Origin of the sequence: Klebsiella sp. K5-306 (genome assembly GCF_051835185.1) — a bacterium.
GTDB lineage: Bacteria > Pseudomonadota > Gammaproteobacteria > Enterobacterales > Enterobacteriaceae > Klebsiella > Klebsiella oxytoca.
The window spans coordinates 171,307-227,193 of sequence record NZ_JAIFJY010000010.1 but is presented as its reverse complement, the minus strand read 5'-3'; the positions used below and the strand labels follow the sequence as shown (position 1 = coordinate 227,193).

General features: G+C 50.7%; 59 protein-coding genes and 6 pseudogenes (2 of these 65 cut by a window edge). 21 read left to right on the top strand and 44 right to left on the bottom strand.

The features are described 5' to 3' along the window. The 5 genes in view from purB to rluE are tightly spaced (at most 59 nt apart) and all read right to left on the bottom strand, a layout consistent with a single transcriptional unit that may run on beyond the window. Positions 1-218, bottom strand: the 5' portion of a protein-coding gene (gene purB / locus K2184_RS17110) for an adenylosuccinate lyase (RefSeq protein WP_004101184.1). The gene continues 1,153 nt to the left of window position 1, outside the view; only the first 218 of its 1,371 coding nucleotides appear in the window; its start codon is at positions 216-218; its stop codon lies beyond the left edge, outside the window. A 3-nt stretch (positions 219-221) separates the two neighbouring features. Then, complete coding sequence (gene hflD, locus K2184_RS17105) at positions 222-863, bottom strand: high frequency lysogenization protein HflD (protein WP_004101185.1); 642 nt, start codon at positions 861-863, stop codon at positions 222-224. Between the two features lie 59 nt (positions 864-922). Continuing rightward, positions 923-2,029 (bottom strand): tRNA 2-thiouridine(34) synthase MnmA, encoded by a 1,107-nt coding sequence (mnmA, locus tag K2184_RS17100; RefSeq protein ID WP_032742565.1) that lies wholly within the window; start codon positions 2,027-2,029, stop codon positions 923-925. 38 nt (positions 2,030-2,067) lie between these two features. Next, positions 2,068-2,544, bottom strand: a complete 477-nt coding sequence (locus tag K2184_RS17095; RefSeq protein WP_004101193.1) for an NUDIX domain-containing protein — start codon at positions 2,542-2,544, stop codon at positions 2,068-2,070. A 20-nt stretch (positions 2,545-2,564) separates the two neighbouring features. Further along, positions 2,565-3,215, bottom strand: coding sequence for a 23S rRNA pseudouridine(2457) synthase RluE (rluE, locus tag K2184_RS17090; RefSeq protein WP_023329523.1), 651 nt, complete (start codon positions 3,213-3,215; stop codon positions 2,565-2,567). A 236-nt stretch (positions 3,216-3,451) separates the two neighbouring features. Between rluE and icd the strand changes: the two genes are divergently transcribed. After that, the gene (icd, locus tag K2184_RS17085) at positions 3,452-4,702 is read left to right on the top strand and encodes an NADP-dependent isocitrate dehydrogenase (protein WP_004101197.1); all 1,251 of its coding nucleotides are present in this window, start codon (positions 3,452-3,454) and stop codon (positions 4,700-4,702) included. A gap of 861 nt (positions 4,703-5,563) precedes the next feature. On the opposite strand, the gene K2184_RS17080 is transcribed toward icd, so the two are convergent. Further along, positions 5,564-6,043 (bottom strand): hypothetical protein, encoded by a 480-nt coding sequence (locus K2184_RS17080; RefSeq protein ID WP_004112227.1) that lies wholly within the window; start codon positions 6,041-6,043, stop codon positions 5,564-5,566. 185 nt (positions 6,044-6,228) lie between these two features. On the opposite strand from K2184_RS17080, the gene K2184_RS17075 reads away from it, so the two are divergent. Beyond that, positions 6,229-6,540 carry a phage tail protein gene (locus tag K2184_RS17075; RefSeq protein WP_004112230.1) on the top strand — a complete coding sequence of 104 codons (312 nt, stop codon included), beginning with the start codon at positions 6,229-6,231 and terminating at the stop codon, positions 6,538-6,540. Between the two features lie 30 nt (positions 6,541-6,570). On the opposite strand, the gene K2184_RS17070 is transcribed toward K2184_RS17075, so the two are convergent. Both K2184_RS17070 and K2184_RS17065 read right to left on the bottom strand, forming a co-directional pair. Further along, positions 6,571-8,355 carry a diguanylate cyclase gene (locus K2184_RS17070; RefSeq protein WP_016808466.1) on the bottom strand — a complete coding sequence of 595 codons (1,785 nt, stop codon included), beginning with the start codon at positions 8,353-8,355 and terminating at the stop codon, positions 6,571-6,573. A gap of 80 nt (positions 8,356-8,435) precedes the next feature. Then, a complete protein-coding gene (locus K2184_RS17065) occupies positions 8,436-9,623 on the bottom strand; it encodes an HD domain-containing phosphohydrolase (RefSeq protein ID WP_163525105.1) in 1,188 nt (395 codons plus the stop codon). A gap of 278 nt (positions 9,624-9,901) precedes the next feature. Here K2184_RS17065 and fraE point away from each other — a divergent pair, with 278 nt between their 5' ends. Next, a complete protein-coding gene (gene fraE, locus K2184_RS17060; protein WP_004101212.1) occupies positions 9,902-10,945 on the top strand; it encodes a fructose-asparagine asparaginase in 1,044 nt (347 codons plus the stop codon). A 36-nt stretch (positions 10,946-10,981) separates the two neighbouring features. Here the strand turns inward: fraE and K2184_RS17055 are convergent. The 5 genes and pseudogenes from K2184_RS17055 to fecI all read right to left on the bottom strand — a co-directional run. Next, a pseudogene (locus K2184_RS17055) lies at positions 10,982-11,296 on the bottom strand (ferric citrate ABC transporter ATP-binding protein FecE); the annotation flags it as partial. Between the two features lie 101 nt (positions 11,297-11,397). After that, positions 11,398-11,706: pseudogene (gene fecB, locus K2184_RS17050) on the bottom strand (Fe(3+)-dicitrate ABC transporter substrate-binding protein FecB); the annotation flags it as partial. A gap of 80 nt (positions 11,707-11,786) precedes the next feature. Then, positions 11,787-14,117, bottom strand: a complete 2,331-nt coding sequence (fecA, locus tag K2184_RS17045) for a TonB-dependent Fe(3+) dicitrate receptor FecA (RefSeq protein WP_032728079.1) — start codon at positions 14,115-14,117, stop codon at positions 11,787-11,789. A 97-nt stretch (positions 14,118-14,214) separates the two neighbouring features. Next, on the bottom strand, positions 14,215-15,162 hold the full coding sequence (gene fecR / locus K2184_RS17040; RefSeq protein ID WP_004101218.1) for a ferric citrate uptake sigma factor regulator FecR: 948 nt from the start codon (positions 15,160-15,162) through the stop codon (positions 14,215-14,217). Next, entirely contained in the window at positions 15,159-15,680 is a 522-nt protein-coding gene (gene fecI / locus K2184_RS17035) for a ferric citrate uptake sigma factor FecI (protein WP_004101219.1), read from the bottom strand. Before fecI ends, fecR begins: the two co-directional genes overlap by 4 nt. Positions 15,681-15,937: 257 nt before the next feature. Here fecI and K2184_RS17030 point away from each other — a divergent pair, with 257 nt between their 5' ends. The 4 genes from K2184_RS17030 to K2184_RS17015 all read left to right on the top strand — a co-directional run bounded on the left by K2184_RS17030 (position 15,938) and on the right by K2184_RS17015 (position 19,299). After that, entirely contained in the window at positions 15,938-16,726 is a 789-nt protein-coding gene (locus tag K2184_RS17030) for a class I SAM-dependent methyltransferase (RefSeq protein WP_023320730.1), read from the top strand. A gap of 538 nt (positions 16,727-17,264) precedes the next feature. Next, positions 17,265-18,179 (top strand): kdo(2)-lipid IV(A) palmitoleoyltransferase, encoded by a 915-nt coding sequence (gene lpxP / locus K2184_RS17025; RefSeq protein ID WP_004101221.1) that lies wholly within the window; start codon positions 17,265-17,267, stop codon positions 18,177-18,179. 89 nt (positions 18,180-18,268) lie between these two features. After that, a complete protein-coding gene (leuE, locus tag K2184_RS17020; RefSeq protein ID WP_004101229.1) occupies positions 18,269-18,907 on the top strand; it encodes a leucine efflux protein LeuE in 639 nt (212 codons plus the stop codon). A gap of 128 nt (positions 18,908-19,035) precedes the next feature. Then, positions 19,036-19,299 carry a DUF2534 family protein gene (locus K2184_RS17015; RefSeq protein ID WP_004101230.1) on the top strand — a complete coding sequence of 88 codons (264 nt, stop codon included), beginning with the start codon at positions 19,036-19,038 and terminating at the stop codon, positions 19,297-19,299. 48 nt (positions 19,300-19,347) lie between these two features. On the opposite strand, the gene K2184_RS17010 is transcribed toward K2184_RS17015, so the two are convergent. The 5 genes and pseudogenes from K2184_RS17010 to K2184_RS16990 form a co-directional block, all read right to left on the bottom strand. Continuing rightward, positions 19,348-19,473 carry a hypothetical protein gene (locus tag K2184_RS17010; RefSeq protein WP_085955747.1) on the bottom strand — a complete coding sequence of 42 codons (126 nt, stop codon included), beginning with the start codon at positions 19,471-19,473 and terminating at the stop codon, positions 19,348-19,350. A 140-nt stretch (positions 19,474-19,613) separates the two neighbouring features. Then, the gene (yoaJ, locus tag K2184_RS17005) at positions 19,614-19,688 is read right to left on the bottom strand and encodes a protein YoaJ (RefSeq protein WP_100248259.1); all 75 of its coding nucleotides are present in this window, start codon (positions 19,686-19,688) and stop codon (positions 19,614-19,616) included. Further along, positions 19,688-19,789 (bottom strand): YoaK family small membrane protein, encoded by a 102-nt coding sequence (locus K2184_RS17000; protein WP_004101234.1) that lies wholly within the window; start codon positions 19,787-19,789, stop codon positions 19,688-19,690. Before K2184_RS17000 ends, yoaJ begins: the two co-directional genes overlap by 1 nt. Positions 19,790-19,846: 57 nt before the next feature. Beyond that, positions 19,847-20,860, bottom strand: coding sequence for a sensor domain-containing diguanylate cyclase (locus tag K2184_RS16995; protein ID WP_004101236.1), 1,014 nt, complete (start codon positions 20,858-20,860; stop codon positions 19,847-19,849). Positions 20,861-21,091: 231 nt separating this feature from the next. Next, positions 21,092-21,685: pseudogene (locus K2184_RS16990) on the bottom strand (tyrosine-type recombinase/integrase); the annotation flags it as partial. A gap of 60 nt (positions 21,686-21,745) precedes the next feature. Here K2184_RS16990 and K2184_RS16985 point away from each other — a divergent pair. Both K2184_RS16985 and K2184_RS16980 read left to right on the top strand, forming a co-directional pair. After that, a pseudogene (locus K2184_RS16985) lies at positions 21,746-21,874 on the top strand (transposase); the annotation flags it as partial. Further along, positions 21,863-23,641, top strand: a pseudogene (locus tag K2184_RS16980) (replication endonuclease); the annotation flags it as partial. The pseudogenes K2184_RS16985 and K2184_RS16980, both read left to right, overlap by 12 nt. A 289-nt stretch (positions 23,642-23,930) precedes the next feature. On the opposite strand, the gene K2184_RS16975 reads toward K2184_RS16980, so the two are convergent. The 9 genes from K2184_RS16975 to K2184_RS16935 form a co-directional block, all read right to left on the bottom strand. Beyond that, positions 23,931-26,201: a UvrD-helicase domain-containing protein gene (locus tag K2184_RS16975; protein WP_163525103.1), complete on the bottom strand. Its 2,271-nt coding sequence runs from the start codon at positions 26,199-26,201 to the stop codon at positions 23,931-23,933. Beyond that, entirely contained in the window at positions 26,201-26,992 is a 792-nt protein-coding gene (locus tag K2184_RS16970; RefSeq protein ID WP_163525101.1) for a hypothetical protein, read from the bottom strand. Before K2184_RS16970 ends, K2184_RS16975 begins: the two co-directional genes overlap by 1 nt. 1,207 nt (positions 26,993-28,199) lie before the next feature. Next, positions 28,200-29,810, bottom strand: coding sequence for an AAA family ATPase (locus K2184_RS16965; RefSeq protein ID WP_163525099.1), 1,611 nt, complete (start codon positions 29,808-29,810; stop codon positions 28,200-28,202). 342 nt (positions 29,811-30,152) lie between these two features. After that, positions 30,153-30,605, bottom strand: coding sequence for a phage tail protein (locus K2184_RS16960; RefSeq protein WP_163525097.1), 453 nt, complete (start codon positions 30,603-30,605; stop codon positions 30,153-30,155). A 14-nt stretch (positions 30,606-30,619) separates the two neighbouring features. Then, entirely contained in the window at positions 30,620-33,595 is a 2,976-nt protein-coding gene (locus K2184_RS16955) for a phage tail tape measure protein (protein ID WP_163525095.1), read from the bottom strand. Further along, positions 33,582-33,740: a GpE family phage tail protein gene (locus K2184_RS16950; protein WP_032440702.1), complete on the bottom strand. Its 159-nt coding sequence runs from the start codon at positions 33,738-33,740 to the stop codon at positions 33,582-33,584. Before K2184_RS16950 ends, K2184_RS16955 begins: the two co-directional genes overlap by 14 nt. Beyond that, the gene (locus tag K2184_RS16945) at positions 33,740-34,051 is read right to left on the bottom strand and encodes a phage tail assembly protein (protein ID WP_163525093.1); all 312 of its coding nucleotides are present in this window, start codon (positions 34,049-34,051) and stop codon (positions 33,740-33,742) included. Before K2184_RS16945 ends, K2184_RS16950 begins: the two co-directional genes overlap by 1 nt. A 45-nt stretch (positions 34,052-34,096) precedes the next feature. Further along, positions 34,097-34,612 carry a phage major tail tube protein gene (locus K2184_RS16940; RefSeq protein ID WP_163525091.1) on the bottom strand — a complete coding sequence of 172 codons (516 nt, stop codon included), beginning with the start codon at positions 34,610-34,612 and terminating at the stop codon, positions 34,097-34,099. Further along, positions 34,612-35,784, bottom strand: coding sequence for a phage tail sheath subtilisin-like domain-containing protein (locus tag K2184_RS16935; RefSeq protein WP_117053929.1), 1,173 nt, complete (start codon positions 35,782-35,784; stop codon positions 34,612-34,614). The genes K2184_RS16940 and K2184_RS16935 overlap by 1 nt, the downstream gene beginning before the upstream one ends. 154 nt (positions 35,785-35,938) lie before the next feature. Between K2184_RS16935 and K2184_RS16930 the strand changes: the two genes are divergently transcribed. From K2184_RS16930 to K2184_RS16920, 3 genes are all read left to right on the top strand, one after another. Continuing rightward, positions 35,939-37,078, top strand: coding sequence for a phage late control D family protein (locus K2184_RS16930; RefSeq protein ID WP_163525089.1), 1,140 nt, complete (start codon positions 35,939-35,941; stop codon positions 37,076-37,078). A gap of 43 nt (positions 37,079-37,121) precedes the next feature. Next, positions 37,122-37,373, top strand: coding sequence for an ogr/Delta-like zinc finger family protein (locus K2184_RS16925; RefSeq protein ID WP_004213128.1), 252 nt, complete (start codon positions 37,122-37,124; stop codon positions 37,371-37,373). 263 nt (positions 37,374-37,636) lie between these two features. After that, a complete protein-coding gene (locus tag K2184_RS16920; RefSeq protein WP_004101237.1) occupies positions 37,637-37,876 on the top strand; it encodes a putative hemolysin in 240 nt (79 codons plus the stop codon). A 3-nt stretch (positions 37,877-37,879) separates the two neighbouring features. Here the strand turns inward: K2184_RS16920 and K2184_RS16915 are convergent, their stop codons facing one another. Together K2184_RS16915 and K2184_RS16910 are read right to left on the bottom strand one after the other, a co-directional pair. Beyond that, positions 37,880-38,227 carry a DUF488 domain-containing protein gene (locus K2184_RS16915; RefSeq protein WP_163525113.1) on the bottom strand — a complete coding sequence of 116 codons (348 nt, stop codon included), beginning with the start codon at positions 38,225-38,227 and terminating at the stop codon, positions 37,880-37,882. Beyond that, positions 38,214-38,723: a DUF523 domain-containing protein gene (locus tag K2184_RS16910; protein WP_016808475.1), complete on the bottom strand. Its 510-nt coding sequence runs from the start codon at positions 38,721-38,723 to the stop codon at positions 38,214-38,216. The genes K2184_RS16915 and K2184_RS16910 overlap by 14 nt, the downstream gene beginning before the upstream one ends. Before the next feature lie 162 nt (positions 38,724-38,885). On the opposite strand from K2184_RS16910, the gene K2184_RS16905 reads away from it, so the two are divergent. Then, positions 38,886-39,578, top strand: coding sequence for a CTP synthase C-terminal region-related (seleno)protein (locus K2184_RS16905; RefSeq protein WP_004112256.1), 693 nt, complete (start codon positions 38,886-38,888; stop codon positions 39,576-39,578). Positions 39,579-39,615: 37 nt separating this feature from the next. On the opposite strand, the gene K2184_RS16900 is transcribed toward K2184_RS16905, so the two are convergent. Next, a complete protein-coding gene (locus tag K2184_RS16900; protein ID WP_163525087.1) occupies positions 39,616-40,800 on the bottom strand; it encodes a CynX/NimT family MFS transporter in 1,185 nt (394 codons plus the stop codon). Positions 40,801-40,900: 100 nt separating this feature from the next. Here K2184_RS16900 and K2184_RS16895 point away from each other — a divergent pair, with 100 nt between their 5' ends. Next, on the top strand, positions 40,901-41,692 hold the full coding sequence (locus K2184_RS16895) for an AraC family transcriptional regulator (protein WP_163525085.1): 792 nt from the start codon (positions 40,901-40,903) through the stop codon (positions 41,690-41,692). On the opposite strand, the gene K2184_RS16890 is transcribed toward K2184_RS16895, so the two are convergent. From K2184_RS16890 to dgcJ, 3 genes are all read right to left on the bottom strand, one after another. After that, the gene (locus K2184_RS16890; protein ID WP_004101248.1) at positions 41,676-42,122 is read right to left on the bottom strand and encodes a DUF441 domain-containing protein; all 447 of its coding nucleotides are present in this window, start codon (positions 42,120-42,122) and stop codon (positions 41,676-41,678) included. The genes K2184_RS16895 and K2184_RS16890 overlap by 17 nt on opposite strands. A gap of 178 nt (positions 42,123-42,300) precedes the next feature. Further along, positions 42,301-42,801: a YbaK/prolyl-tRNA synthetase associated domain-containing protein gene (locus K2184_RS16885; protein WP_004112261.1), complete on the bottom strand. Its 501-nt coding sequence runs from the start codon at positions 42,799-42,801 to the stop codon at positions 42,301-42,303. A 33-nt stretch (positions 42,802-42,834) separates the two neighbouring features. Beyond that, a complete protein-coding gene (gene dgcJ / locus K2184_RS16880; protein ID WP_049592078.1) occupies positions 42,835-44,331 on the bottom strand; it encodes a diguanylate cyclase DgcJ in 1,497 nt (498 codons plus the stop codon). A 454-nt stretch (positions 44,332-44,785) separates the two neighbouring features. Between dgcJ and K2184_RS16875 the strand changes: the two genes are divergently transcribed. Then, positions 44,786-45,943 (top strand): glycosyltransferase family 9 protein, encoded by a 1,158-nt coding sequence (locus K2184_RS16875; RefSeq protein WP_163525111.1) that lies wholly within the window; start codon positions 44,786-44,788, stop codon positions 45,941-45,943. A gap of 212 nt (positions 45,944-46,155) precedes the next feature. Here K2184_RS16875 and K2184_RS16870 read toward each other — a convergent pair whose 3' ends face one another. The 11 genes and pseudogenes from K2184_RS16870 to K2184_RS16820 all read right to left on the bottom strand — a co-directional run bounded on the left by K2184_RS16870 (position 46,156) and on the right by K2184_RS16820 (position 53,298). Then, entirely contained in the window at positions 46,156-47,295 is a 1,140-nt protein-coding gene (locus K2184_RS16870; RefSeq protein WP_064374401.1) for a phage integrase Arm DNA-binding domain-containing protein, read from the bottom strand. Continuing rightward, on the bottom strand, positions 47,270-47,533 hold the full coding sequence (locus K2184_RS16865; RefSeq protein ID WP_064374402.1) for an excisionase: 264 nt from the start codon (positions 47,531-47,533) through the stop codon (positions 47,270-47,272). Before K2184_RS16865 ends, K2184_RS16870 begins: the two co-directional genes overlap by 26 nt. Positions 47,534-47,871: 338 nt before the next feature. Continuing rightward, positions 47,872-48,267, bottom strand: coding sequence for a hypothetical protein (locus K2184_RS16860; protein WP_123829858.1), 396 nt, complete (start codon positions 48,265-48,267; stop codon positions 47,872-47,874). Beyond that, positions 48,257-48,727, bottom strand: a complete 471-nt coding sequence (locus K2184_RS16855; RefSeq protein ID WP_181680416.1) for a hypothetical protein — start codon at positions 48,725-48,727, stop codon at positions 48,257-48,259. Before K2184_RS16855 ends, K2184_RS16860 begins: the two co-directional genes overlap by 11 nt. Beyond that, the gene (locus tag K2184_RS16850; RefSeq protein ID WP_181680417.1) at positions 48,724-49,062 is read right to left on the bottom strand and encodes a hypothetical protein; all 339 of its coding nucleotides are present in this window, start codon (positions 49,060-49,062) and stop codon (positions 48,724-48,726) included. The genes K2184_RS16855 and K2184_RS16850 overlap by 4 nt, the downstream gene beginning before the upstream one ends. A 149-nt stretch (positions 49,063-49,211) precedes the next feature. Next, positions 49,212-49,472: pseudogene (locus tag K2184_RS16845) on the bottom strand (ead/Ea22-like family protein); the annotation flags it as partial. Between the two features lie 228 nt (positions 49,473-49,700). Continuing rightward, positions 49,701-50,270, bottom strand: coding sequence for a hypothetical protein (locus K2184_RS16840; RefSeq protein WP_181680419.1), 570 nt, complete (start codon positions 50,268-50,270; stop codon positions 49,701-49,703). Next, complete coding sequence (locus tag K2184_RS16835; protein ID WP_131929670.1) at positions 50,267-51,052, bottom strand: ParB/RepB/Spo0J family partition protein; 786 nt, start codon at positions 51,050-51,052, stop codon at positions 50,267-50,269. Before K2184_RS16835 ends, K2184_RS16840 begins: the two co-directional genes overlap by 4 nt. Continuing rightward, positions 51,052-51,351 (bottom strand): hypothetical protein, encoded by a 300-nt coding sequence (locus K2184_RS16830; RefSeq protein WP_047720907.1) that lies wholly within the window; start codon positions 51,349-51,351, stop codon positions 51,052-51,054. Before K2184_RS16830 ends, K2184_RS16835 begins: the two co-directional genes overlap by 1 nt. Positions 51,352-51,439: 88 nt before the next feature. Then, on the bottom strand, positions 51,440-52,357 hold the full coding sequence (gene rdgC, locus K2184_RS16825; protein WP_047720908.1) for a recombination-associated protein RdgC: 918 nt from the start codon (positions 52,355-52,357) through the stop codon (positions 51,440-51,442). A 308-nt stretch (positions 52,358-52,665) separates the two neighbouring features. Continuing rightward, on the bottom strand, positions 52,666-53,298 hold the full coding sequence (locus tag K2184_RS16820; protein ID WP_040186304.1) for a LexA family protein: 633 nt from the start codon (positions 53,296-53,298) through the stop codon (positions 52,666-52,668). A gap of 99 nt (positions 53,299-53,397) precedes the next feature. Between K2184_RS16820 and K2184_RS16815 the strand changes: the two genes are divergently transcribed. From K2184_RS16815 to K2184_RS16790, 6 genes are all read left to right on the top strand, one after another. Further along, positions 53,398-53,595 carry a Cro/CI family transcriptional regulator gene (locus K2184_RS16815; protein WP_040186306.1) on the top strand — a complete coding sequence of 66 codons (198 nt, stop codon included), beginning with the start codon at positions 53,398-53,400 and terminating at the stop codon, positions 53,593-53,595. 34 nt (positions 53,596-53,629) lie between these two features. Continuing rightward, a complete protein-coding gene (locus tag K2184_RS16810; protein WP_040186309.1) occupies positions 53,630-53,860 on the top strand; it encodes a hypothetical protein in 231 nt (76 codons plus the stop codon). Further along, positions 53,861-54,316, top strand: coding sequence for a YmfL family putative regulatory protein (locus K2184_RS16805; RefSeq protein ID WP_047720911.1), 456 nt, complete (start codon positions 53,861-53,863; stop codon positions 54,314-54,316). It begins immediately after the preceding gene. A 237-nt stretch (positions 54,317-54,553) separates the two neighbouring features. Then, positions 54,554-54,766 carry a DUF4222 domain-containing protein gene (locus tag K2184_RS16800; protein ID WP_071988277.1) on the top strand — a complete coding sequence of 71 codons (213 nt, stop codon included), beginning with the start codon at positions 54,554-54,556 and terminating at the stop codon, positions 54,764-54,766. Then, positions 54,723-55,637, top strand: a complete 915-nt coding sequence (locus K2184_RS16795) for a conserved phage C-terminal domain-containing protein (RefSeq protein ID WP_047720912.1) — start codon at positions 54,723-54,725, stop codon at positions 55,635-55,637. The genes K2184_RS16800 and K2184_RS16795 overlap by 44 nt, the downstream gene beginning before the upstream one ends. Beyond that, a protein-coding gene (locus K2184_RS16790; protein ID WP_047720913.1) for a DNA adenine methylase crosses the window boundary here: on the top strand, positions 55,634-55,887 show its start. 556 nt of this gene lie beyond the right edge of the window; only the first 254 of its 810 coding nucleotides appear in the window; the start codon lies at positions 55,634-55,636; the stop codon falls past the right edge of the window. Before K2184_RS16795 ends, K2184_RS16790 begins: the two co-directional genes overlap by 4 nt.

The window sequence follows — 55,887 nt, the reverse complement described above, 5'->3', positions numbered from 1 at the left end:
TCGGCGACGATTTTATCAAGGTAACCGTTTGCGTGGGCAGCAAAAGCAGGAACTTCCTTGATCGCTGCGTGCGCGGCCAGTTTTTGCAACCAACGCACTTCTACCTGAACGCGGAATTTCAGCAAACCGAATTCGCTGAAGATACCGCGCAGCGCGCTGACTTTGTCGCCGTAGCGGCCGTCGACTGGGGAAACGGCGGTCAGTGAGGATAATTCCATAGATCACAACTCCGGGGTTAAATGAGCAAGAATTTGTTTGGCCTGGTTAACCAGACGATTACGAGAAAACATTAGCTGCAGACGGCCGCCGCCGACCTGATGCCAGAGCACCGCAGAGCGAATACCCGCCAGCAGGGCAGAGCGAACCTTTGCCTGAACCTGAGGGCTTTGCAGCACGGCTGGAGAGCCGGTGACCTGAATACGCGGACCCAGCGGGCTAATAACATCCACATAGATGCCCGCCATTGCGCTAAGCAGCGTCTCGGATTGCAGATCGAAATGTTCAAGCTGACGGCGCAGACCGCCGATACGGTTGCCGAGGGTATCCATGGCTCCTTTGCTGGCGGCAAGCTTACGTTCCAGCACCATCAGGCTTAAAGTATAGCGGGTGAGTTCGGCGTTCAGCCCCTGGCGACTGCTGGTATTCAGCACGCCGATGAGGGTTTCCAGCCCGAGGCGAAGATTGGCTTCACTACCACCGAACACCGCCAGCGTAGACTCCGGGTCGAGATCGATGATGCTGTTCAGCGACACATGCAGGGCGTCGCTATCGCAGTGCCCCTGGTGCGCCAGTTCCTGAACCAGACGCGCGGCCTGGCAAACGCCGGCCAGCGCCAGCGTAATGTCATAATAATTCTTCGCCACACATTCTCCTTGTAAACCGCCAAATACCCGGTTGGGGCCTTCAGCGGCTGATATGTCTGTCAGGCCTGCAGCGGCAAGCGCTGTTCGATAATCCCGCCGCCGAGGCATACTTCGCCGTTGTAGAAGACCGCAGACTGGCCCGGCGTGACGGCGGCGACAGGCTCATCAAAGATCACTTCAATGCGGTCATCATCCAGCGGTTTCACGGTGCAGGAGATGTCGGTCTGACGGTAACGGGTTTTTACCGTGCAGCGCAGCGTGCCCGTGAGCGGCTCGCGGTCAACCCAGTGCAGCTGTTGAGCAATCAACCCCACGGACATCAGGCGCGGATGGTCATGGCCCTGAGCGACAATCAAAATATTGTTTTCGACATCTTTGTCGACCACATACCACGGGTCTTCGCCGCCGTCTTTGATACCGCCGATGCCCAGACCTTTACGCTGCCCCAGCGTGTGGTACATCAGACCCTGATGCTCGCCAACTTCGTCGCCGTCAACGCTGATAATTTTACCCGGCTGAGCAGGCAGGTAGCGGCCGAGGAATTCGCGGAATTTGCGTTCGCCGATGAAACAGATACCGGTCGAGTCTTTTTTCTTCGCGGTGATGAGATCCAGCTCTTCGGCGATTTTACGCACCTGCGGCTTTTCCAGCTCCCCCACCGGGAACAGGCTTTGCGCGATCTGTTCGTGGCTCAAGGTATAGAGGAAGTAGCTCTGGTCTTTATTACCGTCGAGGCCGCGCAGCAGTTGGCTCTTGCCGTTGACGTCGGCCCGGCGCACGTAGTGGCCGGTGGCGATATAATCAGCGCCGAGATCTTCTGCGGCAAATTCGAGGAAGGCTTTAAATTTAATTTCTTTATTGCACAGAATATCCGGGTTGGGCGTGCGTCCGGCTTTATACTCTGCAAGGAACAATTCAAACACGTTGTCCCAGTATTCTGCGGCAAAGTTGACGGTGTGAAGTTCAATCCCGAGCTTATCGCAAACGGCCTGCGCGTCGGCAAGATCCGCCGCTGCGGTGCAGTATTCCTCGCCGTCGTCTTCTTCCCAGTTCTTCATGAACAGGCCTTCCACCTTATACCCTTGCTGGAGCAGCAGGTAGGCGGAAACTGAGGAATCAACCCCGCCGGACATGCCGACGATCACTTTTTTCTGGCTTTCTGACATTGGATTACTCACTACATTGAACTTCGAGGCGGCGTATTCTAGCACGCGTCCTCCGTTGAGGCACCCCCTGTAAACGGCCAGTTAAATTCGCCGATGAGTGCCAGCGGGTAGCGCAGATCCTGCTGATAGCTGCGAATGCTCTCGGCAACCAGCTGCGAACGCAGGTTGCTCGCGCTAAGAATTTCCTCAGCGCTGAGCCACAGGCAGCGGTCGATATCGCTATCGTGGGGCTCGGTGGCGCACGTATCGTTAAGCTCGATGGTAAAGAGGAAACGCAAAAATGGCGTGCGATCCGGGGCTATCCACTGATGCAGGCGGAGAAAGTGCTGCGGCGTCGCGCGAATGCCGGTCTCTTCCCAAAGCTCGCGTTCTGCGGCCTGAACCAGGGTTTCATCGGCTTCGAGATGGCCTGCCGGCTGGTTCCATAACGCTTTACCGTTGATCGTCTCTTCAACAACCAGGAATTTGCCTTTAGCGTGAACCACGCAGGCGACGGTGACGTGCGGCTTAAACATTGTTTTTCCTTAGGCTACTGTTAATCAATTTTACGCCATTCGCCGTTGGCCAGACCATCCAGCGTATAGCCTCCCATCGCATAGCGAATCAGGCGCAGCGTGGGAAAGCCGACGTGGGCGGTCATCCGCCGCACCTGGCGATTGCGCCCTTCATAGAGAGTAATTTTGAGCCAGCTGGTAGGAATGGATTTACGCTCGCGGATGGGGGGATGACGCGGCCAGAGCCACTCTGGCTCCGCTACACGCTCCACTCCTGCTGGCAGTGTGGGGCCGTCATTAAGCGTGACGCCGTCGCGGAGCGCGGTCAGCGCATCCGCCGTGGGTTCACCTTCCACCTGAACGTAATAAACTTTACCGGTGCGTTTACCCGGTTGGGTGAGAGCCGCCTGCAGCGCGCCGTCGTTGGTCAGCACCAGCAGGCCTTCGCTATCGCGGTCCAGTCGACCGGCGGCATAGACGCCGGCAACCGGAATAAAATCTTTTAGCGTGCTGCGCCCGGCTTCATCGGTAAATTGCGGCAATACATCGTATGGTTTATTGAACAAGATCACAGTTTTTGGCTGGCGTTCTTTACGTTGTCTGGTGACTTGTTGCGTGCTGAATCGCTCAACGCGATGTTTTCTAAATGAAGTTTTTTGCATGGTATTTTCAGACTCTGTCAATTGCCGCATTATAGCCTAATTACGAATGCCTTTCATGGACGCAAACATTCAGGTAGTATTGACATGCTCATTACAACTTATTAACAAAAAGGTTGCTCAAACCGATTCGCATTACAGGAAGGCGACACGGACGCGAAATCTCCGGTTAGCGGGATATTCCACTGACGGGAGTGGGCGAATAAAGCCAACGCCCGGCTAGCGTGAAGAGGGAAGAGCAGAACCAGAAGCGCTCGAAGGAGAGGTTAATGGAAAGCAAAGTAGTAGTTCCGGCGGAAGGTCAAAAAATCACCCTGCAAAACGGCAAGCTGAACGTCCCTAATAACCCGATTATCCCGTTCATCGAAGGCGATGGTATCGGCGTTGACGTCACTCCGGCGATGCTGAAAGTGGTTGATGCTGCCGTTGAGAAAGCCTATAAGGGCGAGCGTAAAATTTCCTGGATGGAAGTTTACACCGGTGAAAAATCGACCCAGGTTTATGGCCAGGATGTCTGGCTGCCTGCCGAAACTCTTGATCTGATTCGTGAATATCGTGTTGCTATCAAAGGCCCTCTGACTACGCCAGTCGGCGGCGGCATTCGTTCTCTGAACGTTGCCCTGCGTCAGGAACTGGATCTCTACGTTTGCCTGCGTCCGGTTCGATACTACCAGGGGACACCGAGCCCGGTTAAGCATCCTGAACTGACCGATATGGTTATCTTCCGCGAAAACTCCGAAGACATCTACGCCGGTATCGAGTGGAAAGCAGACTCTGCTGAAGCGGATAAAGTCATCAAATTCCTGCGTGATGAAATGGGCGTGAAGAAAATTCGCTTCCCGGAACATTGCGGCATCGGCATCAAGCCGTGCTCTGAAGAAGGCACCAAACGCCTGGTTCGCGCCGCCATCGAATACGCTATCACCAACGATCGCGATTCTCTGACCCTGGTGCACAAAGGCAACATCATGAAATTCACCGAGGGCGCGTTTAAAGACTGGGGCTACCAGCTGGCACGCGAAGAGTTCGGCGGTGAGCTGATTGACGGCGGCCCGTGGATGAAGATCAAAAACCCGAACACCGGGAAAGAGATTGTCGTTAAAGACGTTATCGCCGACGCCTTCCTGCAGCAGATCCTGCTGCGTCCGGCGGAGTACGATGTCATCGCCTGTATGAACCTGAACGGTGACTATATTTCTGACGCCCTGGCGGCGCAGGTTGGCGGTATCGGTATTGCCCCGGGTGCAAACATCGGTGACGAGTGCGCGCTGTTTGAAGCGACCCACGGTACTGCGCCGAAATATGCCGGCCAGGATAAAGTGAACCCAGGTTCCATCATCCTGTCCGCCGAAATGATGCTGCGCCACATGCAGTGGTTCGAAGCCGCAGACCTGATTGTTAAAGGCACCGAAGGCGCAATCGCCGCCAAGACCGTGACCTATGACTTTGAACGTCTGATGGAAGGCGCTAAACTGCTGAAATGTTCAGAGTTTGGCGACGCGATCATCGCCAACATGTAATACATTCCACGTAATAAAAAGCCAACATGGATGTAAATTTCATGTTGGCTTTTTTGTTCCTTCATTCTTTCCCTAAAACTCTTCCCCAAAACTGATTATAAACAATACTGTTCTAACAGCGACGATAGTCCAGTCTTTTCCCGATCATCGTGATATTTTACAGTCTGCAGAGGTACCTTGTGCCCGAGTAATTTTTGCGTAGCGCAGGCGTGGTTATTTCGTCAATTAACAAAATGGATGATGCTTCAAAGGATTTTGTAACGGGTTTTGATAAAGGTTTCGATCGCTGGTTCGTTACGATGTCGCGAACTGGTGATAAAGCACAACAGCTCAGTACGCGAATTCTTGCCGATATCTCAGACACTCGGACGGAGTTTTTCACTATCGAGAAAAATGGCTGAAATGACAACATTACGTTTGTGCTCAAAAAACTGGTGGCGTTTGAAGTTCCAACCGAACGATGCCTTTGGCCCGAAATCTGGTTGGTATGGCCTGGACTGGTGTTAGCGGAATGTTCTGCGTAGCTTCTCCTTCTGGCGATAACACTACGGTCGAGGATGGTTCCGGAGAAACATCACCCATTCCCTCTCCTGACGGCAGCGTGAAAGCAGTCCGTAAAACGCCTGATATCAATATAAACGTTAAATTATCCTCATCTGGCGGTGTAAGTGCGCCACGTGGTGGTGGGCTGAGTGACACAGTTATGACCCTATTAACTACCCGACGGAAGAAAGAGCTTACGCACGAGATTAATAAGTAGATACTTAAGGCTAATAGGCTCGGCGGTATCAATCGAAGGGCGCAGAGGCATAACTAAGGCCACAAGCCAGTGGCCTTATTGCTTTAGAGGAGGATTAGTAATTAATGAAAAGAACTTGCTCTTGCGGTTTTCGGTGCCGGGGCGCTGGCTATTTTTAGTGGTGCCGTTGGTGTTTCATCTGGCTTGTAAAGCTTGGTCTGGATTTTATCCATATCAAGTTTATACATCCCGCCGTTCCACGGATCGACAATCAACCATCCAATTAAACCGCCAAAAACGATGTTTCCGCCGATATACCAGCCGTTGACAGATTCGGTGATTGGGATGGATTGGGATGAATAGCCATCATTTTCAGCGAAAATGGTGTAATTTTTTTTGCCGAAGTATGAACCATCGCTTTTATTCAGTGTGACCGTTGTTGGACTAGTCCCGGTGTAAACGGTCATTCCTGTATTGTCTTTGACTGTAATTTTTGTCCCTTCGGGTTGGATATCAATAGGAAGGGCCTGTGTTTTATCTCCCATGATTGAAGCGCAACCGCTTAAGGTAAGTGTCATTAACACAATAGGTATAAATTTCATGAAATTTCCAATTAATTAATTTAAAGCGCAAAGATTTTAATTAATTGATGAAAAGTGCATATGATTTTATTGCTGCTAATTGTTAACGAATATATGTTATTTTTATTGATTAATAGGATTAATTCACATGACTGATTTTTGTTTGGACGCCTGACAATCCACTATAAACGCAGAAAACAGTCAGGATGCGCATCGTCGGTTTTGACGACGGACATCAACAACGCCGCTTTGACGGAATTAATCATGCGCAGCGCATAATCACTCTCACCTTTAACGGGCGCGGATTTGAAGAAATTAACGCAATCTGCGACTTTCTCGATACACAGCAGGATAAGGCTACTTCATTCGATTTCACTGGGCTTGATGTCTCAGTAATCCGCGTTGTTGTTGACCTGGATAATGGCTACAACCTCACAGATCACAACACCGTTGATGACGTGTCAGTTACTTTCAGTAAGGTATTCACCTGGGCCTCAGCTTTTCATAAGCACAGGTGAATACGGCGTTTTCACCCTCCGGACGGCGACTCAATCCGCCTTCAACATCCCAAAGCTCACAATTCTTGACCGGCCCAACTCTTTTGCCCGGTAGAGCGCAGCGTCTGCCGCGCGCAGCAGGCTGTCGCTATGCGTATGCTGCGGGTAGCTGGCGATGCCGATGGAGACGTTGATCTGACCAATCTCAGCAAGGCCATAGCGCAAAGTCAGACGCTGAACGCTGTGATAGATCTCGGTCGCGCAGGCCATTGCCGCCTCTTCATGGGTTCCGCCCAGCAGCACCAGGAACTCTTCGCCTCCGTAGCGGAAGGCCATCCCGATATCACGCACCGCACGCTGTATAATTGCGGCGACGTTTTTAATGACCAGATCGCCCGCTTCGTGGCCGTAATTATCGTTAATTGCCTTGAAGTGATCGATATCGATCATCAGGCAGCTCAGCGGCGTACCGTTGCGAACCGCCAGATTCATTTGAGTATGCAGAGCATCATCCAGATGGTGACGGTTGCGCAGGCCGGTTAATGAATCGAACAGCGCCTTTTCCAGCAGCGCGTTGCGTAAACGTTGATTCGCCAGCGCCAGACCCAGCGCTTCGGCCATCAGTTCAAGATAGGCGCGGGAAGGCGCGGTTGCGGCGGTGACGTTGCTGAAGGAGAGCAGGCCAATCGCTTCTCCTTGCGCAATCAGCGGCACGCATAGCGACTGATTGGCCTGTGGTTCAGTCAGGTGGTAACAGGCGATATCCGGCTCGCCGTTAACCGGAGGATGACTCAGCCCGCGCCGAACGGCCCAGCAGTTATCGGGATGAAATACATCCGTTTCCTGCGGCGGAGAAAGCCACTGCGCAACGCAGCGCATCTGCCAGGGATCGGTGTCGAGGATATAGAGTCGGCCGGGGATCTGCGGGGCGATGCTGGGGGCAAAGCGCTCGGCCACCTTGATCACATCCTCGAATGATTCGCAGCCCTGCAGACGCTGGGTCATCCGCGCCAGCAGCTCGCGGACGGCCCAGTCGGCATCGCGCTCTTGTTCCAGCCGCTGCCGCGCCAGCCCGTTCTCGCGAAAGATACGAATCGCCTGGGCCATATCGCCAATTTCATCTATCTGGGTGAACTGCGGCGTCTCGACCGCATAATCCTGCGATGCCAGCCGCTGTACCACATCGCTCAGACGGACGACGGGATAGAGCACCCGCCGCTTAAGGATAAATCCCAGCACAAACAGAAACATCAGGGCGGTGAGGCCAACCATGACTTCAGAGAGCGTACGCCAGATACGTGATTTCTCCGTGGCCTGAGCGATGATTTTATTCACCCGGCCTTCGAGCAGCAGGCGAAAGTGGTCAAGCTGAGTTTGTACCCGCTCAAGCTCCTGTTCGTAGGCCGCGCCGTAAAGCAGGCTTACCGCCGCTTTTTCTTCCCCCCGGGCAACCTGCGCCAGCGCCGCCTGCTGCTCATCCTGGAGTTCATCGGCAATCTGTAAACCCTCCCGCAGCAGCGCCAGTTCTTCAGCGGTTGCGCCATTATCTTTGAGTTTAACCAGCCGGTGTTCAATGGCGGCAATGGTCTGCGCCTGCTGCCGGTATTCGCGTAGCACATCCTGATTTTTTTGGATGATATAGAGCCGCGCCAGATCGGAAAGCTCCCAGGCGCCGCTTTCGACTTCTTCACTCAACTGGTCGAACACCTGACGTTGTTCGACGGCGCGGCGTTCAGCATTATCCGCACTTGAGGCCATCAGCATTGCCATGCCTGAGGCGAGGGTCAGGGCGACGGTGATCCCGTAAGCCCAATTAGTCATGGTGGCGATTCTCACCGGATATATCCTTGCGTGCAGATGAATTAATTATATTTTTTGTCGCTGCGCTCCGGCTTCACCAGCAGAGAGCCGGCAAATTAAGAGGGAAGCGTGTGAGTAATAATAGCGTGCAGCGCTTCGGCATGCTGATGTAAAACGCGGTAAACGTCTTTATCCAGCGCGCCGTTTGTCACATCACACTCAATCAGCCGTAACGCTTGCTGACGGCTCATGCCGGGGCGATAAGGGCGGTCTTCGGTAAGGGCGGTGAAAATATCCGCGATGGCGATGATGCGATCTGCCAGCTGCAGGTAATCGCCACTCAGATGCAGAGGATAACCGCTGCCATCCAGTTTTTCGTGATGATTGGCCGCCCAGTTCACGATATCGCCGAGTTCGCTAAATGCGCTAAGAATTTCGCCGGTCATATAGCTGTGTTCCCTCACCTGCAGCAGCTCTTCGTCATTGAGCTCGCCCTGTTTCTCGAGGATAGCCAGCGGTATGTAGACTTTACCGATATCGTGCAAATAGCCGGCAATTTCAATCTTCCGGCACTCCAGCTCCGGCTGATTCATCCAGGTGGCAAGGGCGCGCGAAATTTGTCCAACCTTCAGACTATGGCTGGCGGTAAAGCTACTGTAGGTATCGACAATGTTGGCGATTAACAGGCAGATATCTTTCAGGCCTTCAATACCTATATAGACATCGTTAATTGGGCCGATAATTTCCAGCATTCGCTGAATATGTCCTGGATTAAGATGCAGCCAGAAATGCTCTTTTTGTGCGAGCTGGCACAAGGTCTGACACAGCGACGGGTCGATCGCCTGATAGAGCGTACGAAATTGCGTAATAATAATATCGGGTTGATAAGCCGAACCGCCTTTATCACCGGCCAGCAGGCGCTCAAAAACATCGGCAAAATAGACGATATGCTGTTCGAGGCTGCCCCTGTGGTGTGGGCTAAAATGATGATCGCGAATAATCGGCAGGATTGGGGCCAGGGTGGTTAATCCGGCCAGCATTTCTGCTCCCCGATGCTGATGGGGGTCATTGAGATTATCGATAGCGTTCAGCGAGGAGAAGGCCCTTTTGTCACCCAGAACGCCAATATCGTGCAGCAGCGCGGCGCAAAAGACCGTTTGCTGCTGCGGGCGCGAAAGCCCTGATGCCTGCGCCAGCTCCAGTGCGATCAGCGCCGTTCGCTGCATATGCAGCTGCAGTTCAGGATTAATGATTTGTATGACGCGGGTTGTTAGCATCAATGCTGATTTTAAGGCGATACGCATCGTTTTTCTCTCTCGGATTACCCGCGTTGTTATGGCTTATTTGGTTACTCGCGATGCCATCAAGACAGAACAGATTGCATGAGTTGTTTCTGATTTTGCATTTTATGATGCCCGTTTTTAGCGCATCTGTGCACCAATGTCGCGCTCCGGGCGAAATAAAAATCCTTTTTTGTCCGATAGTTAACCACTTTTGACCGGCAAAATACATTAAATCCTGGCAAGCCCTTTGCATTATCACCGGGCGAATTTGATTAAAATCTATTTGGGGATAGGTAATTATGAATTTTAGAGCATTACTGACCATTGCGTTACTGTCGATAAGTGCTTTCGCGTTCAGCGACACGCGTCTGCCGCATATTGTGATCCTGGCAACCGGAGGAACCATTGCCGGTTCGGCGGCCAGCAACACCCAGACAACCGGGTATAAAGCCGGTGCGATTGGCGTACAGACGCTGATTAACGCCGTACCTGAAATGAGTAAAGTCGCCCGCGTTGACGGTGAGCAGGTTGCCAATATCGGTAGCGAAAATATGACCAGCGATATTATTCTCAAGCTGGCCAAACGCGTCAATGAACTGCTGGCCCGCGAGGATGTCGACGGCGTAGTCATTACCCACGGTACCGATACCCTCGACGAGACGCCTTATTTCCTCAACCTGACGGTAAAAAGCAATAAGCCGGTGGTCTTCACGGCGGCAATGCGCCCGGCAACGGCCATCAGCGCCGACGGCCCGATGAATCTGCTGGAAGCGGTGACCGTGGCGGCTGACCCGGAAGCGAAAGGCCGTGGGGTGATGGTGGTCCTTAACGATCGCATCGGGGCAGCGCGTTTTGTCACTAAAACCAACGCCACGACGCTGGATACCTTCCGGGCGCCGGAAGAGGGCTACCTCGGCGTGATCGTCAGCGGTAAGCCGCAGTTCGAAACCCGCGTGGACAAAATTCACACCGTGCGTTCGGTTTTCGACGTCCGTAACCTGAATGCGCTGCCGAAAGTGGTCATTATTTATGGCTACCAGGATGACCCTGAATATATGTATGACGCGGCGATCGCTCACCATGCTGACGGGATTATTTACGCAGGTACCGGCGCGGGGTCGGTCTCCGTACGCAGTGCGGCAGGAATTGAAAAAGCGGAAAAAGCCGGCATCGTGGTGGTTCGCGCCTCGCGTACCGGCAGCGGCGTTGTGCCGGTAGATGGCGGCCAGCCGGGACTGGTGGCCGATTCTCTCAATCCGGCAAAAGCGCGCATTTTGCTGATGACCGCGCTGACGCAAACGAAAAATCCGCAGGTGATTCAGCAATATTTCCACACTTACTGATTAACGTCGGGTAGGGCGCAGTACGCCTTACCCGGGTTATTTCACCACGCACATTGGGCGCTGGGACACCGGCTCCGGGTGAATCTCCGCTTCCAGGTGAAAAATCTCCCGCAGCATCTCCGGCGTCAGTACCGTTTCCGCCAGGCCCTGAGCCTGCACCTGTCCCCCTTCAAGCACCACCAGATGGTCGCAGTAGCGGCTGGCCTGATTCAGATCGTGCAGTACGGTGAACACGGTTTTGCCCATCGTCTGTAGCTCGCGCATCAGCTTCATCAGCTCCACCTGATGATTAATATCCAGCCAGGTTGTTGGTTCATCAAGTAGCACCAGCGGGTTATCCTGTGCCAGCAGCGGCCATCCCCAGATAAAAAAAGCGTGCCGGAACGGTTTCATGGCGTGATATCTACCGCCCGGTGATGGACGATTTTAACCATGTCGCTGGCAATACGCTCGGCGGCGTAGATTCCGGCATGGCGACTGCTATCGGCGACGATCGGATCGGGATGCAGCGCGCGGATGGCCTCGAGCGAGGGCTGGGCACGGGTGCCCACCGACTGCCAGGGCTTCAGACGTGCGCGTACGTCCGCCAGAATACGCGACGGATCGTTGTCATCGGCCATGCCTGTTGGGCTAACGTCGACCGCCGCCAGCGCGTCAACAAAGGAGAGTTCAAGCACCACGATGCGCTGCGGCGTTTTATCAAGCGTAAAGCGACCGCGCTCATCTTGTACGGTGGCGGCAAACAGCGGGCTAAAATGCACTGACGAACAAGGCTAAACATGATTTTCCTCCAGCTTGCCGGACAGGGCGCGAATAGCGCTGTCCGGCAACGCTCGATCAATCAGAACTTCATTGATCCTTGCAGGTACAGCGTGCGCGGCTGACCGACGTAAAGCCCTTTGTTGTTATCGTCGTATGAGCGGGTGTAATACGCATGGTCGAAGATGTTTTTCACCCCCAGCGCGAGGTTGAGATTGGCCATTTGTGGACCAAAGTCATAGGCCACGCGGGCGCCCCACAGCATATAGCCGGGAATACGACCGGTGCTGCCATCGGCGCTTTCGGCAACGGTATTGGCGTTATCGGCAAACTGGCTGGACTGGAAGTCGCCGTTAAGGTTAAACGTCCAGCTGCCGGGGCTGTAATCGACGCCAAGGGTGCCTTTGTGCTTCGGCGAGAAAGGAACCTGGTTACCGTAGGTGTCGCCTTTCTCGCGGATTTCAGCATTAACGTACGCATAGCTGGCGTAGACCGAGAGATTATCAAGCGCGGGTGAGAGTTCGCCGAGGGCGTAACGGGTTTGCGCTTCCAGGCCGCTATGACGCGTTTTACCGCGGGCGGTAACCGTGTCATTGGTCTGGTTGGAATCGTACTGATTGTTGAAGTTAATCAGGAACAGCCCCATTTCGGCGGTCAGCGCGCCGTCGTCGTAGCGGGTGCCGACTTCCCAGGTACGCGCTTTTTCTGGTTCCACATTGCCGCTTTGTACAGCCTTGCCAATCTGGCTGTACTGTACGGTGCCGAATGAGCCTTCTGTGTTGGCATAAAGATTCCAGCTGTCGGTGAGGTGATAAAGAACATTCAGCGCCGGGAGCGGAGCGTTATAGCTGACCCGTTCGCGGGTGCCCAGCAGATTATTGTCCTGATAAGACTCAATGTGCTCAAAGCGCATTCCTGGCGTAATCGTCCAGTTGCCAATATCCATGCGATCGTCGATATACCAGGCGTGGGCTTCGGTACCGGAACGGGTATCGCGATCGTAGGGGCTGGCGGTGCTGGGCAGCTCGCCGCTGGTGGTTGCGGTGTAGTAACGCATCTCGTGGGTCGATTCGTTGACGTAGCGATAGCCGACGCCGACCTCGTGGGCGGATGGGCCGATCATAAAGCTTTGGCTGTAGCGCGGTTCGATGCCGCGGACCCAATATTCGCGCGGGGAGAGGGTAATGCGCTTACCCTGTTCCAGGTAGCCGCTGCGCAGGGTATGGGTATAGAACCCCTGAATATTAAATTTTTGCTGCGCATCCGGCTGGTACTGGTAGCCGAGGCTGGCGAGCTGGCGGCGCCCCCAAAAACGGTCATAAGGACGCGTGGACTGCCAGCGGTCGGCGTTGTAGTCGGCGCGGGAGAGGCCGCCGGGCATATCGGCTTCTCCGTCATAGTATTGCAGCAGGCTGTTAAAGGTATGGACTTCGTTAGGCGCGTATTTGCTTTTCAGCATCACATCATCAATCCGCGTGGCGCTGTGTTCGCGCCAGTCGCTGCCCCGGGTGCCTGAGTAAAGCAGGGCGGAGCCGAAACCGTTGTCCGCCGTGCCGCCGATCGCGAGGTTATGCGTCTCTTTCGGGTTGTTTTGTGAAGAGGTGGGGCTGAGCTGCCCTTCCATGCCGCCCTGAATGCCAAAATCCTCGGGGATTGCGCGGGTGACGAAGTTCACCACGCCGCCGACGCTCTGCGGCCCGTAGCGCACCGCGCCGCCGCCGCGCACGACATCGATGGCGTCCATATTGCCGACCGAGACCGGCGCCAGCGAAAGCTGCGGCTGGCCGTAGGGGGCAAAGGGAACCGGGATACCGTCCATCAGCACCGTGGAACGGCTGGCAAGCCGCGGGTTGAGGCCACGAATACCAAAGTTCATTGCCAGATCGTGACTGCCTGTACCGGTATTTTCCGGCGCGTTGACGCCGGGGATCCGGTTCAGCACTTCGCGTATCGTGGCGGCTCCGGTTTTGGCGAAATCCTCCCGACGGATAACGTCGCGGGCGCCGGCGTGTTCAAAGACATCATTCTCGCGCGCGTCGCCAAGCCAGTCCCCGACGACGGTGAGGGTGGAGTCTGAACTGTCAGGAGCGGGCTCCAGGGTCCAGGCATTCTTGCCCAGCGGCTTTAGCCGTAATCCGCTGCCGTTCAGCAGCCTGCGTAACCCCTCTTCGGTTTCGAAGCTGCCGTGCAGGCCCGGGCTATGCTTGCCGCGCGTCAGGCTGGCGTCGGCGGAAAGCGTGATACCGCTGCGGGCGGCATATTGGTTCAGGGCGTTGTCTAATCCCCCGGCGGCGATGTCATACTGCGCGGCGGCGTATATCGGCGCGGCAGCCAGCCCTGCTAGCGGCAGCAGCGTTAAACGGATTGCTATTACCAGAGGCATCGGTGTGCGTAAAACGCGTAAAGGCGTCATCTCTTCTCCACGAACGTTTATGGTTATATTCATCTAATAAGTCGAACGAGCCGGGAAAAGGGACAATAGATAATGAGAATTTTTTCGATTTTTCTTCTCAGGCTGGAACGAGCGTCACCCAGTAGCGAGTGACAAACCGTAATGAAATCGGCAGCGTTTGCGCAATAACCTTCAGAATGGCGTCAGGATCCTCCAGCGGAAAGGTGCCGCTCAGGCGTAATTCGGCCACCGCGGGATCGCAGCGCAACACCCCGGAGCGATAGCGGGCGAGGGTTTCGACCACCTCGCTTAGCGGGGCGTCGCGGAAGGTCAGCACGCCTCTGATCCAGCTATCCTCGCCGTCGTTGAACTTAACCAGGGCGAAGAAGCGATTGCGGGTAAACCACAGGCTTTCCCCGGCGTTGACGATTTGGACGCTGCCGGATGGTAAAACCACCTCCACGGCATGCTGCTGTACCGCCAGCCGGGTGCCGCCGGCAAACTGACGGACGGTGAATTCGGTACCGAGCGCGGTGAGCGTGCCTTCCCGCGTTTGCACGCGGAAAGGACGCTGCAGGCTGTCGTGAGCGGTCCTGATGGCGATTTCGCCGTAGCGTAAATGAACCATGCGCTGTCGTCTGTCAAAACGGACGTCGGCGGCACTTTCGCTATTCAGCGTTAGGAGCGAACCGTCGGCAAGCTGCTGCTGGCGAGGTATTTCTTTCGCCGTACGGTAGTCGGCGCCCAGGCCCTCCGCCAGTTCGGAATCCCAGAGCCGCCAGCTGCCTCCGATGACCAGCAAAAGCATCAGACCCTTCAGTACGTGGCGACGCGCCAGTCGGCTATCGTTAAGGGCACGGCTGGCCAGGCCGCCCGGCAGTTGCCCCATCTGCTGTCGCAGGTTTTCTACCTGCTGCCAGGCCCACTGATTTTCTTTGTTTTGCTCATACCACTGCTGCCAGCGGGCCTCCTGCTGCGGACTCACGCATCCATCGCTGAGCACCGCGTACCAGTGCGAGGCGGAGCGCAGCGCCTGACGACGAGATTCGCTCAGCGTCGGTTTCACAGGCCATTCTCCAGTCGAAACAGTAGACAGTGCTCGGTGGCTTTCGCGATATATTTCTTAACCGAGCTTACGGAAACCGCCAGGCGGCTGGCGATTTCGGCATAGGTCAGCCCTTCAAGCTGCGAGAGCAAAAACGCTTCCCGGACTTTTGCGTTAAGCCCGTCCAACATGGCATCAATCTGCTGTAACAGTTCGAGCTGGCTCTGCCGTAGCTCCGGTGAGGGAGAGAGCTCTGGGGGAAGCTGCGAAAGCATGTCTAACCATGCACGCTCCAGGGCGTTACGGCGGAACAGGTCGATCATCACCCGTTTAGCAATCGTGCAGAGAAAGGATTTTGGATCGCGAATCGTCAGCAGCGACTCGTTGGCCATAATTCGGACAAAGGTATCCTGCGCTACGTCGTCGGCGTCATAAGCGGATTGCAGCTTACAGGTAAGCCATTTTTTCAGCCAACCATGATGATCGCTATAGAGCGAGGCAAGCGTTAGCGGAGAGGCGATGGCGGAAGAAGAGGGCATAGCCAGGTTCAGGAGAGTTGATCAATACGGCACATGCTAATATGAGAATGGTTATCATTTCAATAAGTCGCGCCAGCAATACGGGCCATACAGAACTTTAGTAACGATAAGTAATTGTTAAACATTGAATATATTTTATTCCTCATTGCACCTTTTCTTTAACCTCGTCCTTAATGCAAATAAAATTCATTATCATTATTTCCTCTCTCACTTTAATGTTGTATTTATAATGCATCTTATGAGGTAAGGAGAGTCAGATGAACGCTAGCGAAAAAGCCGGACATACTTTTTTGGCAAGTTTGGGGAAAACCCGCTTACGTCCCGGCGGCATTGAGGCCACTGAGTGGCTATTTAAGCAGGCAGGGTTTAGCGCCGACAATAAAGTCCTGGAGGTGGCCTGTAATATGGGGACAACCTCTATTGAGCTGGCGCAGCGTTTTCACTGTACCGTTTACGCCATCGATATGGATAAAGGCGCGCTGGCGAAAGCCCGGCAAAATATCGTTCGCGAAGGTGTGGATCATCGGGTGATAGTGATGGAGGCGAATGCGGGTCGGCTGCCATTTGCCGACGAGACGTTTGATGTGGTGATAAATGAAGCGATGCTCACCATGTATGCGGATAAAGCCAAAGAAAAACTGGTGGCAGAATATTTTCGCGTTCTCAAGCCCGGTGGCCGTTTGCTGACGCACGATATCATGTATACGCATGATACGCTGGGAGAGGACGCCCGGCGGCAGCTGCAGGGGGTCGTGAAATCCAACGTCAGCCCGCTGAGCGCTGCCGCCTGGCGGACCCTTTTCCAACGGAGCGGCTTTGATGCCGTAAGCATTCATCATGGACCGATGTCGCTGATGTCGCCGCGAGGGTTAATGAAAGATGAAGGTTTTATACAGGCGCTAAAAATTGTCTGCAATGGCTTGCTAAAGCGCGAGAATCGTCCGAGATTTTTATCAATGCTGCGCTTTTTTCAACGTCATAAAAAGCATTTAAACTTTATTGCCTGCTGCTCGGTTAAAGCAATTCAGGTAAAAAGTCCGAAATAAGGGTGACGAAATGGATAATTGTCGATAATTATTAATTATTGTCAGGAAAGTAAAATAAGGTGATTCTTATTTCAACTTTGGCTTCGGGAAGCTCTCTTATATTCTTCTGTTAAATCAAAAAACGTTAAGAGAGATAAATGGGTAGCGTAAGCGCTGACGTGGTTAAAGGGATAACGGAAAACCAAAATTGTCCCGGTACCATTGCTGCGCAGCCCTGTCCTGACGCGGCCTCCGCCGTTGCCTGCAGGGAGCGCAGCGTTCTCCTGCTTCGAGAACAGACCGCCTTACGATGAATGATTAGCGTGTTAATCATTCTTATGGCGGATATTTGTAATGATTTATTCATTTTTTGTTTTACATTTTGTTACAGGTGTGCGGGTAATGTGTTTTTTTCTGCTGGCGTGTTTTTTTACTTGCCGCAGTGAATTTAACAGGATTATTATTGTCTGAACTGCTACACGTACCGCCTAATGACAGATGAAGGGACTCGTTTTTTCCTTAAGCGTTACCTCATGTTCTAATGTTTACAGGAAAAAACATGTCTTACGCTTTTAATAAAAGTCTTCTTCACCCTCGTAATTGGGGTACCTGGTTTGGCCTGGGCGTACTCTGGCTGATTGTCCAGCTTCCTTATCCCGTTTTGCATCTTATCGGCACCAGCGCGGGACGCGCCTCCCGGCGCTTCCTTAAACGTCGTGAGCATATCGCCAGACGTAATCTCGAACTCTGCTTCCCCACAATGTCGCCAGCGGCGCGCGAAAAGCTGATCGAGCAAAATTTCATGTCTCTGGGAATGGGGCTGATTGAAACCGGTATGGCGTGGTTCTGGAGCGATGAGCGAGTGAAAAAATGGTTTGACGTCGAGGGGATGGTCAACCTCAACAATGCGCTGAGCGAAGGGAAAGGCGTGATGGTTGTCGGCGTCCACTTTATGTCTCTTGAACTGGGTGGCCGCACGATGGGGCTGTGTCGCCCCATGATGGCAACCTACCGTCCGCATAACAGTCCGTTGATGGAGTGGGTGCAGACGCGCGGCCGCCTGCGCTCGAACAAGGCGATGATTGACCGCCGAAATTTATCCGGACTGGTGCATGCGTTAAAGTCGGGCGAAGCGGTGTGGTTCGCGCCGGATCAGGACTACGGCCCGAAGGGGAGCGTATTTGCCCCGTTCTTCTCGGTCCAGCAAGCGGCGACGACTAACGGCACCTACGTGCTTTCTCGTTTGTCGGGCGCAAAAATGCTGACGATCAGCATGGTGCGTAAAGCGGACCGCAAAGGTTATAGCCTGCATATCAGCGATGTGATGCGCGACTATCCTGGAGAAGATAAACAGGATGCGGCGAGCTATATCAACAAGATTATCGAGAAAGAGATCCTGCGCGCCCCTGAACAATATCTGTGGGTTCATCGCCGTTTTAAAACCCGTCCGCTGGGCGAAACTTCGCTCTATTAAGCCCTCCGCACTCGCGGCGCTTTCAAAATGGTCCCGGTTGCGTTAACGTGCGCGGGATCATATTTTTGTTGTAAGCGAAGGAGTGCGTTGTGTTCGCTGAGTTTGGTGTACTGAATTACCTGACCTATCTGGTTGGGGCTATCTTTATCATTCTGGTGCCCGGTCCCAATACCTTTTTTGTCCTCAAGACGGGCGTCGCTCACGGCGTGAAAAAAGGCTATCTGGCGGCAGCGGGCGTGTTTATCGGTGATGCCATTCTGATGTTTCTGGCGTTTGCCGGGGTCGCGACCCTCATCAAGACCACGCCGGTATTATTCAATATCGTCCGCTACCTGGGGGCGATTTATCTACTGTGGATGGGCGGGAAGATGCTCTACGCGGTGTTGACGCAGCGCGATGGGCATTCGTCTTCTGATTCCGAGCCGGGGAGCGCGATTCTTAAGCGTTCGCTGACCCTCAGCCTGACGAATCCGAAAGCGATTCTTTTTTATGTCTCATTCTTCGTGCAGTTTATTGACGTCAATGCCAGAACGCCCGGGCTGGCGTTCTTTATTCTGGCGCTGACCCTGGAGATAATTAGCTTTATTTACATGAGCTTCCTTATCGTCTCCGGCTCTTTCGTCACGCGCTACGTAAAAACGAAAAAGAAACTGGCGAAAATCGGTAATAGCCTGATTGGCCTCGTGTTTGTCGGTTTTGCCGCTCGTCTGGCAACGCTACAGTCGTAATCGTTGGGGCCGGTATATGCCACCGGCCCGCCGCTGACTCTCTGTGCTTTGTAACAAATTCCCTTCAATTTTGATTGCATTGGTGTTACATATACAGCCGATTATCGCTCAGAAAAAAGGGAACCCGGATGATTCTGCAGAAACTCACCAGCAATAAAAACAGCAAGAAGTTCTTTATGTCGATAGCGGCGATATTTGCCATCGCGCTTATCGTGGTAGGACGTGCAACCTTTGGCGGCGTGGTGAGCGAGTACAATATGCCGTACTCAGAGTGGACGACTTCAATGTTTTTCCTGCAAGGGGCGATGGTGACGGTTTATAGCATCGTGTTTACGCTGCTGTTCTCCATTCCGCTGGGATTCCTTTTTTTGGGCTCCGACCGCCGGGACTAATCGTATGCGACAAGGCGAACCGAAGTTCGCCTTGTGATGTTTTGCGCTTTATCGCCAGCCTCTGTCGTCGTGATGATGATGACGGTGCCCGTGGTGATAGCCTCTGTCGACGATACATCCCGATAATAGCGTGCAAAGCGCGAGCACTAACGGCAACACGATCGATTTTTTCATTTCTCACTTCTCCAGTTAAATCTGTCCGCGAACGGCGACAAGCGCAAACGGCTGATGAAGTGAGTCTATTCTTTTAAGTTATTGAGTAGATAAGAAAATTCCGCAATGTTTGCCAGTCTGAAGGGCGAATATTCCTGGTTTTACCACCAGCCCAGCTGCGTACCCGCCACGGCCACAATTGCGACAATAAGCATAATAATGGTGCTTTTCTTCATTACGCCCCGCCCGGTGCCGCATAGCCGCCGACAAAAAACCAGCCCAGAAAAACAACGGCGACGATAAAAATAGCCACCGGAAATAGAATACCCAGTCTCATTATTGAGCCCCTGTAGGTGCGAATCGTGCTTAATATGATACGGGATTTCACCGTATATTAGTCAATATGAAAAAATGTTCCCTGGCGACGTGACTTTTTATCCTGATACATCGCGTCGTCGGCGCTTCGTAGCGCTTGCTCAACGTCCATTGCCTGTGGGTCGGCTTCAATCACGCCAAAGCTGGCGCCGGGATAGTTAATTCGGTGCGCGCCAAGGAAATAGATCCCCGTTAGCTCTTTACGTAAAGCGGCAATATACTCCTGTTGTTCCTCCGCTTCGGAACATAGGCCAACCAGCAAAAATTCATCGCCGCCCAGGCGGCCAACAATATCGCCGCGGCGGGCGCGGGCCAACAGGCGTTCTCCAACCTGAATCAGAAAGCTGTCACCGCAGGGGTGACCGAATCGGTCGTTGATTGCCTTGAAATCATCGAGATCGATAAAAATGAGCAGTACGCTGCGCTGGCGTTCTCTGGCCTGCGCAAACTGTGCGGCAAGATGCTTGAACAACGAGCGGCGATTCGGCAAACCGGTGAGCTCATCGGTGTACGAGTGCATCTCCAGCGCGACGTTTGCTGCCCGAAGCTGCTGCACCAGGGTCTCTTTCTCAACATAGTGCGAAATGAGGTTGGCAAACAGATTCATCACCTGCTCACCCTCAATGTTATAGGGTTGTCTTTCCCGGCTGGTGGCGCAGAGCGTGCCGAATAATGAGCCATCGGTCAGGCGCACGGGGATGCTGAAAAAGGTTGCGATACCCAAATCCTGGGCGGCGATACACGAACGCCAGCGCTCGGCCACATCGTTGCTGAATATGCAGCGGTCGTCCAGCGCACGTTTACACAGGGAGTCATTCCAGGGAACGGAGAAACCTTCAGGGATCTGCATTTCGCTGCTATTGTGCGCGTACATAATCTGCTGGCGCTGCGCCTCGAAGTCAATACGAGTCAGGTAGGTAGATTCCATTCGGGTAACAAGCTCCAGCATCTCAAGCAGCTGTCGAACCAATGTTTCCAGGGTGTGTTCATTGGCGAGCGTTTGTGAAACGCGAGCGAGGAGAAAATCGGACATGAGGAATACGGCTCCCGAACGCTAATCGTAACTACCGGCAAGCTATGCGAAACGACAATTAGCGCAGAATTAACAGAGATACACAAAATTTAACACATCTGTCGGGAGAATACCTGCATCGAGGGTGGGAAAAAAGCCCCGTCGGGTGCGTTAGCCACCCCAGATACTACGGCTTTCAACGGTGCAATGCGGGGTTGCGCGGCACGCAAGACTATTGAAAGCCATATTTACCTACCTAAGTGTGGACATAATGTGGACATTTTCCGCATCAGCGCCACCTCTCAGCGGGTTAAGCGAGATTGCGTCCTGGAGGTATTCGGGCGCAAAATGAGCGTAGGCCATAGTTTGCTCAATTCGCGCATGCCCAAGGATCCTCTGTAACGTAATGATGCTTCCTCCGTTAATCATAAAGTGCGTCGCGAAACTGTGGCGTAGTGCATGCGTCGCCTGGCCGGTCGGAAGATCAGGTTTTACCTCCCTGAGTATCTGCCTGAAGTCAGAATACGACGCCTTACCAAATAACAATCCTCGCTTACCATCTGCTATGAGTTTTGCCACTTCCGCTGATACTGGAACAGTCCGCTGCTTGTTACTCTTGGTTTTAACGAACGTCACACGGTTCTGTATGATGTTTTCTGCCTTGAGTCGAGCCGCTTCACCCCAACGAGCACCTGTACTTAAACAGAGAACGGCTATCTTCTTGTTGTCGCCATCCAGTCTAAAGAGCAAGTGCTTGATTTCGTCCTCTGTCAGATAGCCAGTTTCGGGGACTTCTTCTTTCAACTTCTTCCTGCCCCTGATCGGATGTTCACCCGAAAACAACTCGTGGACTGACCCCGTCCCGGTAGACGATCCTGCCCTATAGTTTGAGCATAGGAGGAGCGTATGGGCACACCACGATTTACACCCGAATTTAAGGAAGAAGCCGTCCGTCAGATAACGGAACGCGGTTATTCCGTTGCCGAAGTATCTGACCGTCTGGGCGTCTCTGCACACAGCCTCAGGGAGTGGGTAGCTCAAAAAAAAGCCAACTTTGAATACCTTCTGGCGATGGAGTTGGAAGACCAGGACACTGGCGAGCGTAGCTCCTTGCTCGATAAAGTCATGGGCAGCGTTTCCAACCCGAAGATCGCCCGTCATGAATTGATGGTCCGCATGCGCGGTTTTGAGGATATGGCTAATAAGATGGGAGTGGTTGGCATGTTCTACACGTTGACCGCACCGTCACGTTATCATGCCACGCATGTGCATTCCGGCATGCGCAACGATAAATACTGCAATGCCAGCCCACGCAAAACTCAAAAGTACCTTTGCAACGTCTGGTCACGTGTACGCGCCAAATGGGGAAGGGAAGGCATCCGCACATTTGGTTTTCGTGTAGCCGAACCACATCACGACGGAACGCCGCACTGGCACCTGCTGTTATTTCTCCGCCCGGAAGAGGTGGAGCTCGCCACTGAAATTTTTCATGAGTACGCCCTCCAGGTGGATGGAAGCGAACCCGGCGTGGCTCAGTATCGTTTTACTGCCAAACCAATTGATGAAGAGTTTGGATCGGCAACGGGATACATCGCAAAGTACATCTCAAAAAATATCGACGACTATGGAATGGATGGCGAGTTTGATCACGAGTCAGGCAAACTCGTTAAAGAGATGGCAAAGCGAGTGCGGGCGTGGGCTTCACGCTGGAGTATTCGCCCGTTTCAGCAGATTGGAGGCGCGCCTGTATCCACCTGGCGCGAGCTAAGGCGCCTAGGAAGTCGTGAGCTTGTCTTGCACCCGGAACTTGAAGCTGCCCGCGCTGCGGCTGATGCGGCTGATGCGCCTGATTGGCCGGGATACGTCAACGCCCAGGGCGGCCCGTTTGTAACTCGCGATTGTTTGTGTGTTCGCCTCAATTACGAATACACCGAAAACGGCAATGATTATGGTGACACAGTCGCCAAAATCAGCGGCGTCTATTGTCCGTTTACGATCAGTGAATCGGTCATTTAAACTCGTACCAATGATTACAAAATCGTACCGAAGCGTAAGCTATCGTCGGTCGAGAATTTGACCTTAGAAGGCCGCGACGCGGCCCCTTGGAGTTCTGTCAATAACTGTACGGGTCGCGCCGAATCGGACGAAAAACCACCACAACTAAAGACAGAACTTACGCAGATTGTCGTCGATTTCATACGATATTCACGCCAGCAAAGGCAGGAGATCAGCGACAGTTTGAGGCAAGATTTTGGTGAAAGGTCAGATATATGAGTGTGCCGCATAAAAATTGCACATGTCGAATTATGATACCTATGTGCTGTCGTGGGGGGCAAAGGTTACCGATAGTAAAGATATGAGTATGGCATAGGAAGATGCGGATCTGCGCTGATATGAGCGGCTACAACTAGTAGCGAAACGGTGGGCAGAAAATTATGACGCTATGGCTGCTGAATTTTTGAGGAAAAAGGCCCCGCAGACTTGCAGCTGCTAAAGAAGAGATATACGGAGCTAGAAAGCTTAATAAACGAAAAGACAATAGTAATTGTTTGCGATAAACTGCGCACCTACTGTTTCTTCGCCAGCGATAAAATAGTGAGATCGCATGCTAGCAACGCTAGCATTCGGGACGTCGGACAAGTTTACGCTATCAGCAGTGGCATTCTGCGACAGGCAACAGTTGATGATTCTGGTAATAAAGTAGGACCAATAACCGAATACATAGCAGCGTATGAACTGGGCGTGCGCTGGAAGAAAACAGCTAGCAAAAATTCCAAGACTGAAGTTGAAAGTAAAAAATGAAATTATTATATATCAGCAACTCCGATGGGGGCGACTCAACAGAACATCTAATCTTTAACAGCCATATAGCAGTGATTGTAGAGCACGATAATGAAGAGTGTATCAATTTATTAGATCACAAAGATTAATGCCATGGCTAACTTTTCACGAAGGCTAAAAATCATAAAGAATATGAATTTTACTATATATTTATAAGTGATGTATATTAATAAGTCATGGCTTAACTCTAATTATTAGAGCAAAATAAATTTGCGCATCATGTTTAATACATAACGCGCAAATATGTTAATTATAGTCTGTTTGAAAGTTCATCATTGTAAGTCAATAAGCCCTCGGTTACAGCTGTTTCGAGTAATGGACTTATTTTTTGAGTCTTTTCAGCTATAAAAGCAATTTGATATTTAGCCCGTGTTATAGCTACATATAATTTATTAAATGATGAGTAATTAATGAAGTGCAGAGATTCTCCAGTATAAGTCGATTGTTCAGGGAATTTGTCAGAATCAGCACCAACAATCACTACGACTGAAAATTCCAAACCACCTATATAATCCATCCCTCCTATTACATAAAGGTTGTTTGTGGCTGCAGCTTCTACAGCTAAATTATCACCACGCCTTTCAATTGATATATATTCCTTATCATTCGATTCAGCAAAATTTTTTAATTCCTTGAAGACTTGATCTGTACATGGGACTATTAAAACATCACTTTTTGAAATATCTAATTCTTGAGCAATATGATCAACAAAAGAGAAAGATGCTCTGTAAACTTCAGAAGCATTTTGTTTTGTTATTATATATGGGACACAGCATTTATCCTCAATCAAGGATGTATGGCCAGTCATCGATTCTGCCAAAGGATTTTCTAACTCCTGAAATAATGTAGCCCCAGATGCTAAAACACAACTTGCTAGATTTATGATATGTTCAGAAGAACGAAATACAGCACTTAAACCATGCTCATTTGCTAAGTTGGCATCAAGTTCTTTGGCTACATCTTCTTTGGTTATAGTCGTATCTCCGGTTGCTTGACTTCGATCCATTGTAAATACAATATGATTAGAGTTGGGTTTGAGGAGATTATGGAATAAACTTAGCTCATTAATATTAAAAAGATGTGTCTCATCAATATACATAATATCAAACCCAGCGGTTATTCTACGCCTTTTCCATATCGGAGTTGACGTTTCTTTAAGCGCGGACAGAGTAATGTCGTCACTATCAAACAAGTTTAATGCTATAAGTTTTTCTTGATATTTATTGTAAATCGAGAATATAGTTTTAAAATCATCATCGTTCTCTATTGGGATGATATTTTTGGTTCTGGGAAGCGACATATAGGTCTTAAGATCATCACCAGCACGACCTTTAATATACGTTGATATTTCCTCTTGGAGTAATATAGATATGCCCCAGGGATCGTTACTGCCAAAGAACTTCTTAAGTTTAGGCGAAATGAAATTAAGTGAACCAGCATAATCCTTGATGAAAAAATCCTCTAGTGCTTCATTTATGTAAAGTAGTTGCAACTGTTTTGACTCTAATGCATCACTATCAAGATATTCAGTTGCAGATATTCTATTACCTAAATTATTTATGCACCATTCTTGTAGAGTAGTAACTTCGATTGACTGTAATTTACCAGAGTTAATGAACTCATCTCCACCGTTAGACGCTATTAAATTTTCAATGTTATTTTTAGTCGCTATGCTGTGAGTTATGAAGATCGCTCGAAGTTGGTTGTCCGTTTTTTTTGCATTTTTGAGTTGAACAACAGATCTCAGGATTAAGCTTAATGTTTTTCCTGTTCCTGCAGCTCCTTTAAGAATGTCTGGTCCAAAGCTTTCGCTGAAAACAAATTTCTTTTGGCTTTCTGTTAGGTTTTTTGTCCAGTAATCTAAGCCCATATGAGGGTTGTTTAAATTCCCCGCTTCATGAATCTCGCTTACACTTAAATAAGAACTTGATGGGTCTGATTGGTTTTCAGAACTTTTAAATAAAGTGTGGGGGTCTATATCCAAAAATCCTTCTTTTGCCTTTCGGAAATTAGCTAGCTTGGGTTCGTTCTCAGCTGTATCATACCCATCTTGAAAAATTAAGAAGCTACTTTCATTCCTTTTTTCTTGCCTTTCCTTATCCGGAGATTTATCAAGTATTACTTTATAAGATTTTCCAGTAGTAAATGAGAGCGGTAAAAGAGCAATTAATGATGTACCATTAATTATTTTTTCGCAGGGACTATGACCAATTTTATCCCATAGTTTAATAGCTAATCTACACGATTTTTGAAGAATGGTAACGACTTCACTACTACTCCTTTGAAAACCATTAAATGTAGTGGTATCGAATATCAACAGGTTTTTCTTATTTGGGTTTTTACTTAAAATATAAATCCCGGAGTTTATAGACAAGGCTTTAATGTCTAAACTGAAGTCGGATATTTTACCATCTTTTAATAAGCGTGCCAAAATTTGGCCCTTGTCGTAATCTGCAGACTGAAGCATCCTTTCTGATACTATTTTCCGCGCTGCATTACTTTCTATAGCAATAAAGTTCATTATTTGGCATCCATTATTGTTGTTAATAATTCACTATGGTGATTTGCAACGCCAACCCTAACGAAATTATTAGTAAAACGCTGCATAAGTAATTCAATAAATGGTGACTTGAGTTGGCCTATAATACTGCAAAGCTTATTTGTTACATTCATGTTTAGGCCTGCATAATTTTCACCATTATCTAGTTCAATACCATTTGGTATTTTTTTTGCTATGGAGATGTCCAATTCATAAATTTCTCTTAGGTTGACAACAACAGAATTGTAACCATCAACATTATCAATAAAAAAATAGTCAGGGTTTTTATTTTCAATTATATCTTTGAGGGCCTTTTCACATTCATCTCGAAAATGGATAATAATTTTTTCATATGCTGAGTTTTCATCTAAGCAATTTATTTTAGTTTGAAGTGATTCTAGGCGTATTAATTCCCTGTTATTTAGTAAATTCTTTTCTTTTATTATGGCGTATATCCTGTGATAACCATAGGTTGTAACATTGAGCTCTGAGAAAGATGCTTTTTCAAGTAGCTCAAGAAATTGTTTTTTTAAGTTTTTAAAAACTTGCTTTTTTACTATTGGTTGTAATTCTTTATCTCTCCAGATGCTGAATGGAACTGCTGGAATAAAATTATAAAACTTAACCTTTTCTTTATTTGCAATATCACATCTTGCGGTGATCACAAGACCTAAGGTTTCATTGTTAGGGTAAGAGGCTGAGTAAGCACAATTAAAAATTGTCCCTTGGGTTAAAGTCCTATCATCCGTAACATCAACCATGTCACGTTGCATAAAATCTCCTTATTTTGAATATCAGAGCCCTAAACTATAAGTGCTTTATCATCAATCCTTTGACTTGGATTCTGATGAAATGTACTTATGGTTTCTTATCTATTATATATACATACGATGAATAATTATCAATAACATTTCATTATAAGTTTTGGTTGTTTCATGGATGTCTTGAATGTGACTATCTTTGCTTTTGTCAATGAAGTTTTTATGAATATTTGATTTAAAGCAATAAATTGAATGTAACAGTATGATTTTGATTGGAGTGGCGTGCTCATTTATTGGAAAGCTATGTTCTCTATAACATTAGTGCACGTTGTACTTCGATGATGATTTTTTATTTGATATGGATTATCCATAACGAACGCTAATCAAATTGACTAAATTCTCCTAACCCAGCTATACAAAAGGTTTAGATACTTCTACTAAGAGACTGGGAAACATCCTAGTGAGTTTAATGTGAAAATTAGTGGTTGTTATTGAACTTATTTGCACAAAATTGCAAATGATCTATTGATATCGATATTCCGTGTATTGCGCCACAGTAGGTATGCAGCTCTGATTCTAAGCATGCACGATAAAAGGAAGGATAGTTGCGCGCAGGTGACGGGGGGCAAGCCCCCGCAAGCGATACCTTTGCTGACAGAGTTGTACGTATTGGTTCCGAACACAGCATGACCGGGGGCAGAAATAAAGTCAAAATTGCAGCCAACAACCTCCCACCGCACTGGCACCGCTTTGGCGACCGGTCTCCAGGGACTAAATGGGATCCAACCACGACACATGGTACAGACAACCAGAAAAGTGGTCCGCTTGCCCTTACTGATGGGACTTACATCGATGCGGAGGGCCTGACCGAGTCCGCAAACGAGCCGGTTGATGTGACTAACGAATATGTTACTCTCTGCATGTGGAAACGAACGGCATAACAAACTACGGTCAGTAACGACCGTGTTTGCCAGTATCGGGTACTTGAATTAGCTCAAATTTGACAGTCTGTTTCGAACCGTTGAATTAATAGCGAAAAGAAGACATGTCAAACATGGAGAAATGTTATGAAAATGGTTTTAAAGTCGTCTATTTATTAATGTTTTTTTAATTTTGTATGAGGAATCATCAATGCTAAAGCATTGATGATTCTTTTATGGGGATTTTATCTTAACTGTAAGATATATTATCTCCCTATCTTAGGGGAGGGCTTAAGGTATTAGGTTGTTTTATGTGAGAAAATTAACCTCTCAAGTTCTTTGTATGTAACAGAGTCAGTAGGGAAACTTTCGGATAGCTTCAATTTAAAAACTTCGGGATTTATATTGGTTTTTATGCCGCAAATATTTCTAATATGGTTGTTTAGCTCCTTTACACTTTGATTCTCAATGTCTGTAATAATTTTGTCATACTGAGCTTCGTCGAAGGGAAGTTCATTTTTTTTACAAAAACTAACTAGCACATCTTTGCTAAAAAGATAGTTTTCTATTTCCCAGCGAATCAACATGCGATGATTTTTAGGATTTGTTTCGAGGTAGAGTTCTCTATCTTTAGACGATATGCAACGGCCTGATCCAGAATCTCTATCTTTCAGAACCAATACTTCTAAATTAGGTAGAGCTTTAGATAAAATGGCTATGGCAATATCACTTCTTTTATCTAGTTCAGTATTCCCGCCACTTGAAACGAATAATGTGTCAGGGTATTTATCATTAAAAATGGCATTATAAACTTGAGCATCTAACCCGCGCTCTCTTCCTGCTGTGCCTGGGCTATCACGACCTTCGCAGTACACTATTCGTCTGGGACTTAGTAGATGAGTGAGATCGTCTAAGGCAATACCGAAAATCTTGCGCCACATGACAGAGCTTTTCGTAGTAGGTGTTAAAACGTTAGTCTCAGCAGCAAGATTATGATTTTCATCAAAGTATATTATTTGGCATTTTTCGTTGAGCTCATCTTGTAGGGCTCGCATAAAACCGATGCTATGAGTTGTTAACCATATTTGGCATTGTTCGCCAATAAGTCTATTTATTTCAATGAGGAGTTTTTTCTGAATGGATGTATTAATATGCAACTCTGGTTCATCTAAGAGATAAACAGTATCACAATATTCATCTTGCCTTAAATATAAATCAAGTAAAATGTCTATGACCTCTTTTTCTCCTGATGATAATACATTGAATGAAAATGGTTTGGGATGGTCAGGTTTTTTGAAATATATTGTTCCCTGAGAACTTTCTATATTTCCGAGATTGTCAATTTCGAGATTCAAGCAGTTTTTTATTGACTTATTTAAATCCCCTATAATCTTTTCCTTGGCCTCACTTGGTTTACAATCCTCAGCATTCATATATTTAATAAACTTAATATTTAGTCTGCGGTAGTTTTCTTCCATCTTATCATCAAGATCTGAAGAAGAAGATGCGCCATAATTATTTAAATATATCTCACCAACTGCTCTACTTTCAGTTACGTTTAAATTAGAATTGTATCTGTAAGGACTCCGGAAGGAAAATAATGTATTTTCTTTACCCTTCCTACTTTGTCTTGCATTGTAATAAGTGCCACTAGTAAATTCAATCGAAATGCTTTGATAGTCAAATGCAGGGTCATTATGCATTGAGTGATAAAGATAGTTTTTACTTCCTTTGTTACCCAATGCGCCGAACGCATTATGGTGGAAAAGAATACCATCTAAAACACTGCTTTTCCCACACCCGTTTGGTCCTACCAATGCGATAATCCTAGCGGGATTTTCGCCTAAATCTATGGTCAAGTCATGAAAGCGTTTGTATCCATTAAACAATCTCAATTTTTTTATCCGCATAGTTTAGTTCATCCATTACGAAGTCAGATTTTATTAGAGAAGCACTAGATGTTAGATTAACAGTAAGTGAGGTTACAAAAACGTCGTTTTTATCAAACCTACATGATCTTCATCATAAAACACCTGTGAATGCCTGCACAGTGTTAGAGATCGGACTCATGCGTATTAACGTAACATTGCGTAGGGCGTAGGTTATGTCCGCTTCTGGCACAGAGCTGCCTGTCAGATCAGGTTTGGCTTTGTGCCATAGATGTATCAGATGACAACCGAGCTAATACAAGTCATTAATGATCGCGTCGTACCTCAACGTGTAAGACCACTGAGTATCTTCAGGGTTGTAATTTACCCAGTTTTAGCCCCTTCTTTAAGCGTTGCAATCAGTTCACTAACAGAGATATTTTGCAGCCGCTCCCTGATATCCTCATCAACCCTTTGCAGTGAGAGTGCGAACTCAATTCTTTTCGCTTTGCCGTAGCGATCGAACTCCTGATGCGTTTCCTGCAAGCCCGTGATGACATACATTCCGTAGATGGAGCCAACGCCATCAATTAGCGGCCAGGCAAGCCCGGTGTAAGCCATTGTCGAGACGGCACCCAAAGACAGGTTGCCACCAGTGATTTCAGGATAAAGCAACCCACCCAGCGTCAGCTGGTTCTCACCTGCGCCAACGTACTGCCATTTTGCACTACGGCCCACACGATCATTTTTAACGTGCCGCCAGTTACGGGACAACTGCAATTGCTGATAGGGCAGTGTCCTGAGTTCAAATACAAAAAGTCCGAACACCATCATCATAGCTATAACTCCTGTTAATCATGGTCCCGGAACGAACCCCGGGCAGCACGTTGCCTTTTATCAATTTCCGCGCGGACAGCCTCGCCAACAAGTCGCGCCAGTTCGCGCGGATTGCTGCTCTGAATGTCATGCAGATGAACATGAATATCACCGGAAAAACTATAACCTGAAGCCGCAGCCGCCGTGTGGGTGCTTTGATTTCGGCGTACCGGTTGCCATGCCTGCGTATGTTTTATCAATGGTTCGCCAGCGGCAATAACCGGGCGAGAGCTGACAGACTGGCGGACAAGCTTCGACTCCTGCCATTCACCACGTACTGCAAGGGCTGGAGGGAGATTTTTAAATACAATGTCACCCGGCCCGATACGTTTGCGCTTTTCCTCATCTAAAAGGCCTTTGGTGTTATCCGCGATTTGGCCCAGCCGCCGCTCTGTTCCTGAGTTGCCCCCGAGCACATTGGGCGGCGGGGCGCTGCCTTTGCTTGCAGGTTTTTCAGATGACCATTGCCACTCCCTTTTAACCATGCGCCCGGATTTTTCATCCCATTCCCACATAACCGGAATAGACCTGAGTCTGGCCGCTTCCAGCCTGGCTCTTTCAATGCCATCGGGGATGAGATCGAGCTTCTCCAGTAACCAGCCGACGCCTTCCATTAACTTCTGAAGGGGCCAAAGCAGAACGCTAAGTGCGGTCCCCAGGACCTCGCCAAAGGTCTGCCCGGCGCTGGCGCACTTGTTTAGCGCCTCGCGACTCTCCTCAACGGGCGTTAATACTCTTTTAAACCAGTTCCAGACGTTTTTGACGCCATCCCCAATGACCCCGAAAACGGGCGCCAGCCGGGAAAATACGTTATAAACAGGCGCTAACCCCTGGATGACGCCTGTAAAAAAACCGCTAAAGAAGGCCTTAATTGGTCCCCAGTATTTCCAGATCAGTACCCCAGCAGCTACAAACGCAGCACCCACTAAACCGATTGGGCTCAAGAGCATTGATAATCCGCCGCCCAGTGTCGTAATTCCACCTTTCACAATACCGAGCAGAGCAGGGAGCCCGGTTAGCCGCAGCGCCAGCCCGCCAACGCCTTTTGACAGGGCGCTTATCGCCGTCCCCGGAGAGGAAAAGGCGCCAAGTAACGCGCCGCGCAGGGTTACCATCAACCTGGTTAATACGCTGGCGCGTCCAGCCAGACCGCCGAGTAAGGCACGCCATCCGCTGATTTTTGCCAGTGAACTGCCGCCCACAGCACTCAATATGCGGAACGCTGATACCGTACCTCCGATGCCGCTCCCGCCGGACAGCAGCGCAAACCCCAGCCTGAGCTTTGCAAGCGGCCCTAAAAGTAGACCAGCAGCTAATGACATACCGCCAAATACTGCGGTTAATGCCAGTGCAGTACCACCGGCGAGTAACAACGTTCGTGAAAGTCTGGGGTTTTCTTCTATCCAGGTTTGAATAGTGCCAATAACCCGGCTAAGCCCCTGTGTCAGCCTGCGCAATGGGCCGTCTACTGTCTCAGCCACAGAAATGCGAAACGCCTCCCACGCGCTGTCCAGCTCCTTCAAATCGCCGCCCAGGTTGTCTTTCTTCTTGTTAGCGACGGCGAAGGCCTCCTGATTTTTATGTGCTTCAGCAATTTGTTCATAGAGTGACTGGAGGTAGCCATCACCTGCGCCGTTGACCAAAGACTGGAGGCTCGTAAAACCCTCTTCTCCGGCGATATCTTTGAAAAATGAAACCTGATCCACCTCGCCAAAGCGGGAAACGCGTTTTTGTAGATCGAGAAGAATATCGAACGGACGTCGCATCTTTCCGCTCGCGTCGGCAGTTTCCACTCCCAGCTCTTTGAGTGCCTTTTTGGCTGCCGTAGTGGGGGAGGCCAGGCGGGAGAGGGAGCGACGCATTGCCGTACCGGCCTCGCTACCGCGAATACCCACGCGCGCCAGCGTGCCGGTCATAGCTGCGGCTTCTTCCAGGCTTATCCCAAGTCCCGCGGCTACCGGCCCGACAACTTTCATTGTCTCGCCGAGGCTGCTAAGCGTGGTGTTGGTACGGGTAAATGTACCTGTCAGCACATCGCTGACGCGGTCCATTTCCCCGGCGTCGAGGGCGAACTGTGAAAGAATATTTGAGCCGATGTCTGCCGTTTCACCCAGTTCCATACTGCCCGCTAGTGCCATATTGAGCACGCCGGGCAGTGCGGCACGGATAGCATCTGGCGTGAAGCCCGCCATTGCCAGAAAGGCCTGGCCGCTGGCGGCGTCACGTGTGGTGAAGGCGGTTTCAGCACCGAGTTTTTTTGCCTGAGTGCGCAAGGCGGCCAGCTGTGAATCGCCCTTATCAAGCCGCGTTAGCGCCTGGACGTTTGACATTTCCTCATCAAAACCAACCGCAGGCGACAGGAAGCGCCCGGCACCGTACCCGGCAGCGGTTGCTGTACCTAATGCTATGGCACCGCCAGAGCGCAACTTCCCGGCCATCTGCTGTGCACCCTCGTAACGTTTACGAGCTTGAGTGACCGCAGCAAGTTGCCGTTTTTCCCGTTCAAGGGATTGGTTGTATTGTTCTGTGCGGCGTATCGCGTTACCGATGGTGGCGCTACTACCGGAAAGCATGACGCCATGCTGGCGCAGGGCTGATGCACTCTCACGGAGGCGGGCCACTTCCGTCACGCGTTTTGCGGTCAACCGATCAAGCCGCTCACCCAATCGGGACATCAGTATTTGCTGTTTTTCCGTCAGCGTTCCGTTTTTACGTTGTGCTTCTGACAAGCCATCAAAGCGGGCACGGGCACGTGAGATGGAACGGTCGGTTTTGCCGACGGCCGCGGTCATTCGCTGAAAAGTGGCACTGCTCTTATCGAGCCCTTTCAGGGTGGATTGTGTTTTTCTGAGGGAGTCGGATAGGCCGCCCGCACTCTGGCGGGCAGCATTAACGGGGCGGGTAAATCTGTCGATCGCGCTGAAAGCAACGCGTATATCAAGACTCTTCATCACTGGCACCACTTCGAAGCGCCGCCCGCTTGCGCCAGGCTATCACCTCGCCAAGATCCATGCCGAAAACTTCAGAGGGCGGCCAGTTAAAAATAACGGCAATATCAGCAACCAGATCGTCTATCTGGTCAAACGCAACGGTGATTACTCGCTCTCCGTCTCCGCCACGTTCGACGCTCCAGGCTCCGGCGGATTCAAGAAAGGGACCATCTTCTCTGCCAGCCCGATAAAGTCCAGCATGTGCATTTCGTTGATTTCTTTTTGCGTCAGCGCAGGCGCGGTGACTCGCGTTAACAGCGTGGCGATGGAGTCCGCATCCATATTGGCAACCCGGATAAGGTTCAGACTGCGCAGGGATCCGGCCTGACTGATTGCGCCGGTGATCTCCACTTCGCTAATCTCGCCATCTTTACGCACAACTGGACGAGTCAATTTAAAAGTATTTTTGCTGGTCATTTCTGATTTCTCCGGGCGACGTCACCGCCGCCCTTTTTGTCGTGATTAACTGCCCATACCCAGGGCGGAGGTGATGCGGTCCGGGAACATGTTCTGACCGTTCTTTTTGTAGATGAAGTTCAGCAGGTCAATTTCGATAATGGGCTGATCATCGATGGAGAATTTGTAGTAGGTGGACTTAAAGGTGTAGCTTTCCTCCGTATCTTCCCCCTGTTTTGAGTCTCCACCGTCGAGTTCAGTAAATCGCCCGCGCAGCTCCACCTCGACAAGCTGGCTTTCGCCATCAGTGAAATATTCACCCGCAAAGCGCAGACGCGTGCCGTCAATTTCTGCTCCGTATTCGAGAAAGAGAGCCTTAATTACGCCTCCAAAAACAATGGTGGAATCCAGCGCGCCAGCCTCAAGGCCGAGATCAACACCGACCGCACCCAGCATGCCACCGCCCTGATAGTCCTCTACTTTTCGTGACAGTTTGGGGCGAGTGAAAGAGGTCACTTTTCCCAGATAGTTGTCGCCGTTAACAAAGCAGCTAAAAAGCCGCAGTTTGTGAGGAACAGCCATTATTCACCCCCGAGCGACGCGAACGCCGGTTCGTAAAAATCATCAGTAAAGGTCTGGTATAGCGTCAGATCTTCAAGCGGTGGGACCGGGCTGTAGCTATAGCGCACAATCAGTTTTCCCTGGCGCAAATCCGTGGTGCCGTTGTCCAGCGTGTCATACCAGCAGTCAGCGCCGATAAGCTGGCCGGCAGTGACTTTTTTGCTGAGAGCAGAGCGGATGCCGCTTACCACATCTTTCACGTTGGCCGGAGTGAGCGGGCTGTCAACAGAGGTAAATTGCGCCTCCGCAATACTGTCCGCCAGGATCTGCGCGGTACGGGTAAACACCTCAAAAGTGTAGGTTTCGGTGTCCGTGGTGCGGTTACCCCAGAAGCGGAAACCGTCACGCTTGATAAGCGTCGTGATTTCGTTGTTGTTCAGCTCGTTAGCGTCGCTGTCTTCTGCCTGCAATGCCCAGAATACATCTTTCGAAATACCCAGAACGTTATTCACCACAACGTTGGACAGCGATTTGTGCCAGCCCTGGCTGTTATCAATAGCGGCGCGCAGGCCGCAGGCGTAAGCCGGGGCGGGAAACGTTTCGTTATCATCCGTCAGGGGGTTGTAAGCGATAAAGTCCGGCCAGATCAGCATCAGCTCGCGGTAAGCGAAGGTTTTGCGATAAGCGATAGCCTCCGCCATGGTCGCGCAGCCGTTGCAACCGGCATAAACAAAAGCCCGCAGATTCTGGGCAATCACGCAAAGCTGTGACGTCACTTCCGCAGTGTCGTAGTCCGGCACCGCCAGGATGCGCGGGCGATAGCGGGTTTTGGCCTCCGCCGTCAGCAGGGCATACATTCCCGTATAGCTGTCGCCATCTGTTCCACCAATAATGGCCTGGGACTGGCTGTCGCCGTTACCGGAAGCCTCTTTCACCCGGACAATCACAACACGCGGACTGCACTGATCGGAAATGGCTTTGAGGGCTTTGTAAAGTGACCCGGTTTTACCTGCCTTGCCGAGGACGTTACGTACCCGTGTCAGCAGAACCGGAGTATTGAGCGGGAAAGTTTCCGGATCGGCGTCATCAGCAACCGCAACAATACCGATCACGCTGGAATCAATGTCATTGATTGCCTGCTGTAGGTCGGTATTTTCGCGAGAGCGGACGCCGTGAAAACGAGTTTCAGACATAAGTTCACCATCATGTTGCTCTTTGAGTTCAGGGCAATATTCAACGTTAAGTCTGCTGGCGTCGCCTGGTTGCCGGTCTGCCCGTTCGCTGACAACAAAAAGGGATTCAGCCCCGCGCGCGGGCATGGAATCATCAGCAAAAAACGGGGGAGTTATGTCGATAGCAGACACGCTAACAACAGCAGCCGAAGGGTATTTAGAAAAATTAAGTGAGGTCGTAAAGACACCGGATTTTAGTATCACGTTGGGTGGGGTCGCCCTGACTGAACTGGCCGACCGCATCACCTCGCTATCTGTTACAGATAACAACGGTTTTGATGCTGATCAGCTAACTCTGTCAGTAGATGACTCTGACGGAGTAACGGATTTACCCCCACGCGGTGCGGAGCTGGCGGTGTCCATCGGCTGGCTGGGTGAGGCGTTGATCTACAAAGGTCTCTACACCGTTGACGAGGTTGGGCATAGCGGGCCGCCGGATGTTATAGGCATCACCGCGCACAGCGCTGATTTTCGCGAAGAGATGAACGTCAGGCGGGAGGTGTCCTGGCATGATGTGACGGTAGAGCGGGTGGTATCGGCCATAGCCCGGCGTTATGACCTGAAGCCGATGATTAGCGAGGCCCTGATCGACATTGAGATCGACCATGCGGATCAGACCGAAGAGAGCGACATGTCGTTTTTAACGCGCATGGCGGAGATGTTGGGGGCCATTGCCACCGTGAAAAATGGCTGTCTGCTGTTTATCCTGCCTGGGGGCGGCGTCAGTGCATCCGGTAGGGCGCTGCCATCGGCTGAGATAACCCGTGCCAGCGGAGATCGTCACAGGTTCCGCATTGCCGATCGTGATGCTTACACTGGTGTGCGGGCGTACTGGCTGGATCTTAATTTCGGCAAGAAAAAACCGGTCAAGGTCACTAAGCGCAAAACAAATACTGCCAGAAAAAAGGCTGAGGAGAAAAGCAGCCGCCCGGAAGGGGATTACATGGAGGGCGCTGAAGGTAACGTGTATGTTTTGCGTAAAACCTATCAGAACGAAACGGCGGCCAGGCGCGCAGCTGCGGCAAAATGGATACAGCTCCAGAAAGGCGCGGCACAGTTTTCGATAACCCTGGCGCGCGGCCGCGCCGATTTATATCCGGGTATGCATCTGAACGTGTCGGGCTTCAAGTCTGAAATCGATACTCAGGATTGGATCATTGCCAGAGCGGAACATGTTATCGGTGATAACGGATTTATCACGAAAATGGAGCTTGAGGCGAAAATAAGCGACTGGATTGCAGAAACTGAACAGTAGCGGCCATAATAGGCGTGAGTTCAACTCCCTATGGGAGATCATCATGTTTGTTTGTCCCTACTGCGGCGCAAACGCCCGCACCCGCACCAGCCGCCGGTTAAGCGAGTTCACCATCCGGCAATACCATCAATGCCAGAATCTTGAATGCAGCGAGTCATTCACGACGCTGAACACCGTAGAGCGCAGAGTAACGAAGCGCTCAACCAGCGCAGATCCTTTGCCGCCAGGATTTATCCCCGGCGATGCTTTCCCGGCTTCTCATTACGGGAACAGTCAACTTAGTCTTGCGGTATAAAAACAGCCCCCTGGAAAGGGGGCTATTCTTGTCAATGTGGTCGATATGTGGACACTTTTGAAATAAATCCTTTTATTTCAATTTATTAAATCCCAAAAAAAAGCCCCGTCGGGGGCGACGGGGAAAAACTCATTGATTATGGAATGATCTGTTCTCTGGTCAGTTCGAGAACAGGGCTACTCTACGATGCAAAAGTGCAGCTAAAATGGAGAAAAGGTGGAGATTCAGGGCGAAAGTCCGTTTTGATCAATTAAGGAGAAGAAATGAAGTGGATGATAGCTATGTTGCCTCTGGCGATGGCCGGATGTGCGCAGACTCAGCCGACGCAGCCTGCGCATCCGGTGGGGATGGCTAACCCGGCTTCGGTTTACTGTCAGCAGCTCGGCGGCACGCAGGTTCCCATCCAAAGCCCGCAGGGCGTACGCACTGAATGTAAGCTGCCCAGCGGGGAAACGTTAGATGAATGGGCGCTCTGGCGGCGCGATCACCCGAATAAGCCGTAGCGTTTATTGTAGCGATTTTAGCCAGTCAGCCAGCACCTGCGCATGGTTTTGCCGGGTGTTTTTCGCCGCGTAGAGTAACGTCAGCGGCTGTTGACTGGCCAGGGCAGCCAGGCGTTTGCCTTCCTCCCGTTGAGCCTCAAGCTCTTGGCGATAGAGTTGGCTAAAGTGGGCGAAATCGATGGTCTCGCTGTGAAAAGCCTTGCGTAAATCTGCTGATGGCGTCAGCATTTTACACCACTCATCGTAGTTCAGCGCTTCTTTTTTTATCCCGCGCGGCCACAGACGGTCGACCAGTATCCGGTAGCCGTCGCTCGTTTCCTGCGGGTCATAAACGCGTTTACACTGAATCATCATTGCCTTCCCTTTGTTCCATCCACGCCAGCAGCTGCGGGAGCTGCTGCTCAGAAAATACCTTTATGCCGTGCTCACGAAGCAGGGCTGCGGCAACACCAGCACCGGGTTTGCGCTGGCCTTTAAAGGTACCATCATAGATAAACTGGCTGCCGCAGGTGGGGCTACCATCGGTAAGCAGAGCCGCAGCGCACCCTTCTTCTTGCGCCGCTTTTAGCGCCAGCCAGGCGGCCAACTGGTAATGAGCAGTGACATCCTTGCCGTCGCTTTCAACAATTTGCCCGCGATTTTGCATCACCTCTGCGCCCTGGGCGTTGAGGATCTCAGCCGGTAGTCGCGGTACAGGCAATCCGGCCGCCAGCTCCGGACAGTGGGTGACCAGCCGTCCCTCACGCTGCCAGCGAGTCAATGCGTCAGTCAAGCGGGCCTTGTGGCTGCCGTTATAGCGAACCTGAAAGCCCATCAGGCAGGCGCTAACCAGAATTTTGCTCTTCATCGTGTATCCATAGCCATTCTTCTGTCCTATACCATACCGCCAGTCGGCGCAAAATGCCCGTCTTCAGGCGCAGAGAAAATAAGGATTGTTTTCTGCATGTGAGATCGCTAATCTGAGGTTCCTTGTGTTGCCTGATAATCGCTCTGACATAAGGATCCTGCTATGAATTCCCCCCTGCGTATTGCCCTGGTTGGTGATTACAACCCCGATGTTGTCGCCCACAAAGCGATTCCCCTGGCAATAGATGATGCTGCAGCCGTCCTCGAGCTTTCGTTGCGCTATGACTGGCTGGCAACCAGTGAGATAAAATCTACTGAGGATCTTGCTGACTACGATGCTATTTGGGTGGTACCCGCCAGCCCCTATAAAAACGCCGCAGGCGCATTTATCGCCATTCGCCACGCCCGTGAAAACAGCATACCGTTCCTCGGTACCTGCGGTGGGTTTCAGCACGCCATTATTGAGTATGCGCGCAACGTTATGGGCTGGCAGGATGCCGCGCATGCGGAAACCGATACCGAAGGCCGGATGGTCATCGCGCCGCTAAGCTGCTCGCTGGTTGAAAAGACGGATAATATTGAGCTGCGCGCCAATACGCTTATCGCGCGCGCTTACGGTCGCGATAGCATTCAGGAGGGATACCACTGTAATTATGGGATTGCCGACGATTTTGCTCGCGAACTGGAGCAGGGCGATCTGCGGGTGACCGGCTGGGACGATGACGGCGAGATTCGTGCGGTCGAGCTGGTTACGCATCCATTCTTTGTCGCCACGCTGTTCCAGCACGAGCGCAATGCGCTGGAGGGGCGGCCCGCGCCGCTGGTTCACGCGTTTTTACACGCCGCGAGCCGTTAAATAAACGCCCGGCAGCGTTTGCCGGGCGATAGTGCCGCTAGCCGTGAATTTCCCGATCGCGGCCAGCCAGCGCGCCGAAGACCGCCATCACGACAGAAATTAGCGCCACGGCGATCAGGGGAATATGCCAGTCGCCCGAGGCGTCATGAATTTTACCCATCACCGGCGGCCCGCAGGCGGCCAGCAGATAGCCCACCGCCTGCGCCATTCCCGACAGCGCAGCGGCCTGATGGGCTGAGCTGGCGCGCAGTCCGATAAAGGTCAGCCCCAGAATCATGGTCGCGCCGGAGCCAAAGCCGAAGATAAGCGTCCACATTACCGCCTGACCCGGGAGAAACCATAATCCGAGCGCGCTGACCGCGCACATCATAGCGACCAGCACCGCAATACCGCGCTGATCTTTTAACCGATGAAGGATTAAGGGAATCGCCAGTCCCGGCGCGGCTGTCGCCAGCTGCAGCAACCCGTGCAGGGAACCCGCCTGCGCTTCGCTGTAGCCAATACTTTGCAAAATGGCCGGCAGCCAGCCGATGATAACGTAATAGACCAGCGAGTTAATGCCAAGAAACAGCGTCACCTGCCAGGCTAACGCAGAACGCCAGATACCGCGGTTATGGATGGCTCCCGAACCGGTCAGCGGCGCGGTAGCCTGCCTGCGCGACTGCGGCAGCCAGACAAACAGCGCCAGCAGTGGAAAAACCATCAGCGTCAATAGCGCGCCGCGCCAGCCAAGTCCGGCAAGCGCCAGCGGTACCACCATGGCCGAGCCCAATGCCGCCGCGCCACCCATGGTGAGAGAGTAAGCGCCGGTCATTTTGGCGACGTGCTGCGAAAAGTCGCGTTTGATTAACCCCGGCAGCAGTACGTTCCCCAGCGCGATACCGCAGCCGATCACCGCGGTGCCGATAAACAGTAGCGAGACGAAGGGCAGGGAGCGCAGACCAATTCCGAGGCAAATCAGTATCATCGCCAGCAGCAGGCTGCGTTCAAGGCCGAAGCGGCGAGCGACTCCCGCAGCCAGCGGTGACACCAGGCCGAAGGCCAGCAGCGGCAGCGTCGTTAACAGCCCGGTTTGTGCGGTAGTGAGGCCATATTCGCTGCGAATGGCGTTGAGCAGCGGCGCGGCGCCGGTAAATGCCACGCGTAAGGTCGTGGCGATAAGCAGAATACCGGCAATCAACAAAAGAGGACGGCGGCCGGCAGAAGGTAAAACAGAATTCATGGCGATCTCAAACAAGAATACGAGGCGTTCACAATAGCTTGTTTGTGGGATGTTTAAATCAAGCTAAAATGACAGATTATCGCTAAAATCGGACAATTTTATGATCGGACTCGGCCTGGACGGCTACGACCCGGACAGCGGCCACGAGGCGGCGCTGGCTTTTCGTATTCAGGTTGTCGCGGATGAACAGTACATTCCGCGCCATCAGCATCGTAAAGGGCAACTCATACTTGCCCTTCACGGGGCGCTAACCTGTGAAGTCGAGAACGCCATGTGGATGGTGCCGCCGCAGTACGCGGTGTGGGTGCCCGGGCAGGTACCGCACAGTAATCGCGCGACGCCGGAGGCGCAAATCTGCTTCTTATTTATCGAACCCGATGCGGCGCCGATGCCGGATTTCTGCTGTACGTTAAAGATTTCGCCGCTGGTGCGCGAGCTGATCCTCGCGATGGCCCAGCGCGGCAGGGCCTGGCTCGGTAAACCGGAGATGGACCGGCTGGTGCAGGTGCTGTTTGATGAGCTACCGCAGCAGCCGCAGGAGCATCTGCAGCTACCGGTCTCCGGACATGCCAAAATTCGTCAAATGGCGGAAATGATGGCCGTCGACCCGGCCCGCTGGCAATCCCTGGCGCAGTGGGCGGCGGAGTTTGCCATGAGTGAACGCAATCTGGCGCGGCTGGTGGTGCGCGAGACGGGGCTGAGCTTTCGGCGCTGGCGGCATCAGCTGCAGCTTATTCTCTCCCTGCAGATGCTGATTCGCGGGCAAACGGTACAGCAGACGGCGCAGAGCCTGGGCTACGACTCCACCACCGCTTTTATTACTATGTTTAAAAAGGGCCTTGGGCAGACGCCGGGACGCTATCTTGCCAGCCTGGCTACGACTTCCCGATAAACAGCGAAATTATCCCGGCGGCGATCAATGGGCCGACCGGTACGCCGCGGAAGAGGGCGACGCCGAGCACGGTGCCGACCAGCAGCCCGGCAACCAGCTGCGGCTGCGAGCCCATCAGCGCCACGCCGCGCCCGCCAAGCCAGGAAACAAAAACGCCTACCGCGATGGCCAGCAGCGATTTCCAGTTAACGAAGGAATGCAGCAGCGTTGAAGGCGGGAGCGTACCGCTGGCGATTGGCGCCATCACGCCAATGGTGAGAATAATTATACCGATGGTCAGCCCCTGCTTTTCTATCCACGGAAAGAAAGCGTTAAGCGGGGTGACGCGAACGATAATTAACACCAGGATAGAAATAGCCACGGTTGTGTTATGGCTAACAAAGCCGAGCGCCGCCAGGCCCAGCAGTATTAACAGGGTGGTGTCGAGCATGTGCAGAGGTCCTTGCCAGAAAACAAAAAAGAGAAGCCCGTTTACTCTACGCATAATTGCGTGACTAAACAGGCTTTTTTATCTCAGAATGATGTTTTCAGGCATCTGCCCGATGGCGATCTTCCCGCCGCGAAGCTCGCAAAAAAGCGGAAACGGGCTGCAGACGGCGGGAGCAGACTCAGGGCTGGCGATGAAAAGCCGCCAATTCCGGCCGAGCAATGCGCAGATAGTCGGCGGTATCCAGGATGATCGATTTATCAAGCTGCCCGGCGTTAAAGGCGATTTCCGGGAAACGCTCGAACAGGACCGGATCGGCAACCAGCCGCAACGCCGGGTGGAAACTAAAGGGGGGAATCGCGCCAAACACGCAGGCGGTCAGGGAGTCCACTTCCGCCGGGCTGGCGAGGGAGGCTTTACTGCCGCCGATATACTCGGCCAGACGGGCTAAGTCCGCCTGCAGGTCGGCGGCAAGAATCGCCAGAACGTGCTGATTTACGCCATGACCTTTAATTTTGCATACCAGCGCTTTGGCTCCCTGACCCAGCGCGGTACCGCGGATCTTCGACACCGCTTCACATTTCCCGACGGCTTCATGTTCCACAACCCGGTAGCGGGCATGGGAGCGGTTAAGCAGCGCGATCAGCTGCTGATGAATGTTGAGTCCTGCAGACGCGTTCATGCTGATGGTTCCTTAAAAATTTAAAGCTAAAGATTAATCCTCTCGCCCTGGATGGACGTGCTTTTTTTGTTTTTTATTTTCGTACAGCCGGGCATCGGCGATTTGCATGGTATCGGCCAGGCTATCTCCCGGCGCCATGCTACAGGCGCCCCATGAGAAGTTAACGCGCTTGTTGACGTCAATCGTTCGCAGATGCTGGCGGATACGCTCGGTAATATTTTTGGCGTCTTCTTCGGCGTAATCAATCAGTATCAGAAAGAACTCATCGCCACCCAACCGGATACCGTAATCGCTTTTGCGTATGGCGGCGGATATGGACTGAGCAAGCATCACAATTGCGCGGTCGCCTTCGTTATGCCCAAAGGTATCATTAATGTATTTAAGCCGGTCGCAGTCCAGCGCCATAAACACAATATTCACCCCCTGTTCCGTCAGCTTTTGCATGCGCGATTCCAGCAGCGAGGAGAGAATTTTACGGTTGTAAAGACCGGTTAATGAATCACTAATATTTTCTTTAAAAACATCGATATACAAACGAAAATGCATGCGAACAAGATGAAGCAGCACGCCGGTAGAAATCAGGTAAAACAGGAAGAGCTTCCAGGAGCTGAGCAGGAAATACATCACGTCCAGCGACAGCGAGATCTGCAGGTTTGTGGCTACCGCATGTTGATAATGGGCATAGCTAAAAAGATGCGTTTTGCTGCGGTGAACAATGATTTCTGAGGTTGAGTCCGAATCCGTTAATGTGATGTCGAGATAACGCCACACCAGCGGGCGGTCAGCGGTATACAGGAGCTCTTCGATATCTTTACGGCTAACATCGACCATGACGACCCCTTTAAGCCCTTCGTGGTGATACACCGGGGACAAAAACGAGAGAATATTTTGCCCGGTCACCGCGTCCACGTAGATGCTGGACATCAACGTGCGGCCGCGCAGTAAGCTGTTAAGGTTAGTCTGGGTAATACCTAATTTGCCGTCGTGGAGAAAGTTCCAGTTGTCCAGTGCGCGGTTTTTAATCTCGACTTGAGTATGGAAATACACATATTTATTTTTAAAATCAATGAAGTAACGTAATTTGTTGTCGGATTTATAAGGACCGGTTTCCTGGCCATGGTGGGTTCTGTTATGGTCGATAATGGTATCAAAGGCCTGCAGCGCGGGCAGATCGTTAACCCACGCCAGGCAGGAAGACTGATTCGCACTGAGCGTGCCGCTAAGCAGGGGAAAGGTGTACTCCGTAATATTCAGACCGCTAACGCTGCCTTTTGTTTGTACGCTGTCGCATGCCTGTTGAGCGACTTCAGCAGAAGGTAGGGTATCTAACTTGCGGGCGATCTGGGAGATAACCAGCTGATTTTGATATTTATCGTAGAGAAAAGCGTACTCGCCTTTTTCGACAATATAGTGCATATATTCCGACATATCCCGATGGCTGACGACTAACTCATAGACCAGGAATGAAGAGGTCAGGACCACTACCCCAGCCGAAATCAAATGACGAAGTAATTTATTCTTTAATTTCATTACGTTAGTTCACCAGATCGTTAAGGTCAGTTTACCTGCGCACGGTCTATTCATGTCATGAAGGGGAAAAATCAGGATACGCTGTGATAAAACTTAAGCAGTTGTCACCGGTAGATTCTAGCAAAAGCGTGTGCATGTTTAGCCACATTACGTGTTGAATGGAGAAAGAGTTCACTTTGTGTATGGCGATCCCGATAGCGATATGAAAACTGAAACCAGAATTCATGCAAACTATAAGCAGGCTAATTGTAGGCTTTCACACCCCTTTTATCCACATTAACTTCACCTTTCCCTCATTTTGCATGCAATAAGATATGCTGCAATAACGAAACGTATTACTATTCGCCCTGCGCCAAAAACAGGATAATTTTATATAACAAGAGAACTTTTCTTATTTTCATTAGTCATTAGGATGACTAGCAGAGGTGTTGTTGATTGTGGTGACGAGGTTATGATGATGGAAAACGCAGCGGTGCAGGTAGCTCCCCGGAAGTTTAAAAAAATAAGAGAGCTCAACCGGCGCCGCAATTATTTTTTTAAGAAATTACGCAATATTCTGCGGGTTTATATCGCAAAAGCGTTATGGGATAGTCGCGCGCGTCGCGAAGCAGATTTAACGTCCGCCAAAACGGTACTGCTTATGCGCAATGAAGGCGCGATAGGCGACGTTGTCGTTGATTCTGCGCTGGTTAAATGCCTCCATAAGGCAGGTATAACCGTTGATTTTCTGTTAACGAAATCGAACAGCCAGGTCATGCGTGATAATCCACATATTCGCCATATTTATGAAGCTGAGAATGTCGACTCGGCGGCTTATCTGCGTAAGTTTACCCATAACGTTCCTCAGTCAGTTATTAATGAGCTTGCGAATAATAAGTATGATATTGTTATTGACCCCTCGCTGTTTGATATTCCGGTGCACCGGATGCTGCTGTTACGGCAGATAAAAGCGCGCTCGGTGCTGGGGTTTAATAAATGGCCTTCTATTAATCACTATACCCGCTCTTTTGATTTTGACTGTGCAAACTGGCACGTCAGCAAGACCTTTACGCTCATTGCCGATTATCTCCAGCTGGACAAAAAATATCTGCAGTCTTATGACTTGCATATTCCCGAGAATGTCGAGCACGAGGTGCGTGATTATCTGGCGTCTAAAAGTGGACGAAATGTGGTCATTAATATTTTTGCCGGCCATCCGGACCGCAGCATGTCGCAGGAGCAGCTGGCCACGCTTCTCACCCGACTGCGCGAAGAGTATCCCGCTATCAATATTATATTGCTCGACCACCGCAATGAAATTCGTCTTTCTCTGCCGGAGAAGGTCAGCGTGAATCCGTTTAAAACGCTGCACCACTGCATGGCGCTGATTGCGCAGGCCGATTTGGTTATCTCGCCGGATACCTCGGTGGTACATATGGCGGCTGCGTGGAAAAAACCGCTGGTCGCAGTGTATAAGGATGTGCGCATGAATAATCGGCTGTGGGCGCCGGGATATGATAGGGCCCGGCAGATCATCGTTAAGTGCGGTAAGGTGCACCAGTTGGAGAGCTTGCCCGACCTGATAATGGCGGAGATTGACCCTGGCACTCTACAGCAGAACCGGGCCGGATAAAGCAAAAAAAACAGCCAGCTGTGAAAGCTGGCTGTCCGGAAGAGATTAACCGTCCGCTTTTGAGGTTTGCTTGTGAAGCAGAATGCTAGAAAATATTTTATTGAAATATAAAGCGTTTTTTGTTTCCCCAAAATATCCCCAATATCTTTCCCCAAAACGCTACGTGAAAAATACAAGACCAGCAGGGTAATGCCTCACCATTTTTCACGTAGCTACACCTGAAGCTTTTTCCAGTCCAGTCCTCTATCATCTGCATACTCTTCGCTCATCGCGTCAGTTTTATGACCCAGCAAGGTTTTAACGTTTAAGCCTTGTTCTTTGTAGAGGCGAGATGCCAGTGAACGTTGTTCATGAAACGATGGCGGGGTATGACCCTCAGGCCACTTAATCCCTGATTGATCCCTTGCAATGGTGAAATACCGCGATATGGAATTCACAGGGATTTTGCTTCCTGGCTTCGCCGTCGCATGCAGAACTGAGTGATGAATTAGGTACTTGCTAACGAATCGATCCCGGCATCTTGCGATCACTTCTTCAAGCGTCATACCGATGGCATCACATCTAAGGGAAAGTGGTAAGGCAATTTTGGACCCCGTCTTGTTTTGTGTGATATGCAGGAACCCATCCCACACATCGGAAAACTTGAAATCAACGATGTCACCCAATCGCTGGCCAGTAATTAAAGCCAGAAGCATGGCGTTCTGCGCAGCTGGCTGCATATCCTCGGCGTGTTTAAAAATGGTTTTCCATTCTGCTAAGGTCAATCGTTTTCTCCTTACCTTCACTACAGGATTCTTCGCAGCAAGAGCAGGGTTATAACCAGGAGGAACCTCGCCTGCATGTTGAGCCTCTTTAAAAACATCAACCAGAACCGACCTTACCTGTTGCCCCATTCTTTGCTTACCTGCATTTTTATATTCATCAATGATGGTAGCGATAATCTTGGTATCCACATCTGCTATTCGCAGATTCGGTGTTCTTTTAGATAAAATATTCGAGCAAAGACGCCTATTTTTTAATGTGGATAGTTTGATCTCGTTGTTTTCCATCCTCTCCTGTTGAATTTCCTTATACTTTTTAATCCAGTCGCTAACTCTCATTCCCGGGGCTTTCTTGTCGTTTGCTTTAATGGCCATATCGACAAGAGCGTATGATTGCTTTGTTTCCTGTTCAGAAATGAGACGATTCATCTCAGTTGCAGCAGCTTTCGCTGCATCTTCATCGGTTCCAAACCCTACAAAAACACCTGATGTGGGATGCCTATACTGCCAGTAGATACGGGATGTTCTCTTATCTAACTTGCAGTATAAGTTTGGAATATTAATGTTATGTTTTCTGGGTCGAGCTGCCATAGAAGGCCTTCTCCACTAACTGGCGGGCTTTATCTGACAGAGATGTAGAAATATCAACATCACCCACCATGCCAATAAAACGAGCATCTTCATCAATCACCCAGCGGCGACCTTGTTTGATTGCAGCCGGGAAGGTTTGTTTGGTTTTAGCTATTTTATTCAGTGTTGCTTTGCTCACTGGATATTTAAAACCATTTGGTCCTGATGCCCAGTCATAGATAGTAACTAGCTGCCCCATACGTATATCTCCACTAATCCGGCTGCAACCGGGTTATCTGCCACTAAAAGAACAAGCCGAGCATCCCCCACGAAGCCCGTCATTACACTTTTTGCACAGCTGGTGGTCTGGCTCTCCTGTTACTGTCGAATAAATCTGGAAAGGAACTATTACTGGCATAGGTACGGTAAGAACCTGGCTCCGAAGCTTTGCTACTTCATCGGCTAATTCCATTAGCCTGTTATGCAGGTCTTTTGCTTCCTCCTTATACCAGGCCAAATCATCACGAATACGCCGCCAGCGACGGAGCTTTAATTTGTTTGCTCTCGGCGCGGCTTTGCGTTCTGCGGGGGATTGACTCACTGTTTTATCCCCCGCTCAGTGTTTTTCAGGTCATTCTCTGCGAAGAGGATTGACGTTCTGGCGGCGCGCAGCCGGGCCTTAGCGTTCTTTTCTTCGCGCTCCAGGTTGGCTACAGCCTCGCGCAGTTCATCACGGCGGTTATGAAGCTGCTGAATCTCTCTCACCACAGCCTCGCCATCAGTCGCGCACTGAAGAACGTACTGGAAAGGGTCAACGGCACAGCCACATTGAAGGCACAGAATGATCCGCCCTTTCTCATCGACTTCAACGGCTTTATGCTTGCAGTGTTGCTGCCTGTAGTCCTTTCTGTCGGTTACGGTGATATTCAGTAGCTTCTCTTCGTCTCGCTTGGGCTGCACCAGAGTGATGACGTTGTCGCTCTCATTTTCCATCTGGCACCTCCTGCGGGGCGGCTGCGAGCGTGGCGGCGTTCCAGGCTTCAAATTGACCATCAATGCCATCGTCACAATAGCCGTCAGTTGTCCGTAACGAATCCCAGCCATCGAGGGGCGCTCCATTCTGTGATTCCCACCATTTTTCGAATATGGAGCGGTCAGGCACAACCGGCTGCTGCGCGTGGCGATAGAGCGGGATGATTTCCGTTAACGCCGACTCCCAGCCAAAATGATCCGCTTGAGCCTCAACAACGGAGCGAGTAATGCCGATCGCTTCGTCGTACACTTCTCCGTGATAAATCGCAATCCATGCCACCGGCTCGCTGTCCATTGCGGCCAGCATCATGCGGGCTACTCGCTTGAGAATCTCTACATCGGCGAGCCCCAATTTGTAGCCGGCTTTTAAATCAAAGACAGCCTGAACATTCTCTTCTCTGGTTAACTGGTTATTGGTCATTGATTGGCTCCTTCTGGCTTGATTCCGCCGTCACAATGCGGGCATGGGCCAGCTTGCTGACCGTTTTTGATGGTCCTGCCATACGAGCAACGGTAACACCGCAAATTTTTAGCCTTTTCCGTCACTCTGATTATGTCCCTGCCGAATCCCATAGAAATTCGCTCAAGATAGCCGCGCTTTATCAGGCTTTCAGCCATGATGCCGACTCTAACTGGAAGGAGAGAATCGCCATCCCATAACGCCGTTTTACGGAATGGGCTAATTTCGATTTCCCAGCCGTGGACAATTGCTGGCTTTAAAAACTCGCGTTCGCGTTTGTTTAGTGGTTTGCCCATCACTCAGCCTCCCACTTGATGCCAACGGCGGTCAGCCATTTGGAAAAGTTGTTCTGACAGTCGATATATCCCTTCGCGTAGTCCTCAGTGGCACCGTAATGGCAAATCTGAAATTCATCATATTGCTTCACGGTGACGGTGCGGGGCTCCAGCTGAGTAATCCGCTGCTGCGCCTTCTCCAGCGCCTCTACCAGCGCGAGGACGTTGGCAGGGTTAGCCAACTGAACAAATTCACGATTGGCCGCTGAATCCGGCCCTATAAAATTCGCGATAATAAATCCGCTGTTGGCCTGGTCATCGTTGCTGCAAGTGGCATCCCAGCCATCGCCAGACTCTTTTACCCAGTCGCCGGAACTTGCTTTCTCTGCTGCCGCTTTCATAGCTGGCGCCAGTTCGGTGATATCAGTCATGGCTGGACTCCTTCACGCCATCCCATTCAACCCAGGCGTTTTCACCGTCTGCATCAATTTCGCCTTTGTGTCCGCATTTCGTGCATACGGCTTCGTCGCCAGCCCAAAGAGTATCCGGAGACACAGACCAGCCAGTCACACTCACTTTGTCGTTGTTGCAGTTCGGGCAGTTATCAAGCCAGCCGACAGTAACCGTTAATGGCCCGTACCCATGCTCTGTTCTAATGCTCATTTGTCGGCCCCCTCGCGCAGCAGCTTCACATGTGAATTAGCCAGGGAAAGGTAAGCCAAAGCTGACACTGCCTCGCTTTCATCAAAAATCTTATGCACGGTGTTGGATACAAACTCTTCAACCCCTTCAGCCTTAATCCCGGCATAGATGCGATCGGTGCCGGGGGTTTCTACCGAGTCAACCAGCCAGTAATCGCATGTTTGATAGGTGTGCTGGCTATCGGAGGTGTGCAGCCCTTGAGCATCGAAGCCTTGAGCTTGTTGAATCACGACACCCCATGACACGCGCTGAACATCTTCGCTCCAGCCGTCGTCTGCGTCCTCACGGTAAGCGTCAATCTCAGCTTGCGCTGTATCAATAGCGCTCTGCTTGTCTTTGAAGTAATCGAAGCCGTATTCAGGGGAATATGCGAAGTAAGTTACGCCAGCCTTCAGCCCCACATTCTCCGCAGCCAGCTGCTTAAACGCTTTCGCCAGCGCCATAACCTTTGTCTCTTTGATTGACAGCTCGCCCGCCGACTCCAGCGACTGAATGAGCTCGTTTACTGCCTGTAGTGTGATAGTCATACAGCCTCCCCGAGCACCCAGCGCAGAGCATCAGCGTATTCACCGCTGGCACCTTCAAGGGCTTTTGTGATTTCTTTGCGTGATTTGAGACGTGGCTTAGTTTCGCCAAGCACGGCGCGCTGGCGCCTGGCTTTTTCATGGCCGGTAGTTCCAACGGTTGCAGATTCAATCTCTTTTACTTTTTCCCGCTGCTCTTCCGGGGGAAGCGTGCCAAGCTGACGTGCCTGGGTAACAGTAACAGTGCCAGATTCCACCGCTTCCCGGACGGCCTGAGTAGCATCGAGGAGGGAGAGCGTTGCTCGAACGGTCTGAACGCTGCAGCCAAACAACACCGCAATGTCGTCCTCATCGAGTCCGCGGTCGAGAGCGTCTGACATTTTTTTAGCGCGGCCAAGCGGTGTATCAGGTCGGCGAATTTCGTTTTCGCTGACCATGTATTTAGCCATCTGATTTGCTGATCCGCGCTTAACGACCCCAGGAACAAGCAGTGGGTCTTTGCCCTCTTTCAAAAGAAGCTTATTTGCCTCCAGGGTGTGTTTTACGCGCTGACGGCCTACAACTACGCAGGTGAGCCCCGTTTCAGGGTCTTTCCAGACGATGATCGGCTCCAGTACACCCAGCTCCTTGATGTTCAGTACCATCCCTTCGTCGATCGGCAGGTGAACACGTTCATCGTAGAGAGGGTGGGTCATATCGGTGACCAGGTGCAGGTTTTCGGGCTCGAACGTTAAAACGTTCGTCTTGCCACTGGCGCCATATACAACTTTTGAATCTTTAGCCATCAGACAGCCTCCACATCGCTGGTGGAAGCAGCCGAGATATTCTCCATATCGCGCATAGCTTCTAAGACGTGCATATTGCTGCGGGTTTTAGTGTGACGTTCAACAATGCGATCGCATTCTTTAGCCCAGGAAAGAACTTCTTCTTTCATGGCGTCACGTTCTTTACGTGCCTGGCGAAGAGTAACGTTCGAAACATCGAGCATAGTTGCCAAATCTTTTAGCAGTTCTGCAGTAGCAGGAGGCATTGTTTTAGCCGCCTCAAAGGCATCTTTAATTAACTGCTGTGCTGTTTTTGCCATTATGTTTTTTCTCCAACTGACGCGCTGCAACGCGCTTTAGGGTGCAGCAACCCAACCCATGAGAATGGGGTAATTGCTGCTGTTCTAATCAGGCTGCTGGTTTTTGTTCTTCGGGCTCTTTGTAGGCGAGCAGATCACAAAGCTGGTTAATTACTTTACAGAACTGGAACATGTCCGTACCTGCCTGGTGACGCCAGCGGTAGGCTTTGTCGTCATCATCAGAATAATCATTATCCTTGGTATCGATCCGCCGGAAATGGAATTTATCTGTAAGCAGAAAAGAGACGCCGCAGCCTCTTAATTCCATGTTATCAACGATAAAACCTGTGTTCAGGCTCTCCAGAATTTCACTGGTAACGGAAGTGTGCTCCGCAGAGTAGCGAATAACTTCTTTCTGTTCTGCCAGTCGGGATAGCTGGACATAATCACCAACCTCAAACCCGGCAAACGCTGATTCTTCGCCGTCCAGATGGTTTTTAAGGCGCGTTGTCAGGCCGTTTTTGATATCACTGATGTTGATCGTGACTGTTTTTACTGAGCCGATCACTTTAACCAGCATCGCCCCGACTAAATTGGCAATATTTTTATTGGCGGAATTAATGATCAGCAGATTTTCTGCAGTGTTATACAGGACCAGGATCAGAGACGACTTGATGAATGCCTGTTTGCAGAGCTGAACCTTAGCATCCTGGATAATGTTGTTACGGTCAGCGCGCTTCAATTTCTGACCACACGCATTTTCGATGCGCTGGATACGCTCATTGGCTTCTTTCATCACGACGTGCTGGGGGATTATTTTCTCATCGCGGCGAACCACGATTGCATAACCGCCAGTAATTGGCGTAACCAGCTCGCCGGTAATCGGATTAGGGACGAAGGAAGCCCGCGCGAACTCCGTTTCTGTAAGTTCAGAGTAGGGCAATTCCTGCAGGTGCCCTTCAACCGATTCAATACTGGGCAAAGTAGCCCGATAGACAATGGCGTTACGTAACTTTGATAATTTCATTTCTATGTCCTCTGCAAAGGATTGGTTAGTTATCTCCACACAACACAGAAGAGCACCTGCGGCTGCAAATCCGCCCGAGCGGATTGGGTGATGGGCCCGTTACTCGGTGATGCTCTTGTGTCTTGTGTAAAAAGGGCGGTACCAGAAACAAAGGGAAACTGGCACCGCCAAGACTACACACAGCACAGTTATGCACTTAATATTAGATATCTTACATTTTTAGTCAAGGTGTAATTGTAAGTAATCTTACTTTTATGCCCGGGGGTATAAAAAACCCGCTTATGGCGGGTTCGGAGGGGATTGCAAAGTTAGAGATCTATGATGATTTGCTTAACTATCCCGATAAGGTTGGTGTCTTGATTGATCTCGATAGGTTTGAAAGACGGATTCAGTGGCATTAGGTATGAAAAAGGCGGGTCAATAGCTAACTTCTTAAGAGTTGCTTCACCGCCCGAAACGGTTTGAGCCACGACGATTTTTCCATTAGCTTCATCAACAAAACCATACTCCGGCTCTACAATAACAATGGAACCATCTGGAATGCTAAGCTCTTGATTTGACGTCATTGAATGTCCTTTAACTCTCAACGCAAAGGCAGAATCAGACAGCTTTCGCGTCGTTTTCACCATTTCATTGCTAGGGTTCCCTATTACCTCGGTCCAATTACCCGCTTGCACCCAAGAAATGAGTGGAACCTCTCTTGTTGAGATTAGATTTATATTAATGCCGTTTTCGATATCCCCCGTGCCAAAAACTAGCCACTCGGGGGAACATTGCAGGCATTTACAAACCAGAATCAGGTTTTCTCCAGACAATTTAGTCAAATCACTTTCCCACTGGGTAACAGCAGAGGCACTGACACCAGCCCACTCAGCAATATCCCGCTGCGTAAGTTTTTTCTGTTTTCGCCTAAATCTTAATCTGCTACCAACGGTATCCATAAATTCTCCTCGGATTGCACGTTAGCAATCTTACATTTAATTGACGTAAGCATGCTGTCCATATACGATGTAAGAATGCTAACTTTAAGGAGGTGAAGCATGTTAAAAACACAAGTTGTTGAGTACTACGGTGGCATTTCTAAAACGGCAATTGCTTTAGGGGTAACCCATAGTGCTGTTTGCCAATGGGGAAATGTAATTCCACAAAAACAAGCATTTGTAATCGAGAGAATCACAAAAGGAAAACTCAAATACGATGCGAATCTTTACCAAAAGTCTATAGACCCAGCAGCTTAGAGGTAACTACAAACCGAATTTCAAAGGGGTAGGTATGAACCCGGAACAGTTCATAAAAAACAATGTTGTTAAGGCACTCCTGACTGATGGTTATTCAGCAGAACAGGCTGAGCAGGGGGGGGTAGAGGCTATTTCGTACTACCGGCGCTCATCAAAGCCGACAACCAAGCGAAGAAACATCTTTGACGACTGCCTTGAACAAGCCCGAATGATTCTTAAGTACGGCAAGAAGAAAGGCACCAGAACGAAAGGGGCATTGATTTAAATGACAAACCTGAAAGAAGCCGTAAAGGCAATGTGCAAAGCCTATCCCGGCGGACGTGAAGCGATGGCTGGTGCATTAGGTATGACCTTAACCCAGTTCAATAACAACCTCTACGAGAAGAACGGCTGTCGTTTCTTTGAAGTATCTGAACTGGAAGCGATGGAGGACATCTCGAATACATCTCACCTGGCTGAATATTTTGCCCGCCGTCGCGGTGCTCTGCTGGTGGATGTGCCGCACCTGGAAGAACTGGACCGCGTGGACCTGTTTAGTCGTGCAATGCGTACCTCTGCCGCCAGGGGACAGGTGGATCAGATTATCGAACAGGCGCTTGAAGATGGGGTTATCGAAAGACATGAAGCTGAAGAAATCATGGTGCATCACCGCCGCCACCTGGCAGCGCGTGAAGAAGAAATCGCGGCAATTATCACGTTGTTTGCACGCAAAAAGAAGTGACGCCAGCAGGTTGCAGCCTCTGGCGTCGTGGCGTGTCGTTATCAGTGGAGATTACTAACGCATGAACAGTTTACCAACACAGTACCGCAGGTCGCAACTTATAGCGCGTCCGGTTCCTGGTGGAGCAGGTCCGGTTCAGTTCGTGTATGGGGTAAGAGTACCAGGCGGGTTCGAGCCTGTCTGCTACCAGTTTGCTCAGTGGGTGGTAGGGGACTTTAACGGTCAGGCGGGGAGCGTATGCGAGAACTTAACCGATGGTTCAGAGATCACTACGGAATCCCGGTCCAGGTCATCCGCTGGGAGCCCCAGACACAGCGCGTTATATACCTGCGTGAAGGGTACGAGCATGAGTGCTTCAGCCCCCTTGAGCAGTTCAGACGAAAATTCAGGGAAATAGAGGGGTCTTATGAGCCTGTTAATGCCATCAAGGCCGATAGTCATCAATCCTGACCTTGCATACAGCATTGGTCTGAATGAAGCCATAGCGTTGCAGCAGGTTAACTACTGGCTGAAGGAGACAACCTCCGGGCTTGAGCGTGACGGTGTGCGTTGGATCTACAACACCACTGAGCAATGGCTGGAGCAATTCCCGTTCTGGTCTGAGTCAACGCTGAAGCGCACATTCACCCGCCTGAAGAGCCTGGGCGTACTCAAAATCGAGCAGCTCAACAAGTCGCAGCGCGACATGACCAACTACTACACGATCAATTACGAGAGTGAGCTTTTAGATGAAGTCAAAGTGACTAAATCGAAGGGGTCAAAATGCGCTGTTCCATCAGGTCAAAATGACACGATGGAAGAGGTCAATATGAAACGCTCCACCAAGTCAAAACGAACCGCTGTCATCAGGTCAAATTGGCACGATGATCCTACAGAGAATACAACAGAGAGTACTACAGATAATAAAACCCCTTCTTGTCCGGTTGCTGAGCAACCTGACGAGACCGGGCCTGCGATTACCGTTCTGGAACATTTCAACAAGGTTACTAATTCGAGCTATGGGCGAGGAGGACGTGGCAAAACTACTCTGGGATATATCCGCGGTCGTCTGGCAGAAAATTACAGCCCTGAAGACCTCATGCTGGTGGTTGATTACCTGAATGAGAAATGGGCGAACGATTCAAAAATGTGCGACTACCTACGGCCAAAAACACTTTTTGCCCCAGAGAACTGCGCGGAATATTTCGATAAGGCCCGGAAATGGTCCTCGGCAGGACGGCCTTCCTGGGTGAATGGACGATGGTCCAAAGACGCCGCTGCGTTCAAGTCCACTCACGCCAATGTTGATTATTCTGGCATACCAGCGGGGTTCAGAGGATGAGCAAGCCATTTCTGAAGTGGGCAGGTGGTAAATACACCCAACTTAACGATCTGTTCAGGTATATCCCTGAAGGGTTACGACTGATTGAACCATTCGTGGGGGGCGGTTCTGTATTCCTGAACAGCGATAAACACGCGGATTTCCTGTTGGCAGATGTTAACCCCGACCTTATCCATCTGTATCAAATGCTGGCTGTCGTGCCTGACGTGGTTGAAAACAAAGCCCGCTGGATGTTCGAGAAAATGGGCAA

Bases quoted from the DNA above. Each gene is read 5' to 3' on its own strand.
- K2184_RS16800 (WP_071988277.1), top strand. From the start codon at position 54,554: ATGCGAGAACTTAACCGATGGTTCAGAGATCACTACGGAATCCCGGTC.
- K2184_RS16915 (WP_163525113.1), bottom strand. From the start codon at position 38,227: ATGATTCAGTGTAAACGCGTTTATGACCCGCAGGAAACGAGCGACGGC.
- K2184_RS17000 (WP_004101234.1), bottom strand. From the start codon at position 19,789: ATGAGACTGGGTATTCTATTTCCGGTGGCTATTTTTATCGTCGCCGTT.
- K2184_RS16905 (WP_004112256.1), top strand. From the start codon at position 38,886: ATGAATTCCCCCCTGCGTATTGCCCTGGTTGGTGATTACAACCCCGAT.
- K2184_RS16820 (WP_040186304.1), bottom strand. From the start codon at position 53,298: ATGGATACCGTTGGTAGCAGATTAAGATTTAGGCGAAAACAGAAAAAA.
- K2184_RS16830 (WP_047720907.1), bottom strand. From the start codon at position 51,351: ATGGCAAAAACAGCACAGCAGTTAATTAAAGATGCCTTTGAGGCGGCT.
- K2184_RS16875 (WP_163525111.1), top strand. From the start codon at position 44,786: ATGATGGAAAACGCAGCGGTGCAGGTAGCTCCCCGGAAGTTTAAAAAA.
- K2184_RS16840 (WP_181680419.1), bottom strand. From the start codon at position 50,270: ATGACTATCACACTACAGGCAGTAAACGAGCTCATTCAGTCGCTGGAG.
- K2184_RS16925 (WP_004213128.1), top strand. From the start codon at position 37,122: ATGTTTGTTTGTCCCTACTGCGGCGCAAACGCCCGCACCCGCACCAGC.
- K2184_RS16935 (WP_117053929.1), bottom strand. From the start codon at position 35,784: ATGTCTGAAACTCGTTTTCACGGCGTCCGCTCTCGCGAAAATACCGAC.
- fecA (WP_032728079.1), bottom strand. From the start codon at position 14,117: ATGACGCCTTTACGCGTTTTACGCACACCGATGCCTCTGGTAATAGCA.
- K2184_RS17030 (WP_023320730.1), top strand. From the start codon at position 15,938: ATGAACGCTAGCGAAAAAGCCGGACATACTTTTTTGGCAAGTTTGGGG.
- K2184_RS17015 (WP_004101230.1), top strand. From the start codon at position 19,036: ATGATTCTGCAGAAACTCACCAGCAATAAAAACAGCAAGAAGTTCTTT.
- K2184_RS16895 (WP_163525085.1), top strand. From the start codon at position 40,901: ATGATCGGACTCGGCCTGGACGGCTACGACCCGGACAGCGGCCACGAG.
- K2184_RS16795 (WP_047720912.1), top strand. From the start codon at position 54,723: ATGAGCCTGTTAATGCCATCAAGGCCGATAGTCATCAATCCTGACCTT.
- K2184_RS16810 (WP_040186309.1), top strand. From the start codon at position 53,630: ATGAACCCGGAACAGTTCATAAAAAACAATGTTGTTAAGGCACTCCTG.
- K2184_RS16910 (WP_016808475.1), bottom strand. From the start codon at position 38,723: ATGAAGAGCAAAATTCTGGTTAGCGCCTGCCTGATGGGCTTTCAGGTT.
- K2184_RS16850 (WP_181680417.1), bottom strand. From the start codon at position 49,062: ATGGGCAAACCACTAAACAAACGCGAACGCGAGTTTTTAAAGCCAGCA.
- fraE (WP_004101212.1), top strand. From the start codon at position 9,902: ATGAATTTTAGAGCATTACTGACCATTGCGTTACTGTCGATAAGTGCT.
- K2184_RS16860 (WP_123829858.1), bottom strand. From the start codon at position 48,267: ATGGAAAATGAGAGCGACAACGTCATCACTCTGGTGCAGCCCAAGCGA.
- K2184_RS16835 (WP_131929670.1), bottom strand. From the start codon at position 51,052: ATGGCTAAAGATTCAAAAGTTGTATATGGCGCCAGTGGCAAGACGAAC.
- mnmA (WP_032742565.1), bottom strand. From the start codon at position 2,029: ATGTCAGAAAGCCAGAAAAAAGTGATCGTCGGCATGTCCGGCGGGGTT.
- K2184_RS16870 (WP_064374401.1), bottom strand. From the start codon at position 47,295: ATGGCAGCTCGACCCAGAAAACATAACATTAATATTCCAAACTTATAC.
- K2184_RS16805 (WP_047720911.1), top strand. From the start codon at position 53,861: ATGACAAACCTGAAAGAAGCCGTAAAGGCAATGTGCAAAGCCTATCCC.
- K2184_RS17010 (WP_085955747.1), bottom strand. From the start codon at position 19,473: ATGAAAAAATCGATCGTGTTGCCGTTAGTGCTCGCGCTTTGCACGCTA.
- K2184_RS16815 (WP_040186306.1), top strand. From the start codon at position 53,398: ATGTTAAAAACACAAGTTGTTGAGTACTACGGTGGCATTTCTAAAACG.
- K2184_RS16995 (WP_004101236.1), bottom strand. From the start codon at position 20,860: ATGTCCGATTTTCTCCTCGCTCGCGTTTCACAAACGCTCGCCAATGAA.
- K2184_RS16930 (WP_163525089.1), top strand. From the start codon at position 35,939: ATGTCGATAGCAGACACGCTAACAACAGCAGCCGAAGGGTATTTAGAA.
- icd (WP_004101197.1), top strand. From the start codon at position 3,452: ATGGAAAGCAAAGTAGTAGTTCCGGCGGAAGGTCAAAAAATCACCCTG.
- K2184_RS16970 (WP_163525101.1), bottom strand. From the start codon at position 26,992: ATGCAACGTGACATGGTTGATGTTACGGATGATAGGACTTTAACCCAA.
- K2184_RS16920 (WP_004101237.1), top strand. From the start codon at position 37,637: ATGAAGTGGATGATAGCTATGTTGCCTCTGGCGATGGCCGGATGTGCG.
- K2184_RS17065 (WP_163525105.1), bottom strand. From the start codon at position 9,623: ATGCGTATCGCCTTAAAATCAGCATTGATGCTAACAACCCGCGTCATA.
- K2184_RS16965 (WP_163525099.1), bottom strand. From the start codon at position 29,810: ATGCGGATAAAAAAATTGAGATTGTTTAATGGATACAAACGCTTTCAT.
- K2184_RS16885 (WP_004112261.1), bottom strand. From the start codon at position 42,801: ATGAACGCGTCTGCAGGACTCAACATTCATCAGCAGCTGATCGCGCTG.
- K2184_RS16865 (WP_064374402.1), bottom strand. From the start codon at position 47,533: ATGGGGCAGCTAGTTACTATCTATGACTGGGCATCAGGACCAAATGGT.
- K2184_RS17080 (WP_004112227.1), bottom strand. From the start codon at position 6,043: ATGAAATTTATACCTATTGTGTTAATGACACTTACCTTAAGCGGTTGC.
- lpxP (WP_004101221.1), top strand. From the start codon at position 17,265: ATGTCTTACGCTTTTAATAAAAGTCTTCTTCACCCTCGTAATTGGGGT.
- fecI (WP_004101219.1), bottom strand. From the start codon at position 15,680: ATGCCCTCTTCTTCCGCCATCGCCTCTCCGCTAACGCTTGCCTCGCTC.
- K2184_RS16940 (WP_163525091.1), bottom strand. From the start codon at position 34,612: ATGGCTGTTCCTCACAAACTGCGGCTTTTTAGCTGCTTTGTTAACGGC.
- K2184_RS16955 (WP_163525095.1), bottom strand. From the start codon at position 33,595: ATGAAGAGTCTTGATATACGCGTTGCTTTCAGCGCGATCGACAGATTT.
- K2184_RS17095 (WP_004101193.1), bottom strand. From the start codon at position 2,544: ATGTTTAAGCCGCACGTCACCGTCGCCTGCGTGGTTCACGCTAAAGGC.
- K2184_RS16975 (WP_163525103.1), bottom strand. From the start codon at position 26,201: ATGAACTTTATTGCTATAGAAAGTAATGCAGCGCGGAAAATAGTATCA.
- rluE (WP_023329523.1), bottom strand. From the start codon at position 3,215: ATGCGGCAATTGACAGAGTCTGAAAATACCATGCAAAAAACTTCATTT.
- K2184_RS16945 (WP_163525093.1), bottom strand. From the start codon at position 34,051: ATGACCAGCAAAAATACTTTTAAATTGACTCGTCCAGTTGTGCGTAAA.
- dgcJ (WP_049592078.1), bottom strand. From the start codon at position 44,331: ATGAAATTAAAGAATAAATTACTTCGTCATTTGATTTCGGCTGGGGTA.
- K2184_RS16855 (WP_181680416.1), bottom strand. From the start codon at position 48,727: ATGACCAATAACCAGTTAACCAGAGAAGAGAATGTTCAGGCTGTCTTT.
- K2184_RS17075 (WP_004112230.1), top strand. From the start codon at position 6,229: ATGCGCATCGTCGGTTTTGACGACGGACATCAACAACGCCGCTTTGAC.
- K2184_RS16890 (WP_004101248.1), bottom strand. From the start codon at position 42,122: ATGCTCGACACCACCCTGTTAATACTGCTGGGCCTGGCGGCGCTCGGC.
- rdgC (WP_047720908.1), bottom strand. From the start codon at position 52,357: ATGAAATTATCAAAGTTACGTAACGCCATTGTCTATCGGGCTACTTTG.
- K2184_RS16900 (WP_163525087.1), bottom strand. From the start codon at position 40,800: ATGAATTCTGTTTTACCTTCTGCCGGCCGCCGTCCTCTTTTGTTGATT.
- K2184_RS16960 (WP_163525097.1), bottom strand. From the start codon at position 30,605: ATGATGATGGTGTTCGGACTTTTTGTATTTGAACTCAGGACACTGCCC.